Source organism: Ruegeria sp. CK1, from assembly GCF_056536545.1.
The window spans coordinates 1-57169 of record NZ_JBQFPX010000013.1 but is presented as its reverse complement, the minus strand read 5'-3'; the positions used below and the strand labels follow the sequence as shown (position 1 = coordinate 57169).

Sequence of the window (57169 nt, the reverse complement as noted above, 5' to 3'; positions counted from 1 at the left end):
CCTTGGCCATAAGCGGTTTTGCCATCAGCCCGTCTCCTATAAATACATCTGTCCCGTCGCCGGAATTCGGCGGCCCCGTGGTCTTGGGGCAGGTTTCCGTTGTCGGGGAACTTGGGGCCTATATAGTCGCGCTAAGGCAAGAAGGGAAGAGGCGAATGCGCTGGGTTGTTTTGTGGGTGTTTAGTGCTGTAACGGCGCTGGCCGAAGGAGAAAAGGCGGGCGAGTTCGACTACTATGTCCTGTCACTCAGCTGGTCCCCGAACTGGTGCGCGCGCGAAGGTGATGCTCGTGGATCTGACCAATGCGACGCGCGGCATGATCACGGCTGGATTCTGCACGGGCTCTGGCCGCAATACGATCAAGGCTGGCCTGCGTTCTGCCGCACACCCGAGGCGCCGCCGTCGCGCGCGATGACACGTGATATGGCGGATATTCAAGGTTCACCCGGATTGGCGTGGCACCAATGGAAAAAGCACGGAACTTGCACGGGCCTGTCCCCGTCGGACTACTTCGCGTTGTCTCGGCAGGCCTACGCGCAGGTTGAGCACCCGCAAGTGTTCCGCAAGCTGGATGCGACGGTCAAACTGCCCGCCTCGGTCGTTGAAGAGGCGTTTCTGAAAGCCAATCCCGCGCTGGAACGGGACATGATCACCGTCACTTGTAAGCAGGGTTACATCGAAGAGGTTCGTCTATGCCTGTCTCGCGATCTTAAGCCGGTTCCATGTGGACGTGATGTGATCCGGGATTGCACGGCCAAGGACGCGCTTTTCGATCCGATTCGTTAGAGTTTCCGGTTCTGGCATTCACGGGCGTATTCCAACGCTTTCGCTGTGCCATTGAGGTCGATTGCCATCACCACGTCCCCCGCCGGGTTGTAAACGGTCAAAGTCTTGTTCTGCGCAATGGCGTTAACGAAACTCCGGTCGGTGAAGAACACTGTAGCCCCCGGTACGTCGCGCTGATTGAACCCAATGGCCGTGGCATTAAAACTTTTGCCGTCCAACTCGAACCGGATCGGATAGCTTTCGCCCTGTTTAATGTCGCCCCACGCCTTGTTGTAGACAGCGAAATACCCGCGGTCGTCCAGCGCGTCATAGCCAATGCGCACCACCGAGAGGTCCTGGTACACCGTCTGGATCAGGCACCCGTTGCCAAGCGCAGGGTCCATCATGATGTTCCAGCCGTCGACAAAGCCCTTGTCGATGAGTTCCTGCGAAAATGCGGCAGTGGCTGTAAAGGCAGCAAGCGTAAGGGCAAAAAGGCGTTTCATAACTGTTTCCAACATCAAATGGATAAGGCCACAGTCATAGTACACGTCGCGTAGAGGAGGCAAAGGCTATTCTCGGCTGACGCCGCCGCGATTCACGACCTTTGTGTATGGCAGAACGCGGCTATGCTTCGCCGGGCAGTTGCTTGAAACTCGTCTGTGGCACAATAGTATTTCGCCTCATAGAACAAAGAGCGAGCCATGCCGCAACATCCAAGAACATTCTCTCACATCGGATTGTCCGTCCCAAACGTTGACGAGGCTGTAAAGTTCTATTCCGAAGTCCTTGGGTTTTACGTGATTATGTCGCCAACGGACGTAGTAGAGGATGATACGGATATCGGTGTCATGTGCACTGATGTGTTTGGCGCGGAATGGAAAAAACTGCGTATTGCGCATCTCGCGACCGCTGATCGCATTGGGTTCGAACTATTTGAGTTTCACGGAAATTATGTACCGGAAAACAATATCGACTTTCGCCAGAATGGTACGTTCCATTTTTGCGTCCAGGACCCAGATGTCGAAGGCCTGGTAGAAAAAATCGTGGCAGCGGGTGGCAAACAACGGATGCCAATCCGATACTACTATCCCGGAGAAAAACCCTACCGTATGGTCTACGTCGAAGACCCCTTTGGCATTGTCTTCGAGATTTATAGCCATTCTTATGAATTGACCTATTCGTCGGGTGCCTACACCTGACAAACGGGTTAGGTCCTTTTGAGCATTCGGAAAAAGTAAAACTGTCTGCGCGTCTTCCGATTATGGGGTTCAGAGCTCTTTCCGCGCCCTGAGCGCAGCCGTAATCGTCCCGTCATCCAGGTAATCCAGCTCTCCGCCAATCGGAACGCCCTGCGCCAGTGATGTCAGGCGCACCTGACCCTCTAACTGGTCCGCGATATAATGAGCAGTGGTTTGGCCATCGACCGTGGCGTTCAGGGCGAGGATGATCTCGGTGACCCCTTCGGCCACGACACGATCCTTCAGGCGGGGAATGCGCAACTCGTCCGGGCCGACGCCGTCCAGCGCGGATAAGGTGCCGCCCAGAACGTGATAACGGCCTTTGAACACGCCCGCGCGCTCCATTGCCCAAAGGTCGGCGACATCCTCGACCACGCACAGCTCTCCGGTCGCGCGGTCCTCGCTGTTGCAGATGTCACAGATATCGGTGGTGCCGACATTGCCGCAATTCAGGCATTCGCGGGCTGTTACGGCCACTTGCTGCATTGCATCGGACAAGGGCGTAAGCAGCAGGGCGCGTTTACGGATCAGGTGCAGCACCGCGCGGCGGGCCGAGCGCGGACCAAGGCCCGGTAGCTTGGCCATCAAGTCGATCAGATTGTCGATGTCGCTGTTCGAACTCACCGCATATGCTCCTGCAAAAGGGCCGGGCAATTGGGCCCGGCCTTGGGATCGTCAGGAGTGTCTATCAGAACGGCAGCTTGATGTCTGCGGGTAGGCCCATGCTTTCAGTGAGTTTTGCCATCTCGGCCTGAGAGCGTTCAGCGGCTTTGGTCTGGGCATCTTTGATAGCGGCCAGGATCAGATCCTCGACCACTTCTTTGTCATCGCCATTGAAGATCGACGGATCAATGTCCAGCCCCTTAAGCTCACCCTTTGCAGTGGCCGTGGCCTTAACCAAACCCGCACCGGATTCGCCGACCACCATGATGGTGTTCAACTCTTCCTGCATGTCGGTCATCTTGGTCTGCAAATCCTGCGCGGATTTCATCATCTTGGCCATGTCGCCCAGGCCACCTAGTCCTTTGAGCATTGCTCTTCTCCTGTCATGCGGTTTGTTTTTTAAATACGGGGGCTATCTCTGCGGTACAAGGGGCAGAGATGTTCCAGCCTGTCGCCAAAGGCACTAGGGCGTTTCGGTATTCGTGGATGGTTCGTGACAAGCGTGGAAGTGTTCTTTTTTGCGCATGGACCAACGTTACTCTTCTTCGAACGGGTCCCATTCATCCTCAACCTCGGGCAAGGCTTCGGTTTCAACTTTTGCGGCGCGTTGTTCCGGTGTTTCTATGTGTTTGATCCGCGCCTTTGGGAATTGAGCCAAAACGGCCTGCACCAGCGGATGAGTGCGGGCTTCGGCCTTCAATGCCTCCTCAACCGCGTTTTCCTTTTCATAAATCGTCTCACCGCCGCCAGCGTTGACAACTGTCACCGCCCAACGATTGCCCGTCCAGCGCTGCAAGACCGAACCCAGACGTTGGGCAAGCTGCGGCGAAGCGCGCTCGGTTGGTTGAAATTCGATACGTCCGGGTTGGTAGGCCACCAACCGGAATGAGCGTTTGACTTCGTCAAGCAGGACACCATCGCGGTTAACCCGGATCAGTTCGACCACGTGATCGAAAGTTGGATAGCGCGCCAACGCGGTTTGCGGGTCCTGCGCCAAAGCGGCACTGGGTGCACCCGCAGCACCACCTGCGGGCGCCGCGTAGGATGATGCCATTGGTGCCTGTGCTTGCACCGTGGTCTGTGAGGGTGCGGGTACTCCGCCACCTGGTCCGCCATTCGGGGGCGGAGGCGGCGTGTCCTGCAGACGCTTGATAAGCTCTTCCGGGGTGGGCAGGTCGGCCACATGGGTCAGGCGTATCACTGCCATCTCGGCGGCCATCATGGCGTTTGGCGCAGCGGACACTTCTTCAAGCGCTTTCAACAGCATCTGCCACATCCGTGTCAGAACGCGCATCGGTAGCGCCTCGGCCATCTGCTGGCCACGTGCGCGTTCGTCCGGTGAAACAGTTGGGTCTTCTGCCGCGTCGGGCGTGATTTTGACAACTGAAACCCAGTGGGTGATCTCAGCGAGATCGCGCAAGACAGCCAATGGGTCGGCACCTTCGGCATATTGCCCACCCAACTCGGTCAACGCACCCGCTGCGTCTCCGCGCAGGATCATGTCCATCAGGTCCAGAACTCGACCGCGATCCGCAAGGCCCAGCATCGCGCGCACCTGATCCGCGCTGGTTTCCCCAGCCCCGTGTGAGATTGCTTGGTCCAACAGCGAGGTCGCATCCCGAGCCGATCCTTCCGCTGCACGGGTGATCAATGCTAGCGCGTCATCCGCGATCTGAGCATTTTCGGCCGCAGCGATCTTATTAAGCAGGCCGATCATGTCTTCGGGCTCGATCCGCCTCAGATCGAACCGCTGGCAGCGGGAAAGCACAGTCACAGGCACTTTGCGGATTTCTGTCGTCGCAAAGATGAACTTCACATGCTCTGGCGGTTCCTCGAGCGTTTTGAGCAGCGCGTTGAAGGCGCTGGTCGAGAGCATGTGAACTTCATCGATGATATAGATCTTGTAGCGCGCGCTTGCAGCGCGATAGCGAACGCTGTCGATGATCTCGCGGATATCATTGACGCCGGTCCGACTGGCGGCGTCCATTTCCATCACGTCGACATGGCGGCCTTCCATGATCGCGACGCAATGCTCGCACTGACCACAAGGTTCAGTGGTTGGACCGCCCTTGCCGTCAAGGCCAATGCAGTTCATCCCCTTGGCAATGATCCTAGCAGTGGTTGTTTTGCCCGTGCCGCGGATGCCCGTCATTATAAAAGCCTGCGCGATACGGTCCGCCTCGAACGCGTTTTTCAGCGTGCGCACCATAGCATCCTGACCGACGAGGTCGGCAAAGGTTTCAGGGCGGTATTTGCGGGCAAGAACCTGATAGGCGGGGCTGGGCGTGTCGTTCATGTCTGCTCTGTCGGATTCGGTTCAAGAATGCAGCGTAGAGACCCCTGCGCCCCACGTCCACAGCCGCCGAGGGCGAATTTTGGTTTGCAAGTCAAAATGCCGGTTTTAATACCTGCGGAGGAGGCCCAATTTTGAGTCAGTTCGCAATAAATTCTGTACAGGTCGGGAATGGCATTGTCGCGTTGTCGCCATTGCCAGGCGGCAGTGGAAAATATGATGGCGATATGGATGCACTTCGCAAATGGCAGCCGGATTTGGTAATTTCGCTGACCACCGATCTTGAGATGTTGCAAGTTGGTGCAAGTAATCTTGGGAGCGACCTTCGTACTGAAGGGATCGAGTGGGTGCATTTGCCGATTGAAGATTTCAGCGCTCCGTCCCCTGCGATTAACGCGGCTTGGACCGAGGTCAGCGCAACAGCAGCGGACATTCTGGCTCGCGGTGGCCGGGTGCTGGCGCATTGTCGTGGTGGCTGCGGCCGGTCGGGGATGATCGTCCTTCGCCTCATGGTCGAACACGGCGAACATCCCACCGCAGCGCTACAACGCCTTCGTGCGGTGCGGCCCTGTGCTGTAGAAACCACCGGTCAGTTAGACTGGGCCGCGCGCCCTCAGCAACCCAGCTAGAGAGCCACCCGCCGATCGACGTCCTTTGCTTGCCGTGGTGCGAGTGTTGAAACCTCAAGCATGGCGCAGGGTGGGTTGGCCAAAGTACCAGCGGGGCGCATAACTAAGTCGAGGCCGAAAAGCATGTCCGCATAATCGTCGAGCGTTTCTATCGAAGTATCGTCGTTGGTGCCGCAAAAGACCCGAATTTGATCCTTTTGCGCCCGGAACCGTGCGGTGCAACCCTGCGCGCAATAGCCCAACTCACTGCTGCCGTCGAATTCGAATTCTGGAGTGGTTGCAGGAACAGCGGTCTCTACGGCCTGTACGACTGCACGGGCCATTTGGGCCAGAGCCGGGCAAGTCTTGCCGGTCTTCTGACACACAGTTGCTGTGAATTGGTGTGTCTTTGTCTTCCAGATCATATTGCGCCCTCCGCGCATTGGTCGGGGGACGTGGAACAGGCGTCACAGCGTGCTGACAACCTGCCCGGACACCCCGCCCGAGTTTCGGTTTTAGTTCGATGGCAGGTCTCCTGACTTGCGGGTCGTCGCTTTGCCGACCTTCCCAGCCTTGCGGCCAGTGGTGTTTCGGCATTGCTCACCGCTTACAGTTGCGGGGGCAGTCGCGGCCTTGGTCCGTTCCGGTTTTCCGGGCAGAACCGCACCGTGTTCCCTTTTCATCCCGCCCCTAGGATCGGGGTCGAGAACCATCACGTAATCGCTAGCGGGTTCAACAGGTCTGAGTCAAGCAGCCAATTCGAGCGGGAAGTGGACGTGCGGTCAACTTGAAACAGGATTGACTTGCGGCGGCAAACCATGCGGATTGATAGGTGAACTAAACAGTTCAGATCGAGGGCAAGATGCTGGATTCTGCGCAGGCCGTATTAACCGAGGATTTTCTCTTTCCTTCCGGTACGACGCAGTTGTCGGCCCGATTGTATATGCCGGTGGTCGATGTTGGGACCGCCGTGGTGATCCACGGCGCGACTGGTGTGCCGCGAGAATACTATCAGCATTTCGCCCGCTGGCTGGCTGCCGAGCATCGCATGGCCTGCCTGACCTACGATTATCGAGATGTGGGCCATTCTCTGAGCGGATCTTTGAGGGCGTCGCGGGCCACAATGGCGGATTGGGCCCTGATCGACATGCCCGCGGCCCGAACGGAAATGAGGCGACGCTTTCCCAACGCCCAGCAGTGGAGCATAGGCCATTCAGTCGGAGGTATGCTCGGGCCGATCCAGCCTGATATTGAGCAGATTGACCGGATGATTTGTGTTTGTTCGGGCCCAGCGACGGTGTTAGAGCACCCTTGGCCATACCGAGCAGCGGCTTTGTTTTTTTGGTACGGTCACGCGCCTCTGGCCGCAAAGGCATTGGGCTATTTGCCGGGTAAGGCTTTGGGGTTTGGGGCGGATTTACCCGCCAGCGTCTATTGGCAATGGCGCAGCTGGTGCATTACGCCGCGCAACTATTTTCCCGAAATCGGCGTTACGCTGCCCGAAGCACGGTGGGCGCAGTCGGGGACACCGGTCGATCTTTTCGCTTTCGCGGACGACAGCGTTGTGCCGCCGAAAGTGGTTTGGAGGCTGGCTGACCTGTATGGGCCTAAAGCGCGACGCCACCTTCTATCACCTTCTGAGTTTGGTCTGTCCGAGATTGGGCACATCGGTGCGTTTGCCCGCCGCAGCGCAGCCGTCTGGCAACGGTTGATCGACTGAATAAGGTCGCACGTTGGCGCATATCATTTCGGGAAATAAGTGAGAGGTTGGACATCGACCCAAGCGGGGCTCGTTGTGGCTGCTTCCTTCCGGACCTGACCAGGTTGGCGAGGCGCTCGCCCGCGCCAACCTCTCAATGGCCGATATAGGCAATGACCGACGGAAAGACAACCCGTCAGAACGACAAGCGGATCATCAGAAAGCCGTCTTCATCGTTGCCGATTACATGCGGGTTGTGTTCTGCCAATTCTTCCAGTTTTGACTGGGCTTTGGGTCCAGTACGCAGCAACGCCTTAGCGCCGGGTTGCGATGTCAGATGAAAAGAGCGAGGTACTTGCTCCAATGGGTCTGGTCGAAGGTCTCGGGACAAGTAATCCTGCAAAATATGTTGAATCGGTAACACGGGCAGAGCGATGGGTTCCGCCTGTTCGACAAACGGAAAGTGACCGCCGCCATTAGCGCGGTAATTGTTGGTGGAAACCACAAAGCGCTGATCGAGGGTCAGGGGACGGCCGTCGAATCTGATATTCTGAACGCGTCGGTGTGCCGGGTCGGTCAGACGTCCATTGGCATCAAAACGGTGAGGTTGCGACAGGTCGATCTGATAAGTAAGTCCTATCAAGACGTCAAAGTTATGCCCCGCTCGGTCAGACGCGACCAGTTCCGACTGTTGTCCGGGCAAAATCTGATTGTAAACCCCGGCGGACATTTCCAGCCAATCGATGATCTGTTCAGTAGTTACTGCGACCGCCCGTAATTCGTTAGGGAATACATAAAGGTCGTTGACGTGACGCAGGCACAACTGACCAGAAGGAACATCAGTGTAATGTTTCGGACCAGCGCGGCCTCCGAACTTTGACGGTGCGACTGCTGACAGCAAAGGCAGTTCCGCGAGGCTTGCTTCCTGTAAATAGGGACGTAGGGCCGCCACTTGGGCGGCTGCAATCAAAACAAGACCCGGGTCAGTGACGCAAAAGCTGAAATAGCTGTGGAAAGAGTGATCACTGTAGCCAACCGGTTGCGCGGTGCGTTGGCGCGTTTCCGTGTGCGCCGTAGAAAAAAGTCGCTTTAGACCACGATCTTCGGCGATTGGTGACGGCGTTTTGTTCGGCATTGCAGGGCAGACCGATCGCAATTCGCTTTTGTGGTCCTGAACGCTCGATCCCCCGTTGTTCCCGCGGTGCAAAACTAGGTCAATTACCCCTAGATGCGATCCGGCCGCGCCTGGCATCACGACGGGTTTCCCGTGCACTCGGCCCAAAGCTGCGTCGACGTGTTCCAATCCACTGTGCGACGAACCTGGCAGTGTAAGGTGCGAATGGCCCGCGATCAAAGCGTCGATGCCGTCGATGGCCGCAAGAGGGATGATCGCGTTTTCCAGATCAGGTGCTGGGTCAACGGGTCCAAGGCCGGTGTGGGCTAAAGCCAAGATCAAGTCGCATTTCTTTGCCGACAATTCCCGCACCTTTTGCTGGGCGCATGCCAGGATATCGTCCACGACGACCATGTCCTGAAACCGATGCGCTTCCCATTTTGCGGTTTGAGGCGGCAGTACAGAGAATACTCCAATCTTCAGCGAAACTTCTTCGTCTTCGACGATTATTGTCCGGGTCAGAACAGCTTGGTCACGCCACGTAGACCTCACATCCCGACGATGTGCATTGCTGCAAATCACCGGGCAGTTTGCGTCCGCGATCACGCGATCCAGAACATTCAGGCCAAAACTGAAATCATGATTCCCCAATCCGATTGCGTCGTAGCCGAGATCGTTGAACGCGCGCATGAGGATGTGCGGTGCATTTGCCAATTCAACCGCCCATTCTCCAACCGGCGTCCCTTGCAGTGAATCTCCGTTGTCAAACAACAAAACGATAGCGCCATCTGTTTCAGCTTCGTGTCGAGCTGTGCGGATTAGGGTGGCCGTGCGACTAAGGCCAACTGCGGGATCGGGCTTATCAGAATAGTAGTCGAAGCCCTGCAAATTCATATGGAGATCGGACGTCGCTAGAATCCGGATTTTCAATGATAAGCGCGATGCGGGGGGAAGATGAGGCAAATTTCTACTTTTGGCAGTTATGTGTTAAGCACTTTCTCCAAAAAGCATAGTCATTGCAACTTGTAACGCGAACCTGCGCGCATTTGACGGGCTAAGGTTTCTACGCGTTGTGAATTGCCATTGCACTGTCACGGTAGCCGTGGCAGCCCTGTGCCGACGTTCCAGAGGATTTTCGATGAAACACGCAGAACTTGTGACGTTTGGCAGCTCCGGCCTAGATCGCGCAGCGCATATTCGGATCGATGCCGAGAAGTTAACACAAGTGCGTGCTCATCCGAAGGCATCCTGCCTTCTGTTATGGCGCGGAAAACCCCTGGTTCAGGGCGAAGGGCTGGACCGGTTGGGGCTTATTCCTATGTCTCACGATCTGGTTGAGAATGGACCGGGCGGAAGCATCGAAGAACCCGTCTTTTTGGGTATCTCAGATGAGGTGCCGGTCTTTGCTCTGGATATCTCGGATTGGTCACCCGACGAGATGGATATGTCGCAGGTCGGGGGTTTCGTCGACGCATCGGAACAACAGCATCCTGACCTGCCTCTGGGCCATGTCTTTGCCGAGCTGCGCCGGATCATGACCCACTTGTCCGCACGGGACGCGGAACTGGCTGCGGCGGCTAAGGCCGTCATCGGTTGGCACGAAACCCATCGGTTCTGCGCGCGCTGTGGCGCGGCCAGCGAGGTCTCGCAGGCAGGGTGGCAACGCCGTTGTCCCGAATGCGGAAGCCGGCATTTTCCGCGCACAGACCCAGTGGTTATCATGTTGATCACACACGGGGATTCAGTGCTGATGGGGCGGTCTCCGGGCTGGCCAGAGGGGATGTATTCGCTGCTGGCGGGCTTCGTTGAACCCGGCGAAACGCTGGAGGCTGCCGTCAGACGTGAGGTGCTGGAAGAGGCTGGGGTACCGGTTGGCGCGGTTAGTTATTTGTCAAGCCAGCCTTGGCCCTTTCCGGCGTCGCTTATGTTTGGCTGCGCGGGTGAGGCGCTTTCTCGCGAAATTACCATCGATCCGGTTGAAATCGAGGATGCGATGTGGGTCAGCAAACCCGAGATGATGCAAGCCTTTTCCGGCGAACACCCCAAATTGTTGCCTGCTCGAAAAGGCGCCATTGCACATTTTCTGCTGAAAAACTGGCTTGCGGATACTTTGGACTGACAATCTACTGACGTTATTAGGGAAGAAAAACACGAGCCGCCATGCAGTTTACAGCGCGCGAAGATATCGAAGCCCCTATCAATGCGGTGTTCGAAATGGTTGCCGACTTTGAGCGTTTCGAGCGAATGGCGATGCGGCGCGGGGTTGAGGTGCGGCGGCTGTCGGGACACATGGGGGTCGTACCGGGAACGCAATGGGAAACCGAGTTCAAATTGCGTGGTAAACCCCGCCATGTCGCAATACAGATGGCCGAGTGTACGCCGCCGTCGCATATGCGATTTGAAGCGTCTAGCAAAGGCATGAACGGAATGACGACGGTAGAGTTTCTGGCGTTGTCGCAGCGCCGCACCCGTCTGAGCATCGAGATGTCGCTGGCCGCCAAATCCCTACCTGCCCGCCTTTTGCTGCAATCGCTTCGGCTGGGTCAGGCCAGATTCCGACGTCAGTTTCAGGTACGCCTCAGCGAGTTTGCCCGCGAGATAGAAGCGCGTCATCTTCATGGCGGGCGATAGAAGCGCAACACCCTAAGATATGTGGCTTCATTCAGGCCGATCATTGAAAGCCGTCAACCGCGCGGCTCGGCGGCGGGGTAGACGCCCAGTACTTCGACGTTTGTGGTAAAGTGCTCCAGCTCTTCCATCGCAAGTTGCACGTTGCGGTCGTTGGGGTGACCGACGATATCAGCGTAAAACTGGGTTGCGGTAAAAGAGCCGTCGACCATGTAGCTTTCAAGCTTGGTCATGTTTATGCCATTGGTCGCAAAGCCCCCGAGCGCTTTGTATAGAGCGGCAGGAATGTTGCGAACCTGAAATACAAAGCTTGTAATCATGCCATGCGGTCCGCGCCGGGACAGGTCTGCCTGCCGCGACATGACCAGAAAACGGGTCGTGTTGTTGTCCTGATCTTCGATATGACGTGCCAGCACGTTCAGGCCATAGATCTCCCCAGCCAGTTCGCTCGCCAGCGCCGCCGAATGCAGGTCGCCCTGTTCCGAGACTTCGCGCGCAGCGCGGGCATTGTCGGGGCTGACGCGACCTCGGATGTTGTGCTCTTTAAGAAAACCGGCGCATTGCGGCAACAGAACGAGGTGGGAATGCGCCTCGGTTATGTCCGTCAATGCCGCGCCCGGAACCGCGAGTAGATTTATGTGCACGCGCACAAAGGCTTCATCGATGATGTGCAGTCCACTATGGGGCAATAGGCGGTGGATGTCGGCGACCCGGCCGTAGGTGGTGTTCTCGACAGGCAGCATCGCCAAATCAGCCTCGCCTGAACGAACCGATTCGATCACGTCCTCAAATGTACGGCAGGGCAGGGCCTCCATATCGGGTCGGGCATTGCGGCAAGCCTCATGACTATAGGCGCCGGGTTCTCCCTGAAATGCGATGCGATTGGTCATTTGGTCGATTCCGTGCAACAAGTTCGTGAATTGGGCGTTTAGTCGCGGTGTCTATACCTTGCCTCTTGCAAGGGGAAGCCTTAGACACCCCGCAGACAGCTGAAATGGACACGCGATCAATGTTCGACACGATGACAGTTACCAAGGCCGCAGCAGGCCTGTTTGGCACCTTCCTGGTGCTGCTTCTGGCCAAATGGGGCGCTGAAGTGCTTTACCATGCGGATGGCCATGGCGAGACGGCCTCATATATTATCGAAACCGAAAGCGCGGGTGAAAGCGCTGACGGCGAAGAGGTGGTCTTCGAGGACATGCTGGCCGCTGCTGATCCTGAAAAAGGCGCCAGAGTGTTCCGTAAGTGTACCGCTTGCCACAAGCTGGAAGACGGCGCAAATGGCACCGGTCCTTACCTCTATGCGATTGTGGACCGCCCTGTGGCGAGCGCCAAGGGTTTCACCGGCTATTCGGCTGCAATGCAGGCACACGGCGGCAACTGGACCCCCGAAGCACTGGACGCGTTCCTCGAGCGCCCAAGCGCCTATATCTCGGGCACCTCCATGAGCTTTGCTGGCCTGAGAAAGCCTGAAGAGCGCGCCGATCTGATTGCTTATCTGCAGACCATCGGCAACTGATCCTGTGATCAATTGGACAAATTCAAAGCCGCTGCCCAATGCAGCGGCTTTATTTTTTTGCCTAACAACATCTTCACAAAGCGTTCACGCATTCTAAACTTGAACCTGACAGTGCTGGTCATTTAGCTGGCGCGTATAATATCAAAAGCACAGGCGAAGCAGGGGATGAGCAATATGAGATCCAACAGAGTTTCCGTTAAGGCGCGCGTATTGGATCTAAAAAGCTGTATGAATGCTTTGACGATAGGGGTGTTTATTCTGCTTTTGGCGTCGACCCAGCTGTTTGCAGAAGAAAAGATCATCAAAAGTCACGGTTTCTCGGAATTTGGTGATCTAAAGTACCCCGAAGGATTTGCTCATTTTGACTATGTGAATCCGGATGCGCCGCGGGGCGGAGAGCTGTCCTATGCAGCTCAGGGTACGTTTGACAGCTTCAATCCCTTTACGCGACAGGGTCGTGCCGGCGCTCGTTCCGCAGATCAGTACGAATCTCTGTTGGTTCCGTCCTATGACGAGCCTGCATCATACTACGGTCTTCTTGCAGAAAGTCTGGAGTACCCGGAGAGTCAGGATTGGGTGATCTTCAACATGCGTCCTGAGGCGCGGTTTTCCGATGGGACACCCGTCACCGCCGAGGATGTTGTTTTTTCTCATAACCTGCTTTTGGATCAGGGGCTTAAGTCTTATGCAGACGCCGTGCGCAAGCGTATCCCTCGTGCCGAAGCGCTGGATGAGCACCGGGTTAAATTCTATTTCGCACCTGATATCCCGCGACGGGCACTGATTTCGCAAGTCGGTGGTACACCTGTGTTTTCCAAAGCGTGGTTTGAAGCCGATCCGGAAAATCGTCGCTTGGACAAATCCCGGTTGGTTCCAGGTATCGGGTCAGCTCCGTATTTGTTGGACAGCTACGACATCAACCGGCGCATCGTTTACAAGCGTAACCCCGACTATTGGGGGGACGACATAAACGTAAACATCGGTCGCAATAACTACGACACCATCCGTATTGAATATTTCAGCGATTCCATCGCGGCGATGGAGGGCTTCAAAGCGGGAACTTTTACACTACGGCAGGAAAACAATTCGAAAAGCTGGGCCACGGCGTATGACTTTCCAGCGATCGATAACGGTAGTGTCATTCGAGCCGAGCTTGCGGATGGCGACGTGCCGACAGCTTCGGGATTCATCATGAATCTTGACCGACCACAGTTTCAAGACCCTCGCGTTCGGGAAGCTGTGCAACTTGGGTACAACTTCGAATGGACCAACGAGAGCCTGCAATATGGGCTGTTTCAGCAACGCAGTTCGTTCTGGGAAGGCACGCATCTTGAGGCCACTGGCCTGCCCGAAGGGCGTGAGTTGGAGGTTTTGGAGGCGCTTGGCGACGCAGTGGACCCGGCTGTACTTACCGAAGAACCGGTAAGCGCGCACGAATCCCGCCCGGCTCGTCAGAATGACCGCCGCAATCTACGCGCGGCCATGAAGCTTTTGGATGACGCCGGTTGGCTGGTAGGTGATGATGGTATCCGCCGCAACGCAAACGGAGAGGTCCTTTCTATCGAGTTCCTGTCGGATCAACCGACTTTAGACCGTATTATTCAACCTTTCGTCGACAACCTGCGTGCTATGGGGATTGATGCAAAGTACAACCGTGTCGACAATGCACAGTTCACACTGCGCCGTCGGGATCGGGATTTTGACATGATCGTTGGTGGCTACCCGACCTCGTTGCAACCTTCGACCGGCCTTTACCAACAGTTCGGGACCGAGGCGGCCTCTTATTCCGTGTTCAATCCATCAGGAGCACATGGCCCAGACATCGAACCACTGATCGATAACATCGTGGCGGCAACAGAAAGCGATGAGCTATACGCCAATGTTCGCGCACTGGATCGCGTCTTACGAGCCAAGCGGATCATGGTGCCCACGTGGTATCTGGGCAAATACTGGGTCGCCTATTGGGATATGTATGAATACCCGGAAAACCTGCCCCCGTACGCCTTGGGCGTGGAGGACCTGTGGTGGATCAACGCCGAGAAAGAAGCCGAGTTGAAATCGTCCGGTGCGTTGAGGTAAGCCGCCCTCATGGGAGCATATATTCTAAGACGTCTTTTGTTGATCATCCCGACTTTGCTTGGGATCATGATCATCAACTTCACGCTGGTTCAGTTCGTTCCGGGTGGCCCTATTGAACAGATCATCGCGCAGATGGAAGGCGGTGGAGATGTTTTCGAAGGCATCGCCGGCGGTGGCAGCGATATCGAACAGCAAACTGGCGGCGTAAATGATCGTTACATCGGTGCGCGCGGTCTGCCGCCTGAGTTCATCGCGGAATTGGAAAAGGAATTTGGCTTCGACAAACCCCCGGTCGAACGGTTCCTGGACATGATGGGTAACTACCTAACACTGGACTTTGGCGAGAGTTATTTTCGGTCAATCAGTGTGATTGATCTGGTACTTGAAAAGATGCCGGTTTCGATCTCACTGGGTCTTTGGTCGACATTGATTGCCTATCTGGTGTCCATCCCGTTGGGGATTCGCAAGGCCGTAAAGGATGGGTCCAGGTTCGATACATGGACAAGTGGCGCGATCATCGTCGCCTATGCCATTCCCGGTTTCCTGTTTGCGATCCTGTTGTTGGTTTTGTTTGCAGGTGGCTCCTACTGGCAGATTTTCCCGTTGCGAGGGTTGACCTCGGATAATTGGGATAGCCTCAGTTTGTTCGGCAAGATTGCGGATTATTTCTGGCATATCACCTTGCCGATCATTGCCCTGACGATTTCAGCCTTTGCAACACTGACCCTGCTGACCAAGAACTCGTTTTTGGATGAGATCAAAAAGCAATATGTCATGACCGCCCGCGCCAAGGGCCTGAGCGAACGCAAAGTGCTTTATGGTCATGTTTTCCGAAATGCGATGCTGATCGTGATTGCTGGTTTTCCTGCGGTGTTCATCGGCGTTTTCTTCGGGGGGTCAATCATTATCGAGACGATCTTCTCGCTGGACGGTTTGGGCCGTCTGGGGTTCGAGGCCGCCGTGGCCCGTGACTATCCGGTGATCTTTGGAACCTTGTTCATCTTTGGTCTGATGGGGCTGGTCGTCGGTATTATCAGTGACCTGATGTATGTGCTTGTTGACCCGCGCATCGATTTCGAGAAGCGGGAGGGGTAAATGGCACTGTCCCCACTCAACCAGCGCCGCTGGCGCAACTTTCGCCGCAATAGCCGGGCATTCTGGTCGCTTATTATCTTTTCGGTGCTCTTCGGTCTGTCACTGTTTGCCGAGTTTATAGCCAATGACAAACCGATCCTCGTGAAATACCGGGGTGAGCTCTATACGCCGATCTTCAATTTCTATGCCGAGACTCAGTTCGGCGGCGACTTTCAGACTGAAGCAATCTATCGCGACCCTGAGGTGCAGTGCCTGATCGACAGCGGTGGCCTCGAAGAGTGTTTCGACGACCCCGAAGGCATAATTGACGAAATCAAGGCAGGTACCTTCGAGGCCGAAGGATACGAAAAAGGCTGGGCGATCTGGCCGTTGATCCCGTATTCCTTCAATACCAGCGTGGATCGACCTGGTGCTGCTCCGCTGCCACCCAACGGGCAGAACCTGCTTGGCACTGATGACACCAAGCGCGACGTGCTTGCGCGGGTGATCTACGGTTTCCGATTGTCGATACTGTTCACTTTGATGGTGACCGGCGTGGCCAGCTTAATCGGCATCTTCGCGGGTGCCATTCAAGGTTTTTTTGGCGGTTGGCTCGATCTTGTATTCCAGCGGATCATCGAGATCTGGTCGGCCACTCCTTCGCTCTACGTCATCATCATCATGTTTGCCATTTTGGGGCGAAGTTTCTGGCTACTGGTGGCGCTTATGATCCTGTTCAGTTGGACCGGATTGGTAAGCGTCGTGCGGGCTGAGTTCTTGCGTGCGCGCAATCTGGAATACGTCCGCGCCGCCCGGGCGTTGGGTGTAGGCAACATGACGATCATGTTCCGACACATGTTGCCAAACGCGATGGTGGCGACGCTAACCTTCATGCCTTTCATCGTAACCGGCACGATTGGCGGTCTGGCCTCACTGGATTTCCTTGGCTTCGGTCTGCCATCCTCGGCCCCGTCGCTGGGCGAGCTGACCTTGCAGGCAAAACAGAACCTACAGGCCCCGTGGCTGGCCTTCACCGCCTTCTTCACTTTTGCCATTATGTTATCGCTGCTGGTCTTCATCTTCGAAGGCGTCCGCGATGCGTTTGATCCCAGAAAGACCTTCTCATGAGCCTTTTGGATGTGAAAAACCTCAAGGTATCGTTCAAGCAGGATGGGCAGATCAGCGCGGCGGTCAAAGGGGTTTCCTTTACCGTCGACCGGGGCGAGACGGTTGCTTTGGTAGGCGAATCCGGGTCGGGTAAGTCGGTCACTGCTTTGTCTACAGTGTCGCTGTTGGGCGATAGCGCGATTGTCGAAGGGTCCGTGCGATATGACGGGCATGAGATGATCGGGGCCTCGGAAGACAGGCTGATGGATGTGCGCGGCAATGACATCAGCTTTATCTTTCAAGAGCCGATGACCTCCCTTAACCCGCTGCATACGATCCAGAAGCAGATGGCGGAATCGCTGGCCCTGCACCAAGGTTTGACAGGGGACGCAGCACGCGAACGCATCGTGGAATTGCTGACCAAGGTGGGTATTCGTGACCCGCGTGAACGGCTGGACAGCTATCCGCACCAACTGTCAGGTGGCCAGCGGCAGCGGGTCATGATCGCCATGGCGCTGGCCAACAAGCCGGACATCCTGATTGCGGATGAGCCGACTACCGCCTTGGACGTGACGATCCAGGCGCAGATTCTGGAACTGCTGGCCGAGTTGCAAAAATCCGAGAACATGGGAATGCTGTTCATCACTCACGATCTGGGTATCGTGCGTCGGATTGCGGACCGTGTTTGCGTTATGAAGGATGGCGAAATTGTCGAGACTGGTTCAACGGTTGAGATTTTTGACAATCCACAACACCCTTATACGCAGAAACTATTGGGGGCAGAACCTTCGGGTCAGCCAGACCCCGTTGCATCCGACGCCGAGGAAGTCGCGCGAACCGATCATCTGAAGGTTTGGTTCCCGATTCAGCGCGGTTTTCTCAAGCGGACCGTTGGCTATGTCAAAGCAGTGAATGACGCGACCCTTAGTGTGCGTGCGGGTGAAACGTTAGGCATTGTTGGTGAAAGCGGATCGGGAAAGACGACGCTTGCCTTGGCGATCATGCGTTTGATCGCATCCGAAGGCGGCATCACCTTCCGAGACAAAGACGTTCGTCGCTGGTCAACGCGTGAATTGCGGCGACTGCGCAAGGATATGCAGATCGTGTTTCAGGACCCGTTCGGTAGCCTCAGCCCGCGCATGACATGCCAACAGATCATTGCTGAGGGGTTGGCGATCCATAAGGTTGACCCCCACCGAGCCCCACGGGAGCTGGTGGCCGAGGTGATGACCGAAGTTGGCCTGGACCCGGCCGCAATGGATCGCTATCCACACGAATTCTCGGGCGGGCAGCGTCAACGCATTGCGATTGCCCGCGCCATGGTGCTGCGGCCCAAACTTCTGGTGCTGGACGAGCCAACCAGTGCACTGGATATGACGGTGCAGGTGCAAATCGTTGATCTATTGCGCGACCTGCAACGGAAGTACGGGCTGGCCTATCTATTCATCAGCCACGACCTGAAAGTTGTGCGTGCGATGTCGCACAAGGTGATCGTCATGCGAAATGGCGACGTTATTGAAATGGGCTCGGCCGAGGACTTGTTCGAAAACGCTCAGACCGATTACACCCGCGAGCTGATCGCGGCTGCGGGATAGGGCGGGCTATAACCCGCCCAAAACAATTTTACAGCCCAAGGCTTTTAGCAATTTTGTTGAACTTGCCCTTTGCAGCATCTCCGCTGACCTGTTTTTCAGGCTTATGTCGATACCACTCGGTCTTGTCGGGCATATATCTTTCCCAGATCATTCCGTCCGGTGCTGTCACGAATTCCCAGCATTCCTCGTAAGGTTCCGATTTCGTCTGGCCGCCTTCCTCCCAGTACCAGTTTGTTTCGTTGCAAAGGCGGCCTTTGGTTGTGACAAACCATTTTCCAACACCGACTGCGGTACCCTTTTTATTGATCCCCTTATATTCCCCGCCTGGTCCCCAGTATGCATGACCACCGCTGTTCCAATTCGAGGTTTTGCCCGAGTACAACTGTGCGATTGTTTGGGGATCGGTCTTTTTTGCACCTTTGGGCTTTTTGTCCGCAAGGGCACCTGTCGCGCTCGACATCAAGACGCCGACCACTGCAACCGTGCTCAGAATGCTTTTCGAATACGTCATAGACAATGATCCTTTCCAAATTGAAATAACATTGGGGCATGCCCCGATATTTCCTCTGACCGGATTTAGGGTCAGAGGAATTCTTCAAAACAAAATCAGGCGTTGGCCGTCTCACGCGCAGAGGCTTTAGGCACAGGCCCGCGAAGTTCTTCGTAGTGATCAAAGCTCAACTTTACCCAGCCGGTACCACGTGTGGCACTGGCGAGGGTGCGGTGTAACTCGTCCTCGGCCACCGCGGGCAGTTGGGCATTGAATATCTCCCAGCCTGAGGCATTGGGGTTGCCTTCGAAACCCAGAACCTGACCCTGCAGCGAACTGATGGTCGGGACCAAATCGCCCACAAAATCTGAGGGTAAATGGATTTCGGCGGTTAGAATGGGTTGCAGGACTACGGGTTTGGCCTGCGGAAGCGCTTCGCGAACAGCGTTCTTTCCAGCAGTTCGAAAGGCGTAGTCCGAGCTGTCCACATTGTGGTGCTTGCCGTCGCTCAGCGTCACCTTCACATCCACCACTGGAAAACCTTCAGGTCCTTGGGTCAACGCATCTTTGGCACCATGTTCGACAGCAGGGATGTAGTTTTTGGGAACCGCTCCACCCTTGACGATTTCTTCAAATTGAAACCCCGACCCGCGTGGCATAGGCGTGACCGAGATGACCACGTCAGCAAACTGACCAGCACCACCGGATTGCTTGCGGTGGCGGTGGCGGTGTTCAACGGGCGCGCGGATCGTTTCTCGATAGGCGGTCTCGACCGCGTCAGTGGAGATCTCAATTCCGAAATCTTCGTCCAACTTAGCGGTCACACGCCGCATATGCTGCGGGCCTTGCGAACCAAGAACAGCGTGGCCGCTGAGCTCGTCCTGCTCCAAGTGCAGGCCGGGATCGATCTCGACCAGGCGGCTAAGTGCGTTTGAAAGGCGTACGTCGTCCCGTTCATGAGATGGCGATACAATTTGCCTATGCGCTGCGGGATGGGATGAGGCCCACTCTGGCAGTGGCGTGGTCGAGGAGCTGTCGTAGAGGTAGCCGGGATTCAGGTGATCAGACTTGACGGCAAGCCCGATCTGTCCGGCGGGCAGGTCGGAAATCTGAGTCTTGGCGTCCAGCATGGTTAGATTACCAACTGTTTCGCCGCCCAGATTTTCGTGCGCTTTAACTCCAGCACCCAACCCACGCAGGACGACGATCTTACCGATATGCTTTTTCACGTCGGCAAAGCCTGCGATGGCGCGCGCATTTTCTTCTGCCTCATCTCGATCAGCGGCGATGTTGAACCCTGGTGCCTCGTGCCGCAGGGCTTTCATTAAGCGGGTCAACCCATTGCCGTGGCAGGCTGCGCCCAAATATGCCGGGATCAGTTGATGGTTCTGCAGTACCTGTGCGGCCAAATCGAAAACTTCGGCGCTGGGCGGCTGTTTGTCCTCGATTAGCTGTTCTAGCAGGTGATCGTCGAAGTCTGACAAAGTTTCCAGCAACTCGGTGCGGGCTTCCTGTTCTCGGTCCTCGACAGATTGTGGCAATTCGATCAGGGCCGAGGGTTGGCCCTCTTGGTACTTCCATGCCCGTTCCGAGATTAGATCAACGGCGCCGACAATTGTATCCCCCTCGCGGATCGGTACTTGCCGTAAGGCAATGTGATGAGTGCAAAACGTCTGGAGCGCCGCGATGATGTCCCGAATGCGGCCATTTGGGTTGTCCATTCGATTGATGAAAAGGAAGCAAGGGATGCCCGCCTCTTCGACCAACCGCAGATAAGGTGCGCAAAGCACTGCGGCGTTCGGGTCAGGTGGCACAACCACGACAGCGGCGTCCGAGATCGCCATAGCAGGGCCGACATAGGCAAGGTTGTCTCCGCCGCCATCTACGTCGATGGCGCACCAGGGTTCGTCTAAATAAGAAAAACCGTGCAAGTGCACGGTTCCGGATACGTCGAATGTGGTAGGCCGCCCGTCGAGGCGGCTGATGGCCTCGACCAGAGTGGTTTTGCCCGATTGGCTGGGGCCGAGGACGGTGAAAACGCGCATGAGTGCTGTCCCTCTTTCAAATTGCAGATCGACTGCACGAAAGGGAAAGCCTTACGCGAATGCGTTGGCGCGACTGTCTGGTACTGGGCCTGCCTCAGGCGCGGGCGGGTGCCGCCCGCCCTGCAAGTGTGGGAAAAACACACCCGTCGCGTCAAGCCCTGTCCTGAAAATGAGTCAAATGGCCGAGCTGTGACCGGCTTTGCTCAGGTCATAGGCGTCAAAACTGCGGGCGATCATCCGGGTCAGCGGACGGGCCTCTGGCGGGATGAACAATCCATCCTCGGTAATCCGTAACAGACCGTCAAAGGCTGCATTAGCTTGTTGGTACATGCCCTGTAGTTCGGCTTTGGTTACTTCGTGGTCGCGCAGAATTTCGTCGCTGTCTATCTGGAAATCGCACATCAGCGCTTCGATTAACCGAGCGCGCAAAACGTCCTGCCCCTTGAACAGATGCCCCCGGGAGGTTGAGAATTTTCCCTCACGAATGGCCTTGGTGTGGGCAGAGGTTGCAGGCGCGTTTTGAGCGTATCCTTGTGGAAACCGCGAGATCGAACTGGCACCGACGCCAATGAGCACCTCGGCCTGATCATCGGTGTAACCTTGGAAATTCCGCTTTAACCGTCCTGCTTTCAACGCGTGGGTTAATCCGTCGTCCTGAGTGGCAAAATGGTCGATACCGATCTCAGCGTAGTTGTCCCACATGAACAAGCGTCGGGCAGTGTCGAACAGGTCAAGCCGCTTTTCTGGTGTAGGCAGCGCGTCAGAGGGGATCATCTGTTGTCGCTTGGCCATCCACGGTACATGCGCGTATCCATACAACGCCACCCGGTCCGGGCTGAGCGAAAGCAGTTTCTGCACACTCTCTGTCATGCGCGACTTGGTCTGATGCGGCAAGCCGTAGAGGATATCCGCATTCAGGCTGGCGATACCGCGGGCGCGGATCATATCCACGGCGTCGCGCGTGGTGTCATAGCTTTGGACACGTCCGATGGTTTTTTGTATTTCATCGTCGAAGTCCTGCACCCCAATCGAGGCGCGGTTCATGCCTGCTTCGGCCAACGCGTCCAGGCGCGCTTCGTCAATCTCGTTCGGGTCAATCTCAACCGAGAACTCGGCGTTCGGACCCAGCGGCACCACATCCAAGATTCGAGCTGCCAGATCGCGAATCAAATCCGGGTTCAGCAGGGTCGGTGTGCCACCACCCCAATGCAACCGCGACAGGGTGACGCCTTCTGGCAGCCGCGCGGCCAGCAGGTCCAGCTCGGCTTTCAGGACGTCCACATAAGCAATGACAGGGTTGTCAGTCTGAGTCCCTTGCGTGCGGCAAGCGCAGAACCAGCACAATCTGCGACAGAACGGAACATGGATGTACAGCGACACTTCACTGCCCGGTGAAATCCCAGAAATCCATTCATCATAAAGGTTTGACCCCACATCATTGCTGAAATGGGGGGCGGTGGGATAGCTTGTGTAACGCGGTACCTTCGCGTCAAATAGTCCAAGCTTTGCCAATTGTGGTTTCACTATCATGGCGATAGCTTTAAGTGACGCCCCGCCTGTGTGCTTTGACAGAGATCAAGTGGAAACGTGCATGACACCGATATTTAAGATCGACCACACGAACTGTGAAGATTGCCCCATTCGGCATCGTGCCGTGTGCGCGCACTGTGATGCGGCCGAGTTGGAAGAGCTGGAGAGCATTAAATATTACCGTAGTTTTGAAGCGGGTCAGACGGTTATTTGGTCTGGGGATCAGATGAATTTCGTAGGCTCCGTCGTGTCTGGCATTGCGTCATTGACTCAGACGATGGAAGACGGGCGCACGCAAATGGTGGGCTTGTTGTTGCCCAGTGATTTCGTCGGCAGGCCGGGGCGCGACTCGGCGCCATATGACGTTGTGGCGACCACGGATTTGGTCATGTGTTGCTTTCGCAAGAAGCCGTTTGAAGAATTGATGGGCACGACGCCCCACATCGCGCACCGCCTATTGCAGATGACACTGGATGAGTTGGATGCGGCCCGAGAATGGATGCTTGTACTGGGGCGCAAGACCGCGCGCGAAAAGATTGCCAGCCTGTTGTCGATCATCGCGCGCCGCGATGCGTCGATCAATCAAAAGGGCAATACCGGCCCGATCGTGTTTGATCTGCCTCTGACCCGCGAAGCGATGGCGGATTATCTGGGTTTGACACTGGAAACAGTCAGCCGGCAGATCTCGGCCTTGAAAAAGGATCAGGTCATTCTGCTTGAAGGTAAGCGCCACGTCACGATCCCGGATATGGGCCGCCTGATGGAAGAAGCAGGCGACGATTCGGATGGCGGGTTTCTTGTCTGACGCATCTGCTGCGTGACTGAGCCATGCTCTCGTGCTTAACTGGGGCTGAGCAGAGACAACCTCAGGAGTAAGTCATGGTATTCGGTAGTATTTTGGCGATGTTGTTCATTGGCGCCATCGCCGGTTGGCTGTCGGGCAAGATTATGGAAGGCCGTGGTTTTGGTCTGATCGGAAACATCATTGTCGGCATCGTTGGCGCGTTTCTCGCCGGTTTGATTTTCCCCGCGCTGGGTTTTTCCGTCGGCGGTGGCCTATTTTCGTCTATTCTTTTTGCCACCATCGGTGCCGTTATTTTGTTGTTCCTGATTGGACTGATTAAAAAGTAAGAAACCGCCCCAAGGAGCGGTTACTTTGGTTGTTTCCGTTAGTGGGCGAGAAACACCGGAACCGATGCCTGTTCCAACATGTTTCGCGTCGCACCACCTAGAATGGCTTCGCGGAACCGGGAATGGCCGTAAGCGCCCATTACGATCATGTCAGCCGAACTGTCCGCGGCATGGCGATTCAGGATATCCGACACGCGGGTCATAGTTTTGCTTAGCACGTCAATTTCGCATTTAACGCCGTGGCGGGCCAGCATCTGAGACAGCATGCCACCAGGGTCTGACCGGTCAGGGCCGTGTCGCGGAGGGTCGATGACAACGATGCGCACCAGATCGGCCTCAATCAGGAAGGGCAAGGCGCGGCGAATGGCTCGCATGGCCTCAACGCTTTCGTTCCACCCGATCAAGATTGTGCCGGGGCTTTCGAAGGGGGTCACGTCATCCGGCGTAACCAGAACGGGTGCATGACCCTCGAACATGGCGGCTTCAATGATCGGCTCGGCTTCGGCGCCGCGATCTTTTCCATACGGTTGAGGTAGGACAACAAGGTCAGAAAACCGTGCCCTGTGCGCTACGTGGCGTCCGATATCCGCGATTTGCGCTACACCACTTTCCGCGGACCAACGGTTTCCAGTCTTGCCGAGGTAAGTCTTGGCATAATCAAGAATCTCTTCTGCTTCGGCATTTGCTCGGCTGAGTGTTTCTTGCAGGATCAATGCATTCGCCCCGGCATAGTAGTACCCGGTCTGGCTTCGGTCGACGCCTAGGCAGAGGGCCTCGATATGCGCGTCCTGTGTTGACGCCAAGGCGTCGATCTGAGCCAGCGCTGTGTCACTCTGGTGCGTATCCGTCATGATGGTAAGAAGAGATTTGTACGCCATTTTGACCTCGTGCCTTAAACGCGCGCCGTGCCGCAGATTGATGTTTCAAATACAATTTACGACTGTCACAGATTTCAGGCTATTGTCTTGACACAGATCAAAGCAATTCTGGCCTCTGTCCGACAAAACAGCAGCCAGTCAAAAGGGTCCTGCGACAAATAAGAATCGCGCGGGGCATGGCAAAGGGACGCAATATGTCAAATTACATCAAGCTGATCGTGCTTGGGCTGGTCGTGGTGTTCGCCGCGATCGGGTCAAATTACGCACGCGATTTGGCGTATCAGGTGCATGCAATTCTGGTGATGCTGATCGCCGGTGGTCTATTCATCTGGACGCTTAGAAACACAGAAGAGCCAGATATTCTCGTAGACCGTTCGGGTGAATATATGGATGGCGTGATCCGTTACGGCGTGATCGCAACTGCCTTTTGGGGCGTGGTTGGGTTCCTTGCAGGGACTTTCATCGCGTTTCAGCTGGCCTTTCCGGTGCTGAACTTCGAATGGGCGCAGGGTTATCTGAATTTTGGCCGATTGCGTCCGTTGCACACCTCGGCGGTGATTTTCGCCTTTGGTGGCAATGCGCTGATTGCGACCTCTTTCTATGTGGTGCAGCGTACGAGCGCCGCGCGCTTGTGGGGCGGAAATCTGGCGTGGTTCGTGTTCTGGGGCTATCAGCTTTTTATCGTTTTGGCCGCGACCGGCTATGTTCTGGGCGGCACCCAGTCCAAGGAATATGCCGAGCCTGAATGGTATGTTGACCTGTGGCTGACCGTTGTGTGGGTTGCATATCTTGCCGTTTTCCTTGGAACCTTGGTCAAACGGAAAGAGCCTCATATCTATGTGGCCAACTGGTTCTATCTGGCCTTTATCGTCACCGTCGCGATGTTGCATTTGGTCAATAACATGACCATCCCGGTCAGTATCTGGGGTTCGAAATCAGTCATCGTTTGGTCCGGTGTACAAGATGCCATGATCCAGTGGTGGTATGGCCACAACGCTGTGGGCTTCTTCCTGACTGCCGGTTTCCTGGGGATGATGTACTACTTCATTCCGAAACAGGCTGAGCGTCCGGTCTTTTCATATAAGCTTTCGATCATCCACTTTTGGGCGCTGATCTTCCTGTATATCTGGGCCGGTCCGCACCACCTGCACTATACCGCGCTGCCCGACTGGGCCTCGACGCTGGGCATGGTATTCTCGATCATCCTGTGGATGCCTTCGTGGGGTGGTATGATCAACGGACTGATGACCCTGTCGGGTGCATGGGACAAGCTGCGTACCGACCCGGTTATCCGCATGATGGTGATCTCGGTCGGTTTCTACGGCATGTCGACTTTCGAAGGTCCGATGATGTCGATCCGCGCCGTGAACAGCCTGTCTCACTACACCGACTGGACTATTGGTCACGTGCATTCAGGCGCGCTGGGCTGGAACGGTATGATCACCTTTGGTGCGCTGTACTTCCTGGTGCCTGTTCTGTGGAAGCGTGAGCGTCTTTATTCTCTGCAAATGGTCAGCTGGCACTTCTGGCTCGCCACGATCGGTATCGTGCTCTACGCCGCGTCGATGTGGGTGACCGGTATCATGGAAGGCCTGATGTGGCGCGAAGTGGATGCCAATGGCTTCCTGGTGAACTCGTTCGCCGACACTGTGGCGGCCAAGTTCCCGATGTACGTTGTGCGTGCTTTGGGTGGCGTGATGTTCGTCGCTGGCTCGTTGATCATGTGCTACAACCTGTGGATGACTGTGCGAAAGGCACCGGCCAAAGAGGCCAGCCTGACCGTCACAGTCCCGGCTGAATAAGGAGGGCCGGAGCAATGGCAATTCTCGACAAACACAAGATCCTCGAGACCAACGCGACCCTCCTGCTGATCTTCAGCTTTTTGGTCGTGACCATCGGTGGCATCGTTCAGATCACTCCGCTGTTCTATCTTGAGAACACAATCGAAAAGGTGGAGGGCATGCGCCCTTACACCCCTCTCGAAATGGCAGGGCGCGAGATCTATATCCGCGAAGGTTGCTATGTCTGCCACAGCCAGATGATCCGTCCCATGCGGGACGAGGTTGAACGCTATGGCCACTACTCGCTGGCGGCCGAATCGATGTATGACCACCCATTTCAGTGGGGCTCCAAACGCACCGGGCCAGATCTGGCCCGTGTCGGTGGACGTTACTCGGATCAGTGGCATGTGGACCACTTGCGTGACCCACAGTCGGTTGTTCCAGAGTCGGTGATGCCGAAATACGGTTTCCTCGAAAATCGTAAGCTAGACGGTAGGTACATTGCTGACATCATGAAGGCCAACGCGGTTCTGGGTACTCCCTACACTGAAGAGATGCTGGAAAACGCTCAGGCGGATTTCCGTGCACAGGCCGATCCGGACAGCGATTTTGACGGGCTGCTGGAACGGTACGGTGACAAGGTCAGCGTGCGAAACTTCGACGGTCAGCCTGACCTGACCGAAGCTGACGCTCTGGTCGCATATCTGCAGATGCTGGGAACTTTGGTTGACTTTTCGACCTTCACCCCGGTCGCGAACCGCTGAAGGAGAGTTTGATGGAAGAATATACTCTCTTACGACAGTTCGCGGATAGTTGGATGCTGCTGGTGTTGTTCGTCTTCTTCGTTGGGATCGTCATCTGGGTTTTCCGCCCTGGCGCCAGCAAGCAATACAAAGACACCGCAAACATCCCATTCCGGCATGAAGATAAACCCGCCGAATCCGAGGAGGCGAGGAAATGAGCAAGACTCCTGAAAAACTGCCGGGTGATCCCAATACAACCGGGCACAGCTGGGACGGTATCGAAGAATTCGACAATCCGATGCCCCGTTGGTGGCTATGGACCTTTTACGCAACTATCTTCTGGGGCGTGGTTTACACGATTATGTATCCCGCATGGCCTTTGGTTCAGTCAGCGACAGCTGGGGTTATGGGTTGGTCCTCGCGTGCAGAGGTGCAGCAAGAGATGGTCGCGTTTGAAGAGGCCAACGCGCCTTGGAACGCCAAGCTGGTTGAAACACCGCTGGAAGATATCTCGAAAGATGCTGAATTGCAGCAATATGCCGTGAACTCAGGCGCTGCTGTGTTCCGCACGTGGTGCGCGCAGTGTCACGGCTCGGGTGCGCAAGGTGCATCTGGCTTCCCGAACCTTCTGGATGACGCCTGGTTGTGGGGTGGCTCGCTTGAGGATATCGAGTACTCCATTGCTTATGGTATCCGGAACGAAGAAAGCGACGATGCGCGTTATTCCGAGATGCCAGCCTTTGGTGAGATCCTGGAAAAGGAAGAAATCACTCAGGTAGTTCAGTATGTCATGTCGTTGACGAACGCTCAGACCGACGACGCGGCGGCGCAGGCGGGCAAAGTGGTCTTTGAAGACAACTGCGCAGTTTGCCACGGTGATACCGGCGCAGGAGATGTCGCACAGGGCGCTCCGAACCTGACCGACGCGATCTGGCTTTATGGCGGCAGCGAAGAGGATCTGACCGAGACGGTTACTTACAGTCGATTCGGTGTGATGCCCGCTTGGGAAAACCGTCTTAGCGATGCGCAAATTCGCGCTGTTACGGCCTACGTCCACCAATTGGGCGGCGGTGAGTAAAGGCAAAAGAATACCTTCGGACGGTTCGCCGTCCGAAGGTTAAGGCACCGGCTGTTCCATCTGTTCGCGCGTTTCCTGAACAGCCGGTGCTATTAGTTCAGATTAGTAACCCGTTTCGAGTTGGTCCAGACAGCCAATTATTTTGACGTGGTTTCTTTAACGCGCTCGCTTTTCTTCCACCAATGATCTTCTGGGTGCCGTTCATGGCTCTGCGGTGTGTTGCGCCCCCCCGTTTGGGTGGCGATCATGAAAGATTGGGCAAAAATCGAAAGCATTTGATCCCTCCTCAGGTTGCATGGGCCTAAGGTCAGGATTGATTTTTGAGATTTAAAATGCGACTCAATTAGAATTTCTTAATGTAACCCTGGATTACATATGGATTGGCTAAAGATGCCACCTCTTGCGGCGCTCAGAGCCTTTTCAGCTTTCGCTGAAAAGGGAAGTGTCGTCGATGCCGGAACTGCTTTGAATGTCAGCCACGCTGCCATCAGCCAGCAATTGCGCGCGTTAGAGAAACATCTGGGGACCGCTTTGTTGGATCGTAGCGGGAAATCCATGACCCTGACGCTTGAAGGGAAGAAGTTGGCCCGAGCTTTGCACCTTGGGTTTGGTGCCATTGGAGATGCGGTCGCCGATCTGATGCACATTGCCGAAGATCGCCCGGTTCACGTCTCGCTGACAGCTTCGTTTGCCGCTTCATGGCTGATGCCGCGCCTGCCTGCGTTTCAGGCTGAACACCCAGATATTCCCTTGGCGCTGGATCCTTCACCCCATCAGGTCAACCTGCGACCCGGCGGGGTGGACGTGGCAATCCGCTATGGTGATGGGAATTGGCCCGGTTTGGACACCGAGTTATTGCTGCAAAGCCCGATTGTGATCGTCGCTGCACCTTCTTTGTTGGGCGGTCGGGTGTCGATGACACCGGATGAGTTAAGCCAATTGCCGTGGCTGGAAGAGTTGGGGACGACTGAAGCCACCACCTGGCTCGCTCGACAGGGTGTCAAGCATGGTCCGCGCGCCGGTCGTATCAAGCTTCCGGGCAATCTGGTGCTTGAGGGGTTGCGCGCTGGTCAGGGCGTCACTGTAACAGCGCGACACTTTGTCCAAGCCGATATCGAAGCCGGACTTATAACCGAGCTGTTTCGCGAACCAGGAGCGCTTGGGTATCATATTGTCACCGGTGATGCGCCGTTACGTCCTGCGGTCAAAACTTTTGTTAGCTGGCTCAGGCGGCAAGCTGGTAAGGTGTGACAAAAGGAGTCTGTATGATGCGCTTTTGACCCATGTCAAAGAGACTACCTTTATGATCTGGAACAAGACGCCAAAAAAATAGACACATCTGGAGCCAGCTCGTGAGCGATTCCGACCCCGCCCCCAGCCTATATGCTGCTAGGGAGCCCATTTTCCCCCGACGTGTTTCTGGGCCGTTTCGAAACCTGAAATGGATCATTCTCGCTGTCACGCTGGGAATTTACTATGTAACTCCGTGGATCAGGTGGGACCGAGGGCCCAGCTTGCCGGATCAGGCGGTGTTGCTGGATCTTGCAAACCGGCGATTCTACTTTTTCTGGATCGAAATCTGGCCGCATGAATTTTACTTCGTAGCGGGTCTGCTGATTATGGCGGGTCTGGGGTTGTTCCTGTTCACCTCGGCGCTGGGGCGCGTGTGGTGCGGATACGCCTGCCCGCAGACCGTATGGACAGATCTGTTTATTCTGGTTGAACGCTGGATCGAGGGTGATCGCAACGCCCGTTTGCGCCTACATCGGCAGGAAAAGCTGGATTTCCGTAAGGCTAAACTGCGCGTCACGAAGTGGGCGGCTTGGCTGCTGATTGGTCTCGCAACCGGTGGGGCTTGGGTGTTTTACTTCGCCGACGCGCCGACGCTTGCCCGTGATCTGGTCACCGGAAATGCACATCCAATTGCCTATACGACAATCTTGATCCTGACCGGTACGACCTTCTTGTTTGGTGGGTTCGCCCGGGAACAGATCTGTATTTATGCGTGCCCTTGGCCGCGTATCCAGGCGGCGATGATGGACGAAGACACTCTGGTTGTCGGCTACCGCGAATGGCGAGGTGAGCCGCGCGGAAAGGGCAAGCGTACCGCCGATTCCGAATTGGGTGACTGTATCGACTGTATGGCTTGCGTGAATGTTTGCCCGGTGGGCATCGACATTCGCGACGGTCAGCAATTGGAGTGCATCACCTGCGCGCTGTGCATCGATGCCTGTGATGACATGATGGCCAAGATCGGCAAGCCGCGTGGTCTGATCGATTACATGGCGCTGAGCGACGAGACACGCGAACGTGCAGGTCAGCCTCCCAAAAGCGTGTGGAAACATGTCCTGCGGCCTCGGACAATCATGTATACGGCGATGTGGGCCGCCGTGGGCTTTGCGCTGCTGTTTGCACTGTTCATACGCTCGGATATCGACCTGACCGTGGCACCTGTGCGCAATCCGACCTTCGTCACATTGTCCGACGGAACCATTCGAAATACTTATGATGTTCGCTTGCGCAACAAGCATGGTGAGGATCGTCCCTTCAAGCTGTCATTGGCGGGAGACCCAGCGTTGCAAATCCAGGTTGAGGGAATCGAAGGTACTACTGTCGATGTCACCGCAGATACTGCACAATTGACGCGTGTCTACATCGTGACAGCGGGAGATACCGGTCCAGCCGCAGCGGATTTGACGCCGGTGCGCATTTGGGTCGAAGATCTGGAAAGCGGCGAGCGCGCCTACAAGGACACCACGTTTAACGGACGGGGAAACTGATCATGGCAGAACGTCAATTCACCGGCAAACACGCTTTGGCTGTGTTCGTGGCCGCATTTGGCGTGATTATCGCCGTGAACCTCTTACTGGCCTATAGCGCGGTCAAAACCTTTCCGGGGCTTGAGGTCAAAAACTCTTATGTTGCCAGTCAGGAGTTCAATGAACGCTTGCAGGAACATCAGGCGCTGGGTTGGGAAATTCGCGCTGAGGTGTCGGGTGGATTGCTGATCCTGCACATCACCGACAAGACCGGAGCGCCAGTGGAAGTTGCCGAGCTGCAGGCTGTTGTCGGGCGAGCAACTCACGTGAAAGAGGATTTTTCACCCGATTTCATATTTGACGGTCAGACCTATTCAACCCCAGCAGCGCTGGGCAAGGGTAACTGGAATATCCGTCTGGTTGCCAAGGATCGGGAAGGGTCAGAATTCGCGCAGCGTGTCCCGCTGTATGTGAAAGGATGAGTGAATGACGGCGCAGTTGACCACTGGCACCGCGGCTTGTCCGGGGTGCATCGCGGGCCCGGCCGAACCGGCGCGACCGATCCCGCAGGATGTGCAGATTGCTTTGTCCCTGCCGGGTATCCACTGCTCGGCCTGTATCGCCACGGTCGAACGTGAGCTTAATGCCCATCCAGGGGTCGAGGACGCGCGGGTCAACCTGACGCTCAAACGCGCGATGGTCAAAGCCGCACCTGATCTGCGCGCCTCCGATCTAATCCCGGTACTTGAGAAGGCAGGGTATGAGGCGCATGAGCTGGACCCTGGCGCATTGTCTGCCACGCAGTCGGACAAGGCTGGGCGTGATCTGCTCATGCGGCTGGCGGTTGCAGGTTTTGCCTCGATGAATGTGATGCTGTTGTCGGTATCGGTCTGGTCGGGGGCATCGGATGCGACGCGCGACATGTTCCACTGGATTTCTGCGGCGATTGCGTTGCCCGCGATTGCCTTTTCCGCGCAGCCCTTTTTTGTCAATGCCTGGAGCGCCCTACGGGTCAAACGCCTGAACATGGACGTGCCGATCGTGTTGGCTATCCTGCTGGCGCTGGTCACATCGCTGTGGGAAACCGCGCTGAGTGGTGAACATGCCTATTTCGACGCAGCACTTACGCTGACTTTTTTCCTGTTGGCTGGTCGTTACCTGGATTACCGCACCCGCGCCGCCGCCCGATCCGCAGCCGAGGAATTGGCAGCGCTTGAGGTTCCGCGCGCCATCCGTCTGGTTGATGGCGTTGAACAAGAGGTGGCAGTGGCATCATTGGCGGTTGGGGACATGATCCTTGTTCGCCCCGGTGGCCGGATGCCGGTTGATGGGGAAATTGTAACCGGTCAATCGGAATTGGATCGCTCTTTGTTGACCGGGGAAACCCTGCCTGTCTTCGCCAAAGAGGGGCTGTCCGTTAGTGCCGGTGAAGTCAACCTGACAGGGCCTTTGACTGTTCGGGCCACAGCAGTGGGCGAGGATACTTCGCTACACCGCATGGCGGATTTGGTCGCTATCGCTGAATCCGGTAGGTCGCGGTACACGTCGCTGGCGGACAAGGCTGCCAAGCTCTATGCACCGGGCGTGCATATCTTGGCGGGACTCAGCTTTCTGGGCTGGTACATTTACTCGGGCGATATCCGTACTGCGCTGAATATCGCGGCGGCGGTGCTGATCATTACCTGCCCCTGCGCGTTGGGTCTGGCGGTGCCTGCGGTGACCACGGCAGCGTCGGGTCGTTTGTTCCGCAAGGGAATGCTCATCAAACACGCCACCGCGTTGGAGCGTCTGGCCGAGGTCGATACGGTCGTGTTCGACAAGACCGGAACGTTGACCTCTGGCACGCCCGAACTGACCAACCTGGGTGATCATTCTCGTACCGACTTGGAAATTGCTCTGGCACTTGCTGAGGCGTCTTCGCACCCTTTGTCGGTTGCTCTGGTCAAATCTGCGCGAGAGGCAGGCGTCAAACCGGCTGGCCTCACCAATATTGTTGAGGTGCCCGGATACGGCACCGAAGGCACCTATCGCGGCCAGCGTGTACGTTTTGGCCGGGCTGAGTGGGCCGGGGCGGAAGAGGGTGCCGAAACCTCAGCATGGTTGTCCGTAGCGGGGCAGGCGCCTGTGGCCTTTCGGTTCTCTGGCTCGTTACGTCCCGGTGCGGCTGAGGCTGTGCAGGCGTTTCGAGATTCAGGTAAGGACGTCATCCTGATTTCTGGCGACACTAAGGGTGCGGTTCAAGCTTTGGCCGAGAAGATTGGTATCGAAAACTGGGTCGCGCAGGCGTTGCCACAAGACAAGGCTGCTCGCGTTCAGAAACTTGGTGAACAGGGCCGTCATGTTCTTATGGTCGGGGATGGCTTGAACGACACTGCGGCGCTGGCCGCGGCGCATGCGTCGATCTCTCCAGCATCGGCGCTGGATGCGGCCAGGGTCGCCTCGGATATTGTGCTGCTGGGCAATGATCTGGCCCCGATTGCCGATGCCTGCGATACGGCCGTTAAAGCGACAAAACGGATTCGCGAGAACTTCCGTATTGCCACGGTTTATAATATCGTTGCGGTGCCGCTGGCCGTCGCTGGTTTGGCGACACCGCTGATCGCGGCTTTGGCGATGTCGACTTCGTCGATCACCGTGTCCCTGAACGCCCTGCGCCTGAGGTAGTTGATATGGAAGTTCTAGCCTATCTTATACCGATTTCCCTGTTTTTGGGCGGGGTTGGCCTTGTGGCCTTTATCTACACGGTCCGCTCGAACCAGTATGAAGACCCCGAAGGTGACGCACGGCGCATCCTGAGCGATGAATGGGACGACAAGCCCAAGCCTTGACAGCTAGGCTAACCGCCCTTGAAATTGCCGCAATGCCCAGTTATGTCCGGCCTATCCGCTAGCAGAGAGAACCAAGCCAAATGGCAACTATGAACCCGATCCAGTTTATTCAGCAAGTCCGTGCCGAAGTTGCAAAGGTCGTCTGGCCGACCCGGCGCGAGGTGTTGCTGACCACGGTCATGGTATTCATCATGGCGGCACTGACTGCCGTGTTCTTTGCGCTGGTGGATCTGGGCATTCGCGGTGGTCTGCAACTGATCCTTGGTGCATTCGGCTAAGGTGATTCAGACAGGGCAGAAACGCCACTGCCCCCTTGCACAGCGCGCAATGTCAGAGTAGTTGACGCGGTACTATTCGGAATGGGCGTGCGGCGATTCGGGCTGCGCGCCGCTTTTTATTCCGGGTGACGTGATAGATTTTCAATGACGGTGCGTCCGGCAATACGGATGAAACCGAAGGCAAACAAGGACGACAGGTTCATGGCGAAACGGTGGTACTCGGTCAGCGTTCTTTCGAATTTCGAAAAGAAGATCGCAGAGCAGATCCGCACGTCGGTGGCTGAACAGGGCCTTGAGGACGATATCGACGAAGTTCTGGTGCCCACCGAAGAGGTGATCGAAGTGCGCCGGGGCAAGAAGGTCACAACCGAACGCCGCTTTATGCCCGGCTATGTGCTGGTTCACATGGAAATGTCCGATCAGGGCTATCATTTGGTGAACTCGATTAACCGCGTGACCGGCTTCTTGGGCCCACAAGGCCGCCCAATGCCGATGCGTGACGCCGAGGTGAACCAGATCCTCAACCGCGTTCAGGAAGGTGAAGAAGCGCCCAAGCTGATGATCACTTTCGAGGTCGGCGAAAAGGTCAAGGTCAACGACGGCCCGTTCGAGGATTTCGACGGTATGGTCGAAGGCGTGGACGACGAAGCGCAGAAGCTGAAAGTATCGGTCTCGATCTTCGGCCGGGAAACCCCGGTCGAGTTGGACTTCACGCAGGTTACCAAGCAGAGCTGAACCAGCTCAAAGCGAGATCGGAACGCCGCGCTGCATTGAGCACCGCGGCGTTTTTTTTGTTTAAAGCGATTAATTTGTTCAGAACCCCGGCTTACTGCGCCTGAACCATAGCTGCTCGCAACAGTTGCGGGCGATCCGACTGAGACGGCAAGAAGACGGCCTGCGATCCGGCGTCCAGCGCGGAAAGGCTCGCATCATACCACTGCATCGCAAGGTCGCGGCGTTCCTGTACGCCGAAGCCTTCGCGCAAGTGGTGCCCAATCAGCTCTCCGTAGGCGGGCTCACCCATTGCAACCAGCATCAAAGCAGAACCAACTGCGGTGTCCATGTTGTCCTGACGGTAGCCAATGGCCAGACAAACCTTGCTGGTTGCCGCAAGGTCCTCGGGGCTCAGTCCGGAGTCCAATGCAAGTTTGCGCATTTGGGTTTCTGCGTCGGTTTTTGAGCTTAGAGACAGCGCAACAACTTGGGGTGCCAACATGTCACCATACGAGTCGCATTGTGCGGCTACCTGATCCGGTGTCAGCCCTTGGATGTCTTGCATCAAATCCTCACCGCGCCCCATCGCATAGCTACGGGCAAGACAGAACTGTTCGCTAAGCGCAAAATCAGGATCGGACATATTTGACAGAGTTGTGTAGCCTCCATTCGTTGACGTCTGCAGCATAACCGCGCTGCAACGATTGGCGAGCGAAGGACCTCCGGTGCCGCCGGAAAACAGGCTTGGCAAGCTGGCAGATGCTTTCTCGGCTGCGTCAGGCTGAGGTTCGGTCGCCTCGGGCGTTACAGCCGGGGTAGGTGCTACCAGAGCTTGAGGTGCCGGGGCCTGAGGGATTGCCGTCACCGTTGCCTGAGGAACCGGCTGTGCTTGAACCTGAGGAGCGGCCGCCAAAGCGGAGCCGCTGTGGAGATGTTGACGATATGCCATGAGCAAAGGCTGGCCAGCAAGTTGGGTCGTGGCCTGTCCACCACTTGTCGCCCAGTAGTAAGCCTGCATCAGGAAGTCGCGCTGATAGGGCGCGAAGTCATAGCCATTCACAGGATAGTTCATTGAAGCTTGGTAGCGCTCGATGGCTGAACGTGTGCCACGGCCGACCTGACCATCGACCCGGCCTGCGTTGTAGCCGAAATAATTCAACGCTGTCTGCGTCTGTGCACCTTGCGCGGTCGATGGGATGCCTGGTCGGTAAGTGCGTGTGGTCGTCGTTCTTGTACGGGCCTGCTGTTTTCTTTGCTGGTCCTTGCCAATCGCGTAGCCGATGACGCCACCAACGACTGCACCCCCTAGGATTTCGCCTGCATCAGCCCGCGCGGTCTGAGGAGAGGACGTCGCGAAAGAGAGCGCGATGCCAGCCGTTACTATTAAACGAATAATCATAATTAGCCTCCACTGAAAAATCTATTTCCGCCGAGTATAGCACGGCGGGTAGTATCAACGTGATACAGGGGCCGCTTATGTGCAGAAAAGTAGGCTAATACGGTTATTTTACTGCGCTATTAAGCTTCTGGTCGAGTGCGGTGCCGCTTCTGTTACGGCCTACCTTCCTCAAGTTTCTAAAGGATTTGATTCGATGGCCTTAAGCGAGAGGTCTCGGCACATGCCAACGCCTCTGTTCCCCTACAAGGCCGCCAACAATATTTTGGAAAGAGCCTCTCCCGCTAGGGATGTTGGGAACTTGAACCCGAATTGGATCGCGCAGGATAGGTAGGGTTAGACGTGTTCCGTAAACACTGCGAGGGAAACGAATGTTACCACAAGCGGTGAACAATTTGGGTTTTCGAGCGAAAACGTTTCAAGCCGTACGTTGATGGTGCTCGTAAAAGCACCATCAGAGTTGTCTATTGGTTCATTTCAGCTTGCCTGTGCTGCAGTCAAATGCGGCTTTGGTACCTGAGAGCTTTGGAGCGACCTTGAAGATCTTTTTGCACGACGCCGTGAACGCCTTGTTAGGGTTGCCTTTTAAGAGCTTGTTGGCGGTCCACTCATTGCCAAGTTTGATATGATAGCTCGTTATCTTCGCCCCTTTTGAGTGGACGGATTTAAAGGCGCTGTCCAGTTTGGCTTTCGCTGCTTTCAGTGGCTGTTCCACAATTGTTATGTCATCGGCCGCGCCCGTACGGCAACGCAACGTTTCGAAGTGGAACATAGTGCCGACTTTTTTGTCTTTATCATATGCAACAATGCAGATGCAGTCCCCCAGCATCGATGTTTCCAGTGGGTCGTATTGGTCACTATGTCCAATCCCGCCGACTTTGACATTTACTTTTCCCATGCAGGAATCCCTCAGTTCAGATTTCTTCTTTCGTTCGTGCGCCGTCGGTTTCGGCCAAAGTACTGGCAAACTTGCGAATTCTCCGACTGGCGACATCCCTCCAATCGCAGCTTTCGATTGCGCTTTCTGTAACTTTAGTCACGCAGCCACGGCAATTTTTGCTAAATTTTTCAATGAATTGTCGTATCGAGACGATACTGGTCAAAAGGCCAAGCGACGGTCCCTTGTTTTGTGGCTTCAACCACTTGCCAACCCCTTCGTTCCCCTTTAAATGCAGCTCCTGTCGTCTTCGGGCGAGAGTCTCTCGTGGGAGGTTGCTGGGATCGCGATCCCGGATCGGACCACGCAACATAATCTGGTCGGGGCGCGCCCCAACCGAGTTGAAAGGAAAACCAAATGGCTAAGAAGCTTGCTGGTACAATGAAACTGCAGGTTCCTGCAGGTCAGGCGAACCCGTCGCCGCCAGTTGGTCCGGCGCTGGGTCAGCGCGGCATCAACATCATGGAATTCTGCAAGGCGTTTAACGCCAAGACCGCAGACATGGAGCCCGGCGCTCCGTGCCCGACCGTGATCACCTATTATCAGGACAAGTCCTTCACCATGGACATCAAGACGCCGCCTGCGTCTTACTACCTGAAAAAAGCAGCTGGTCTGAAGCCGGTCGGCAAGCGTAACCGCCCCCGTGGCGCGGAAAACCCAGGTCGTGAGACCGTGGCAACCGTGACCTCAAAGCAGGTTCGCGAAATCGCCGAAGCCAAAATGAAAGATCTGAACGCCAACGACGTTGAAGGCGCAATGCAGATCATCCTGGGCTCGGCCCGCTCTATGGGCATCGAGGTGAAGTAAGATGGCAAAACTAGGTAAACGTACCCGCGCTGCGCGCGAAGCTGTCGCTGGCAAGGAAAACCTGTCGGTAGAAGAAGCCGTTGCTCTGGTGAAATCCAACGCGACCTCGAAATTCGACGAAACCATCGAAATCGCAATGAACCTGGGCGTTGACACTCGTCATGCTGACCAAATGGTTCGCGGCGTGATCGGTCTGCCGAATGGCACCGGCAAAGCGATGCGCGTTGCTGTTTTTGCTCGCGGCCCCAAAGCTGACGAAGCGAAAGAAGCAGGTGCAGATATCGTTGGCGCAGAAGACCTGATGGAAACCATTCAGGGCGGCACCATCGAATTCGACCGCTGCATTGCCACCCCGGACATGATGCCGATCGTTGGCCGTCTGGGTAAGGTCCTGGGCCCTCGTAACCTGATGCCGAACCCCAAGGTTGGCACCGTGACCATGGACGTGAAAGCGGCCGTGGAAGCAGCCAAAGGCGGTGAAGTTCAGTTCAAGGCGGAAAAAGGCGGTGTCGTACACGCCGGTGTTGGCAAAGCGTCGTTCGACGAAGCCAAACTGGTCGAAAACGTCCGTGCCTTTATCTCGGCCGTAGCCAGGGCTAAGCCATCGGGCGCCAAAGGCACCTACATGAAGAAAATTGCGTTGAGCTCGACAATGGGCCCGGGCGTGACTCTGGATGTAGCGGCTGCTTCAGGCGAATAAGCCCAAGCCAAACGTTTTTAATGAAAACCCGGGTTGCGACAGCATCCCGGGTTTTTCATTTTCGAAGCTTATCTTGTCTTAGAGGTAAGCGCGCAGCACGCTGGCTTCACGAGCGCCGATTGTTGGGACCGCAGTGTGCCGAAAGGCGTCAGACACTTCCTCAACCGAAGGGAATAGCGATCTGATTTCGGCCCTCTGAGGCGATGACAGCGCGTATTTGGCGCCGTCTCCGTAATAGAAGCTTTCCGTCAGGGCGCCGTTCGACCTTACAATCTGGTGCTGGTCAAACATGAAATGCACATAAGTAATGCGGTTCGTCTCGCGGATCGAAACCCCGGGATGGCCGCAGAGATGTTTTGCAGCGACGAAGACCTCGTCTGATCCGAACAGCATGTCAGTTGCAGGCGACTTTATCAGCACCCGGTGTTCTTGCGACACGATGAGGTCGCTGGTATTACCCAGCGTTCCGGCCTTAATAACCACCGGAGCGTAAGCGCCAAATCCAGGAACCTCGGTTGTTCCGATCCATCGCACCGGTTGCATGCCACCATCTCGGGTCCAGACGAGTTGCCCACGCTCAAGGTTTTGAACTTCAACCGCTCCGTCAGCGGTTTCTATCAGCGTGCCTGCTGCAAAGCAGGTAATGTAGTCCGAGTAGCTGGAGCTTCCTGAGTTTGAACCGCCGATTTTGACGTAGGATGTTCCAGGCTCCAGTGGGGCGGATGTGCCGTACCCCCAAACATCCTGAGTAACCCCGTTACGCGAAAACACGTAGATATCGATTTCAGGACCGGTTTGGTTTCCGTCCTCATCCAGAGCGCGCACCGTAATTACGGATTCGGATTCAACCTGAGTGCCGTCGTCAACAATGCCACCACCATCGGTAATGATATGGCCCGATTCCTGATCGTCGTTGAAAACGTTTGGGCTGCCACTTGTGTCGTCCAGCGTAACGGTCGTTCCAAAACCGCCGGAGTAAGCAAAAATCGTACCATTTGGCGTGTCAGAGTTGTTGATGATCGAGTCACCGACTTCAATGTCATTTGCGTCGGCGGAGGCGGGTACGAACGTGGCGATGAGGCTATCACTGCCCAGGGCAAAAAAACTACGGAGAACCATCTGTGCGACTAACTTTCCTGATACTTGTTATAGTGGGTCCATACGCTGAAAACTCGGGCGAACCTTTCGAGTAAGAAAAAGAGGCAAATGGGCTTAGTCAACGTTGTTATTCGCCGATAGCTTTACACAATTGCGTTAAGTGGATTTAGGTACACAGTTTAGTCGCTTTGAAATGCGATCCGCAGGCGATCGCCAAGGCGCTGTCGTCTACTTTCTTCGTAGTTGCTGCAAGTGTGTGTGGGCTGCCACAATGAAAGCCAGTCTTTCAGCAAGCGCCCTCGAATGCAGAAATCCAATATCTCCATGTGAATCGGATGCCGGTAGCGCTTAAAGAACATGTCCTTGTTGTGTTTCACGATACCGCTTTGGTCGATATCCGAAGGGTCCGCATCCCTGAAGATGTCCGATTTTAAGAAATCGACGATGTCATAGACGGCCAGCTTGGTGCGCGCTTCGGTGAAGTCCAGCCCGATCATTTCGCCTTGGCCGACAAGCAGGTTTTGGCCATGGAAGTCCCCGTGCGAAAACACTTGTGTTTCCGGAATGCCTTTTAACAGTAACCCATCCCGTTCCAACCTACCCGCCATCGCTTGACCTTCGTTCCGAATATGGGGTGGCACTTCGGTCAGCAGTGCAGAGATACTGTCGGTCATCCAACGCGGACGGAATCCATAGTCTTTAGGCGGCTGCACGCTGTGAAGATCATGCAACCACGCGCCCGCACGACGGTAAATCTGTGAGACCTGATCGTTGTCCGGACTGTTATGGATCACGTCAACGCAGGTGGGGCGTTCAACGAGCTCTGTCACAAAAAACGTACCTTGAGGTGACATGTAGCAAGGGCGCACGACATGCGACGTCTTGTGTTTTTCAAGTGCTTTCGTCAGGTGCGTCAGCAGGTTGAACTCTTTCTGCAACCGGCCTGAAATGGGTGAAACAGTATCGATTTTCAGCGCAAATTGGTTTCTCGGCCCCTTGATCTTCAGCACCATGCGCGTGTCGGGAAAGTCGTGGGACCGGTAGATGCAGTCGAATGGCAAGACCCCATCTGCAGCGGAATGGCGCGCGAATTCCTTGACAAAGCCAGCGGCGCGTTTGTGTTCGACTTTGTTGAGGATCAGCATGTTGGAGAAAGAAAGGGAAAAAGGGTCGCAAAAGTGGTCTGTGCTAGACAGGACCCCAGCCTACAGGCCATGTCAATCACCGACAATTGCGACCTGTTGCCAAAGGTGTGTTTCCTGCAATTTACCCCTTGGAAACCCGTCGTATCTGCCCTAAAGAGAGCTGCGGAATAAAGCGTGCGATTCGTCGTGCGCTTTATTTCGTTTCGTCCAAGACGGTGGGTGGGTCCATATGGCCCCTTAATTCCCTGCCTGAGACGGGTAAGACCAAAGAATTCTGGGGGTCACGATCCTCGGGCGAATTTTGGCCAATCCCGTAACAACGGACCTGAACGCCGGGGTTTTACCCTCGGCAAATATGAGCCGGGGTGAAATATCGCCCCTAACTTGGAGAGAACTGTGGATAGAGCCCAGAAAGAGAAAGTGGTCGAGGAACTCGGCCAAATCTTCGAAAGCTCTGGCGTCGTAGTGGTTGCCCATTACGCCGGTCTGACAGTTGCCGAGATGCAGGACCTTCGCGCACGTGCTCGTGACGCGGGTGGTTCCGTGCGTGTTGCCAAGAACAGGCTCGCCAAAATCGCCCTTGAGGGTAAGCCGTGTGAAAGCATGGCCGACCTGCTGACAGGGATGACCGTTCTGACCTATTCCGAGGACCCCGTGGCAGCAGCCAAAGTGGCCGAGGACTTTGCCAAGGAGAACCAAAAGTTCGAAATCCTTGGCGGTGCAATGGGTGAGAATGCTCTGGACCGCAAAGGCGTCGAAGCCGTTTCGAAAATGCCGTCTCGCGAGGAGCTTATTGCTTCGATCGTGGGCTGCATTGGCGCACCTGCTTCGAACATCGCTGGCGCGATTGGCGCACCTGCAAGCAACATCGCAAGCATCCTTTCCACCATCGAAGAGAAGGCGGAAGCTGCGTAAGCGGTTGGCACTGAATGATCTGCGTAGGGTGAATACCCTGACGTTGGAACACACACTGTAAACGGAAAGAGCTGATAAAATGGCTGATCTGAAAGCACTCGCAGAAAGCATCGTGGGTCTGACCCTGCTGGAAGCACAAGAACTGAAAACCATCCTCAAAGACGAGTACGGCATCGAGCCCGCAGCTGGCGGCGCCGTAATGGTTGCAGCAGGCGGCGACGCCGGTGGCGCAGCTGAGGAAGAAAAAACCGAATTCGACGTCGTTCTGAAGAACGCCGGCGCATCGAAAATCAACGTCATCAAAGAAGTTCGCGGCATCACTGGCCTGGGCCTGAAAGAAGCCAAGGAACTGGTCGAAGCCGGCGGCAAGATCAAAGAAGGCGTAGACAAAGCAGAAGCAGAAGACGTCAAAGCCAAGCTGGAAGCAGCTGGCGCAGAAGTCGAGCTGGCCTAAGCTTAGTCTCTGGTGCATCGCTGATGTGCCGAAAAATTTGGCTGGGTCCGGAGAAATCCGGGTCCAGCCGAACCTGTCTTAGAAAGGGCCTCATGGATTGGGGCGTTTTCTAAGACACGGTTTTCGGATCGGGAGGCCGCCTTCGGGACGGTGGCCACGAATTGATCCGGGCGTGTCGTCTCGAATGTGCAAGATGCCGGGGCCCGACGGTGTCTTTGCCCGCTGAGAACATCGAAAGGTGACATCTGACATGGCTCAAACGTTCCTTGGCCAGAAACGTCTTCGTAAATATTACGGCAAAATCCGTGAAGTTTTGGAAATGCCGAACCTCATTGAGGTCCAGAAATCTTCTTATGATCTTTTCCTGCGCTCCGGCGATGCAGAGCAGCCCACTGACGGCGAAGGCATCAAAGGTGTGTTCCAGTCGGTTTTCCCGATCAAGGATTTCAACGAAACCTCCGTTCTGGAGTTCGTGAAATACGATCTGGAAAAACCTAAGTATGACGTCGAAGAGTGCATGCAGCGCGACATGACCTACAGCGCGCCGCTAAAGGTCACTCTGCGTCTAATCGTGTTTGATGTCGATGAGGACACTGGCGCGAAATCGGTCAAAGACATCAAAGAACAGGACGTGTTCATGGGCGACATGCCCCTGATGACACCGAATGGGACGTTCATCGTGAACGGTACCGAGCGTGTGATCGTGTCCCAGATGCACCGCTCGCCCGGTGTGTTCTTTGACCACGACAAGGGCAAGACCCATTCTTCGGGTAAACTGTTGTTCGCCTGCCGCATCATCCCGTATCGCGGCAGCTGGCTGGACTTTGAGTTCGACGCCAAAGACATCGTATTCGCCCGTATCGACCGCCGCCGCAAACTGCCTGTGACAACCCTGCTGTATGCGCTGGGTCTGGATCAGGAAGCGATCATGGACGCGTATTACAACACCGTGTCCTACAAGCTGGACAAGAAGAAGGGTTGGGTCACCCCGTTCTTCCCTGATCGTGTCCGCGGTACCCGTCCAACTTATGATCTGATCGACGCCAAATCTGGTGAAGTGATTGCCGAGGCAGGCAAGAAAGTTACCCCACGCGCGGTCAAGAAGCTGATCGAAGAGGGTGTGGTAACTGACCTGCTGGTTCCGTTCGATCACATCGTTGGCAAATTTGTCGCCAAGGACATCATCAACGAAGAAACCGGTGCGATCTATGTTGAAGCCGGCGATGAACTGACCCTTGAATACGACAAGGATGGCGACCTGATCGGTGGTACCGTCAAGGACCTGATGGACGCCGGCATCACCGACATCCCGGTTCTGGACATCGATAACGTCAACGTCGGCCCGTACATGCGCAACACCATGGCTCAGGACAAAAACCTGAACCGCGAAAGCGCGCTGATGGACATCTACCGCGTTATGCGTCCGGGCGAGCCGCCCACCGTTGAGGCAGCGTCGGCCCTGTTCGACACGTTGTTCTTCGACAGCGAGCGTTATGACCTGTCTGCCGTTGGCCGCGTGAAAATGAACATGCGCCTGGCACTGGACGCGCCGGACACCCTGCGCACCCTGCGTCGCGAAGACATCGTGGCCTGCATCAAGGCGCTGGTTGAACTGCGTGACGGCAAAGGCGACGTGGACGATATCGACCACCTCGGCAACCGTCGTGTGCGTTCGGTCGGTGAATTGATGGAAAACCAGTACCGCGTCGGTCTGCTGCGTATGGAGCGCGCCATCAAAGAGCGTATGTCGTCGGTCGAAATCGACACGGTCATGCCACAAGACCTGATCAACGCGAAACCGGCTGCGGCTGCTGTTCGTGAATTCTTTGGCTCGTCGCAGCTGTCGCAGTTCATGGACCAGACCAACCCGCTGTCGGAGGTTACCCATAAACGCCGTCTCTCGGCGCTTGGCCCCGGTGGTCTGACGCGTGAGCGTGCTGGCTTTGAGGTTCGCGACGTACACCCGACCCACTATGGCCGGATGTGCCCGATTGAAACGCCGGAAGGTCCGAACATCGGTCTGATCAACTCGCTGGCCACATTCGCCCGCGTGAACAAGTACGGCTTCATCGAAACTCCTTATCGCGTTGTTAAAGACGCCGAGGTGACCGATGAGGTTCACTACATGTCCGCGACCGAGGAAATGCGTCACACCGTGGCGCAGGCGAACGCAACACTGGATGAGAACGGCAAGTTCATCAACGAGATGGTCAACACCCGTCAGGCCGGGGACTACACCCTTGCGCCAGTCGAAAGCGTTGATCTGATCGACGTGAGCCCGAAACAGCTGGTTTCGGTCGCTGCATCGCTTATCCCGTTCCTTGAAAATGACGACGCCAACCGCGCTCTGATGGGCTCGAACATGCAACGTCAGGCGGTTCCGCTGCTGCGCGCCGAAGCGCCGCTGGTCGGTACCGGGATCGAGGAAAAGGTTGCGATCGACTCGGGTGCTGCGATTCAGGCGAAACGCGCCGGTATTATCGACCAGGTCGATGCCCAGCGTATCGTTATCCGTGCCACCGAAGATCTGGAACTGGGCGACGCAGGCGTTGACATCTATCGTCTGCGCAAGTTCCAGCGTTCGAACCAGAACACCTGCATCAACCAGCGTCCGCTGATCAAGGTGGGTGACACCGTCCAGAAGGGCGAGGTCATTGCCGACGGTCCGTCGACCGATATGGGTGAACTGGCCCTTGGCAAGAACGTGGTCGTCGCGTTTATGCCGTGGAACGGTTACAACTACGAAGACTCGATCCTGATCTCGGAACGTATCGCGCGTGATGACGTATTTACCTCGGTCCACATCGAGGAATTCGAAGTCGCCGCCCGTGATACAAAGCTGGGACCGGAAGAGATCACCCGTGACATTCCGAACGTCGGTGAAGAAGCGCTGCGCAACCTCGACGAGGCGGGCATCGTTTACATCGGTGCGGATGTTGAGCCGGGCGATATTCTGGTCGGCAAGATCACTCCGAAGGGCGAAAGCCCGATGACCCCGGAAGAAAAGCTGCTGCGCGCCATCTTCGGTGAGAAAGCATCTGACGTGCGCGACACCTCGCTGCGCGTGAAGCCGGGCGATTACGGTACAGTCGTCGAGGTTCGCGTCTTCAACCGTCACGGCGTCGAGAAAGACGAACGTGCGCTTCAAATCGAGCGTGAGGAAGTCGAACGTCTGGCCCGTGACCGAGACGACGAGCTGGCGATCCTTGACCGCAACATCTATGCGCGTCTGCAAGGCCTTATCCTGGGTAAAACCGCTGTCAAAGGCCCGAAAGGCGTCAGGGCAGGATCGGTGATCACCGAGGATCTGCTGGAAACCCTGACCCGTGGTCAGTGGTGGCAGCTGGCGCTGGAAGACGAGCAGGACGCACAGATCGTTGAGGCTCTGAACGAGCAGTACGAAGTGCTGAAACGCGCTCTGGACGCCCGTTTTGAAGACAAGGTCGAGAAAGTCCGTCGTGGCGACGACCTGCCGCCGGGTGTGATGAAGATGGTCAAAGTCTTCATCGCCGTGAAGCGTAAGCTTCAGCCGGGCGACAAGATGGCCGGTCGTCACGGGAACAAAGGTGTGATTTCCAAGGTAGTTCCGATGGAAGACATGCCGTTCCTGGCCGATGGTACGCCGGTTGACTTCTGTCTGAACCCGCTGGGCGTGCCTTCGCGTATGAACGTTGGTCAGATCCTTGAAACCCACATGGGTTGGGCCGCGCGCGGTCTGGGTCTGAACATCGACGACGCTCTGGGTGAATACCGCCGTTCCGGCGATCTGACCCCGGTTCGCGAAGCGATGAAGCTGGCCTATGGCGAAGATGTCTACGAAGAAGGCATCACCGGTCTGGATGAGGGTGACTTGATCGAGGCTGCGGGCAACGTGACCCGCGGTGTTCCGATCGCAACCCCGGTCTTCGACGGTGCCAAAGAGGCTGACGTCAACGACGCGCTGGTGCGTGCGGGCTTCTCGGAAAGCGGTCAGTCGGTTCTGTTCGACGGTCGTACGGGTGAGCAATTTGCACGCCCGGTGACCGTGGGCATCAAGTACCTGCTGAAACTGCACCATCTTGTGGACGACAAAATCCACGCGCGTTCGACCGGGCCGTACAGCCTGGTGACCCAGCAGCCGCTGGGTGGTAAGGCGCAGTTCGGTGGTCAGCGCTTTGGTGAGATGGAGGTCTGGGCTCTGGAAGCTTACGGCGCCGCCTACACCCTGCAGGAGATGCTCACCGTGAAATCGGATGACGTCGCCGGCCGGACCAAGGTCTATGAGTCGATCGTCAAGGGCGAGGATAACTTTGAAGCGGGCGTACCGGAATCGTTCAACGTTCTGGTGAAAGAAGTCCGTGGCCTCGGCCTGAATATGGAACTCCTGGATGCGGAGGTTGAGGAGTAAGGGCCTCGGCCCTTTCTCCCGTCCCCCCTTCCGCAAAATTTGAGGTATCAAAATGAACCAGGAAATCACCAACAACCCGTTCAACCCGCTGACGCCCCCGAAGGTTTTTGACGAGATCAAGGTCTCGCTGGCGTCGCCTGAACGGATCCTGTCTTGGTCCTATGGTGAGATCAAGAAACCCGAAACCATCAACTACCGGACGTTCAAGCCCGAGCGTGACGGTCTGTTCTGTGCGCGTATCTTTGGCCCGATCAAAGATTACGAATGCCTGTGCGGCAAATATAAGCGGATGAAGTATCGCGGCGTTGTCTGCGAGAAATGCGGTGTGGAAGTCACCCTGCAGAAAGTCCGCCGTGAGCGTATGGGCCACATCGAACTGGCCGCGCCCGTCGCACATATCTGGTTCCTGAAATCGCTGCCGTCCCGCATCGGTCTGATGCTGGACATGACTCTGCGTGATCTGGAACGTGTTCTGTACTTTGAAAACTACGTCGTCATCGAGCCCGGTCTGACTGACCTGACCTACGGCCAGATGCTGACCGAAGAAGAGTACATGGACGCGCAGGATGCCTATGGCATGGACGCGTTCACCGCGAATATCGGTGCCGAAGCCATCCGCGAGATGCTGGCCCAGATCGATCTGGAAGCCGAAGCCGAGCAGCTGCGCGCTGATCTTGCCGAAGCAACCGGCGAGCTGAAGCCCAAGAAGATCATCAAGCGCCTGAAGGTTGTTGAATCCTTCCTCGAGTCAGGCAACCGTCCCGAGTGGATGGTGATGACCGTGATCCCGGTCATTCCGCCGGAACTGCGTCCGCTGGTTCCGCTGGATGGTGGCCGTTTCGCGACTTCGGATCTGAACGATCTGTATCGCCGCGTCATCAACCGGAACAACCGTCTGAAGCGTCTGATCGAGCTGCGCGCGCCTGACATCATCGTCCGCAACGAAAAGCGGATGCTGCAGGAATCCGTTGACGCTCTGTTCGACAACGGCCGTCGTGGCCGCGTGATCACCGGCGCCAACAAGCGTCCGCTGAAATCGCTGTCGGACATGCTGAAAGGTAAGCAAGGCCGCTTCCGTCAGAACCTTCTGGGTAAGCGCGTCGACTTCTCGGGCCGTTCGGTCATTGTGACCGGTCCGGAACTCAAGCTGCACCAGTGCGGTCTGCCCAAAAAGATGGCGCTGGAACTGTTCAAGCCGTTCATCTACTCGCGCCTTGAAGCCAAGGGTCTTTCTTCGACTGTCAAACAGGCGAAGAAACTGGTCGAGAAAGAGCGTCCCGAAGTTTGGGATATCCTCGACGAGGTGATCCGCGAACACCCGGTCATGCTGAACCGTGCGCCTACGCTGCACCGTCTTGGCATTCAGGCGTTCGAGCCGGTTCTGATCGAAGGTAAAGCCATCCAGCTGCACCCGCTGGTTTGTTCGGCCTTTAACGCCGACTTCGACGGGGACCAGATGGCGGTTCACGTCCCTCTGAGCCTTGAGGCGCAGCTGGAAGCGCGTGTTCTGATGATGTCGACGAACAACGTTCTGTCGCCTGCAAACGGCGCGCCCATTATTGTTCCGTCGCAGGATATGATCCTGGGTCTGTACTACGTTACTCTGGAACGCGAAGGCATGCCGGGCGAAGGCAAGGTCTTTGGTTCGATCGAAGAAGTTCAGCACGCGCTGGACGCGGGTGAAGTGCACCTGCACACCAAAATCACCGCGCGGATCACGCAGATCGACGACGAAGGTAATGAAGTTCAGAAGCGTTATGAAACCACTCCGGGCCGTCTGCGTCTGGGTGCGTTGCTGCCGATGAACAACAAAGCGCCGTTCGAGCTGGTCAACCGCTTGCTGCGGAAGAAAGAAGTGCAGCAGGTGATCGACACCGTCTACCGTTATTGCGGTCAGAAAGAGTCGGTTATCTTCTGTGACCAGATCATGTCGATGGGCTTCAAAGAAGCGTTCAAGGCTGGCATCTCGTTCGGTAAGGACGACATGGTCATTCCTGGCGACAAATGGGGCATCGTTGATGACACCCGCAATCAGGTGAAAGACTTTGAACAGCAGTACATGGACGGCCTGATCACTCAGGGCGAAAAGTACAACAAAGTTGTCGATGCCTGGTCGAAGTGTAACGACCGCGTCACCGAAGCGATGATGAGCACAATCTCGGACGTCGCCAAGGCCGAAGACGGGTCGGATCAGGAGCCGAACTCGGTCTACATGATGGCTCACTCCGGTGCGCGTGGCTCGGTCACTCAGATGAAACAGCTGGGCGGTATGCGCGGCCTGATGGCCAAGCCGAACGGTGACATCATCGAAACGCCGATTATCTCGAACTTCAAAGAAGGTCTGACCGTTCTCGAGTACTTCAACTCAACCCACGGTGCGCGTAAGGGTCTGTCGGATACCGCTCTGAAGACGGCGAACTCGGGTTACCTGACCCGTCGTCTGGTAGACGTGGCACAGGACTGCATCGTTCGTGAGATCGACTGTGGCACCGAGCGTGCAATCACTGCCGAAGCCGCCGTTAACGATGGTGAGGTTGTTGCATCGCTGGCCGAACGCGTTCTGGGTCGTGTGGCTGCTGACGATGTTCTGCGTCCGGGCACCGATGAGGTGATCGTGGCTGCAGGCCAGTTGATCGACGAACGCATGGCCGACACAATCGACGAAGCCGGTGTTGCATCGATGCGCATTCGCTCGCCGCTGACCTGTGAGTCCGAGGAAGGCGTTTGTGCCACTTGCTACGGTCGTGACCTTGCACGCGGTACCATGGTGAACACAGGCGAAGCTGTCGGCATCATCGCCGCTCAGTCGATCGGTGAACCGGGTACACAGCTGACCATGCGTACGTTCCACATCGGTGGTGTTGCGCAAGGTGGTCAGCAGTCGTTCCAGGAAGCCAGCCAGGAAGGCGTCGTTTCCTTCGAGAACCCGCAAATTCTGGTCAATGCGGCAGGCGAAAGCCTGGTCATGGGCCGGAACATGAAGTTGGTGATCAAGGACGAGCATGGCGAAGAGCGTGCCAGCCACAAGCTGGGCTACGGCTCGAAACTGTTTGTTAAAGACGGCACCAAAGTGGCCCGAGGCGACAAACTGTTCGAGTGGGACCCCTACACCTTGCCGATCATCGCTGAGAAAGCCGGTACCGCGAAATATGTCGATCTGGTTTCGGGCCTCGCCGTCCGCGACGAGACTGACGATGCAACCGGCATGACCCAGAAGATCGTGATCGACTGGCGCGCCGCCCCCAAAGGCAGCGACCTCAAGCCCGAGATCATTCTGGTCGGTGAAGATGGCGAGCCGGTCCGCAACGATGCGGGCAACCCGGTTCACTATCCGATGTCTGTGGATGCGATCCTGTCGGTTGAAGACGGTCAGAAGGTCGAGGCCGGTGACGTTGTTGCGCGTATCCCGCGCGAAGGTGCCAAGACCAAGGACATCACCGGTGGTCTGCCGCGTGTGGCCGAATTGTTCGAAGCGCGTCGTCCGAAAGATCACGCGATCATCGCCGAAGCCGATGGTTACGTGCGCTTTGGCCGCGACTATAAGAACAAGCGCCGCATCAGCATCGAACCGGCTGACGAGTCCATGGAGACCATCGAGTACATGGTACCCAAGGGCAAGCACATCCCGGTTGCTGAAGGTGACTTCATCCAGAAGGGTGAATACCTGATGGATGGTAACCCGGCTCCGCATGACATCCTGTCCATCATGGGTGTCGAAGCGCTGGCGGATTACATGATCGACGAAGTGCAGGACGTCTATCGTCTGCAGGGCGTGAAGATCAACGACAAGCACATCGAGGTCATCGTGCGCCAGATGCTGCAGAAGTGGGAGATCCTGGATTCAGGCGACTCCACCCTGTTGAAAGGCGAGCATGTCGACAAGCAAGAGTTCGACGCGGCCAACGAGAAGACCATCGCCCGCGGTGGTCGTCCGGCACAGGGCGAGCCGATCCTTCTGGGGATCACCAAAGCTTCGCTGCAGACGCGTTCGTTCATCTCGGCGGCGTCGTTCCAGGAAACCACCCGCGTGCTGACCGAAGCCTCGGTTCAGGGCAAGAAGGACAAACTGGTTGGCCTGAAAGAGAACGTCATCGTCGGGCGCCTGATCCCTGCCGGTACCGGTGGTGCGACCCAGGCCGTGCGTCAGGTTGCCCAGTCGCGCGACAACGTTGTGATCGAAGCCCGCCGGGAAGAGGCCGAAGCGGCCGCTGCTCTGGCTGCGCCGATGGTCGACGACGACATGGTTGGCGACGAGCTGGACGTTCTGGTGGAAACACCGGAAAGCCGCGAGTAAACGACCCGATAGGTTAAGAATTAGGCCCCGCACTTTTGCGGGGCCTTTTTTGTCGGTTAACAAGGTCCGATGCCCCATTTAACACTGACTGAGCGCGTCACAGCAGTTCCCGGTTGCGATGCGTGAAACGAGGCCTGAAGACCCCTATTCGCATCAAATGAACGGCTTTATTCAAAATAAACACTATTCATGTTATGCTTAATTCCCGTTTACCAATCTTTGACTGGAGATCGGATGATGGTACCCGTTTTGAAACTGTGCCGTGCGTTTTCCGTTTTAAGCCTTGGCTTTCTGATTGGCTGCTCTGATTACGCATATGTTGGAATGCCTCAGGGCCAGCCCTCACGAGAAGTGAAAATCCCAGACGGTTCAACCCGCTTGATTCCAACTTCATCCTCGATCGTCGGTCTGGCTTATGATGACTCTCGAGAACGGATTTTCTTGCGCAATCTTCCGGGCACTCAGCTGCAGGAACTCGACAGAGATGGTCGAGTTTTGCGCACTTTCTCAGCTCAGCAGGTTCCTGCAGGATGCGGTGGCGTTACCCCCAACGACTTCCCGATCAAGGAATGCGGATTGGCTCTGCGGGAGGCCGACGGCCACCTGTTCCTAGATCACCCGAATGGTTTGATGATTTCGGAATTGACGCGTGACGGCCAGTTTGTACGCAACATCAGACTTGCACAACCCCAAGGGCCCATCGGTGGTGTTGCATTCGATGAAAACACGAAAACCTTGTATGTCCTGTTCATTCGGAACCGGTTGATCGCCGAGCTAGACCTGAACGGAAAGACGAAACGGGTTATCCGGCCAACCAATCCCTCTGTCGGTGCAGCGCTGCAAATTGAGAGATTTGGATTGGGCATCAATTCCGACCGGCGAGAGCTTTATGTGGCACTTCAGAACGGCAACCGCCTAGGAGTGTTGAACATGTCCGGAGGATTGATTGCGACCTATAGTCTGAGCGCAGGAGTGACGGTGGAAGGTATCGGTGGCGGCCGGGTCTTTGGCTTCTGAAACGCAGGGAAAGTAGCGCTTTGTGTTCGTTGTGGTCTTTGGTGAAGCTGAACGGAAAACTTGGATAGCGGTGGGTATCAACAGACGCGTTCTTATCAAGAATCTAATCTAGTGCGTTGACACGGCTGTCATCGATTGGGCCAATGCCACGATTGAGACGTGAGTGGACCCAGCGGAAATGACCCCAAACTTGAAAGGCGCGCTGCTTATGATGGGCAGCATGGCCGCGTTTACTGTGAACGACACTTTCGTGAAGGTGGCGCTTCAAGACCTGCCCCTGTTCCAATTGGTGGCGATGCGTGGGGTTCTGGCGACTGCTTTGGTCTATTTGCTTGCTCGGCATTTCGGTGCGCTTCATTTGAACTTTTCGCGCTACGATAAGTGGCTGGTCGGAATCCGCTGCATCGCCGAACTGTCGGCCACATTCTTTTTCCTGACGGCATTGAAGAATATGCCTCTTGCAAACGTGACGGCGGTTTTACAGGCTCTGCCGTTGACGGTTACGTTAGGGGCCGCATTGTTTTTCTCGGAGCAGATCGGCTGGCGTCGGATAATTGCCATTGGCATCGGCTTTTCCGGGATGCTGCTGATTGTGCGACCGGGTCCAGATGGGTTCAGCCTTTATTCTGTTTATGCGCTGTTAGCGGTGGTTTCGGTGACGATCCGCGATCTGATCACGCGGCGTATGTCTGCGCAGGTCCCATCGATGGCCGTCACGCTTGCAACATCTTTGTCGATCACGCTGACCGCCGGCGTTGTTTCAGGTTTCGAAGGGTGGACGGCGGTCTCAGTGGACAACGCCGTGCTGGTGGCATCTGCGGCGGTTTTTGTACTGATGGGTTATCTGTTCAGCGTGATGGTCATGCGTGTCGGCGATGTTGGGTTTGTTGCGCCGTTTCGCTACACCAGCCTGATTTGGGCATTAGGGCTGGGATGGCTCGTGTTCGGAGATTGGCCAGACACGATTACGATGCTTGGGGCTGCTCTGGTCGTTGGGGCAGGGTTATTCACCCTCTTCCGCGAACGCCGCTCTCACACAGACGCGTGAGCCCGGCGTACTGCGTCTTGATCGATGGCAAAACGCGCGATGAATTCACCTTCTTGTTCTGGCGTTAGAGGTAACAGCTCGGCCTTGTTATTGCGGGCATGGTAAGAATCGTTGAACTGGTTCAGCGCGCGGACCCACATCGGCGCGTCTGGGTAGCTGATCACCGGCATGAAGTTCCCGATCCGATGGTGCCCGAAATTCATTATCGTCTGGTCGCATCCCTCACGCACATACATTCCCAGCGCCACTCCTAGCAGTGACTGGAATTTTTGGGTGGCAAGAATCCCATCAGGGCCAAAACGCGCCAGAAATCCACTGTTGTAGTCGATGGCAACGGTTCTGCTTTTCTCTATGAGCCCTTTGCCATCTTCCAGAGCACTGCGTAGGCGTTCCACGAAATCCACCGAGACGGCGTCGTCATCATCGTGTCGGAATTGCAGACAGGGTGCGTCGATATCACCGCGAGCGGTATTGATGACCTCTTTCATGACCTTGCGGTGACGCATAGGTTCGCGGACGACGATCTTTACTTGCTTTATGCCAGCGGTCAGGTCGTGCAGCCGATCAAAGGCGGGTTTAGGCAGGCAGTCGCCGATCACGATGAGGAATTGAAAGTCCTCATCTGTCTGTTCTTTAAAACAGGGCAGGGTGGAGGTTTCGAATAGGCGAAAGCGTTCCTCCAATCGGGCGGGATTGTAGAGGTACCTTCTGCGTTCCTCTAGCGTATCATGTTCCACCTGAAAGCCACCATAGGCAGGATAGGAAAAGCGGCACAGGCCGATAACTTGCATGATTCATCCGTGGCTCAGACTGATAACGAGACTATGCCTTTGAAGGCTGAGACCCGCAACAACTGTCACGCTGGAAATCACCGCCCGCTCTAGATAAGAATGCACAAACCTGCCCGGCTGCCGCACAACGGGGTGCACTGTTGACACTCGGGCCGACTCCCCTTAATACGCGCGTCATCTCGGTACCGGGGGCCGCCCCATAACCGATTTCAGTAATGAACTGGTCAAGGCCCGGACAATTTTGCAGTTCGCGCCCTCTGATAACCAACCGCGACGTTCACCTCGGAATGGGAACGCTCGCGGATTTTGCGCTTGTGGACGCATGAGTGCAGCAAGTTTAACCGCACGCAATGCGCGTGCATGTCATGTGTGTTGCAAAACGGGGAAGAAACCGGAATGCCAACTATTCAACAGCTGATCCGCAAACCGCGGCAGCCTAAAGTAAAACGCTCGAAGTCCATGCACCTGGAGCAGTGCCCGCAGAAACGCGGCGTCTGCACCCGCGTGTACACTACCACACCGAAGAAGCCGAACTCGGCTATGCGTAAGGTCGCCAAAGTGCGCCTGACCAACGGGTTCGAGGTCATCTCGTACATCCCCGGTGAAAGCCACAACCTGCAGGAACACTCGGTTGTTCTGATCCGTGGCGGCCGTGTAAAAGACCTTCCCGGTGTGCGCTACCACATCCTGCGCGGTGTTCTGGATACTCAGGGCGTTAAAGACCGTAAGCAGCGTCGTTCGAAATACGGCGCGAAGCGTCCCAAGTAAGAAGGAGAGGCTGATATGTCACGTCGTCACGCCGCCGAAAAACGCGAAGTCCTGCCTGACGCCAAATTTGGCGACAAGGTTCTGACCAAATTCATGAACAACCTGATGATCGACGGCAAGAAGTCGGTCGCAGAGCGCATCGTTTACAACGCTTTTGACCGCGTTGAGAACAAGGTAAAGCGCGCACCGGTCGAAGTGTTCCACGAAGCGCTCGACAACATCAAACCTTCGGTCGAGGTTCGCTCGCGCCGCGTTGGTGGTGCAACCTACCAGGTTCCGGTCGAAGTCCGGCCTGAGCGCCGCGAAGCACTGGCCATCCGCTGGCTGATCACCGCTGCGCGCGGCCGCAACGAAAACACCATGGAAGAACGCCTTGCAGGCGAGCTGCTGGACGCTGTTCAGTCCCGCGGTACTGCCGTCAAGAAACGCGAAGACACCCACAAGATGGCCGAGGCGAACAAAGCCTTCAGCCATTATCGTTGGTAATCCCAGAGGCTTAGACAAATGTCACGCGAATATCCTCTCGAACTATACCGTAACTTCGGTATCATGGCGCACATCGACGCGGGTAAGACCACCTGCTCGGAGCGTATCCTGTATTACACTGGTAAATCCCATAACATTGGTGAGGTGCACGATGGTGCGGCCACCATGGACTGGATGGAGCAGGAGCAGGAGCGCGGCATCACCATCACTTCGGCTGCGACCACCACCTTCTGGGAACGCACCGAGGACGGTCACACTGCTGACACTCCCAAGCACCGGATGAACATCATCGACACTCCCGGCCACGTTGACTTCACCATCGAAGTCGAACGTTCGCTAGCGGTTCTCGACGGTGCCGTTGCTGTTCTGGACGCCAATGCTGGGGTTGAGCCCCAGACCGAAACCGTGTGGCGTCAGGCGGACCGCTACAAGGTGCCGCGTATGGTTTTCGTCAACAAAATGGACAAGATCGGCGCTGACTTCTTCAACTGTGTTCGCATGATCGAAGACCGCACCGGTGCACGCGCTGTTCCGGTTGGTATTCCGATCGGTGCCGAATCCGAGTTGGAAGGTCTGATCGACCTGGTCACCATGGAAGAGTGGCTGTGGCAGGGCGAAGATCTGGGCGCAAGCTGGATTAAAGCACCGGTTCGTGACAGCCTGAAGGACATGGCCGAAGAATGGCGTGGCAAGATGGTTGAAGCAGCCGTCGAGCAAGACGACGACGCCATGATGGAATACCTGGAAGGCAACGAGCCCGACGCCGATACACTGCGCAAACTGCTGCGCAAGGGTACTTTGGCGCTGGACTTCGTTCCGGTTCTGGGTGGCTCGGCGTTCAAGAACAAGGGTGTTCAGCCTCTGCTTAACGCTGTGATCGACTATCTGCCCAGCCCGCTGGACGTTGTCGACTACATGGGCTTCAAACCCGGCGACGAGGACGAAGTTCGTGACATCGCACGTCGTGCAGACGACAACATGCCGTTCTCGGGCCTGGCGTTCAAAATCATGAACGACCCCTTCGTTGGATCGCTGACCTTTACCCGGATTTACTCTGGCACCATGAACAAGGGTGACTCGATCCTGAACTCGACCAAAGGTAAAAAAGAGCGCATCGGTCGTATGATGATGATGCACTCGAACAACCGGGAAGAGATCGAAGAAGCGTTTGCAGGCGACATCATCGCGCTGGCGGGTCTGAAAGACACCACCACCGGTGACACCCTGTGTGACGCGAAGGATCCGGTGGTTCTGGAAACCATGACCTTCCCCGATCCAGTGATCGAGATCGCGGTTGAGCCCAAAACCAAGGGCGACCAAGAGAAGATGTCTCAGGGTCTGGCCCGTCTGGCTGCCGAAGACCCGTCCTTCCGTGTGGAAACTGACCTGGAATCCGGTCAGACCATCATGAAAGGCATGGGCGAACTTCACTTGGACATCTTGGTTGACCGTCTGAAGCGCGAGTTCAAGGTTGAAGCGAACATTGGTGCACCGCAGGTGGCCTATCGTGAAACCATCTCGATGCCGGTCGAGCACACCTACACCCACAAGAAACAGTCGGGTGGTTCGGGTCAGTTCGGTGAGGTTAAGCTGGAGATCACTCCGACCGAGCCGGGCGAAGGTTACTCCTTTGAGTCCCGCATCGTTGGTGGTGCCGTTCCGAAGGAATACATCCCGGGTGTCGAAAAAGGCATCCAGTCGGTTATGGACAGCGGCCCTCTGGCTGGCTTCCCCGTGATCGACTTCAAGGTTGCCCTGCTGGACGGTAAGTTCCACGACGTTGACTCGAGCGTTCTGGCGTTCGAAATCGCAGCCCGTATGTGTATGCGTGAAGGCATGCGCAAAGCTGGCGCGAAACTGCTGGAACCGATCATGAAGGTCGAAGTGATCACCCCGGAAGAATACACCGGCGGTATCATCGGCGACTTGACCTCGCGTCGGGGCCAGGTGTCGGGCCAAGAGCCGCGCGGCAACGCAATCGCGATTGATGCGTTTGTTCCGCTGGCGAACATGTTCGGCTACATTAACACTCTGCGTTCGATGTCGTCGGGCCGTGCCCAGTTCACCATGCAGTTCGACCACTACGATCCGGTTCCGCAGAACATCTCGGACGAGATTCAGGCGAAATACGCATAAGCGAAAATTTGAGGGAGCTCCGGTCAGGGGCTCCCTTCATTACCGAAAAAGGAGGCCATCATGGCAAAGGAAAAGTTTGAGCGTACAAAACCGCACGTCAACATCGGCACGATTGGCCACGTTGACCACGGCAAGACGACGCTGACCGCAG

54 protein-coding genes, 1 other RNA gene and 1 riboswitch (1 of these 56 cut by a window edge) are annotated in these 57169 nt (G+C 56.2%); of the genes, 36 read left to right on the top strand and 19 right to left on the bottom strand.

The features are described 5' to 3' along the window. Positions 1-25, bottom strand: partial view of a DUF1013 domain-containing protein gene (locus ACR0L3_RS19745; protein WP_480747487.1) — the beginning only. 737 nt of this gene lie to the left of the window's left edge; 25 of the gene's 762 nt are visible here — the first part of the coding sequence; it begins with the start codon at positions 23-25; its stop codon lies beyond the left edge, outside the window. Positions 26-155: 130 nt separating this feature from the next. Here ACR0L3_RS19745 and ACR0L3_RS19740 point away from each other — a divergent pair, with 130 nt between their 5' ends. Next, on the top strand, positions 156-785 hold the full coding sequence (locus tag ACR0L3_RS19740) for a ribonuclease T2 family protein (protein ID WP_480747486.1): 630 nt from the start codon (positions 156-158) through the stop codon (positions 783-785). Here the strand turns inward: ACR0L3_RS19740 and ACR0L3_RS19735 are convergent. Then, positions 782-1270, bottom strand: a complete 489-nt coding sequence (locus tag ACR0L3_RS19735) for a hypothetical protein (protein ID WP_480747485.1) — start codon at positions 1268-1270, stop codon at positions 782-784. The two genes, ACR0L3_RS19740 and ACR0L3_RS19735, sit on opposite strands and share 4 nt — an antisense overlap. Positions 1271-1468: 198 nt before the next feature. On the opposite strand from ACR0L3_RS19735, the gene ACR0L3_RS19730 reads away from it, so the two are divergent. Then, positions 1469-1966, top strand: a complete 498-nt coding sequence (locus ACR0L3_RS19730) for a lactoylglutathione lyase family protein (protein WP_480747484.1) — start codon at positions 1469-1471, stop codon at positions 1964-1966. 69 nt (positions 1967-2035) lie between these two features. On the opposite strand, the gene recR is transcribed toward ACR0L3_RS19730, so the two are convergent. The 3 genes from recR to ACR0L3_RS19715 form a co-directional block, all read right to left on the bottom strand. Then, complete coding sequence (gene recR / locus ACR0L3_RS19725; RefSeq protein WP_480747483.1) at positions 2036-2629, bottom strand: recombination mediator RecR; 594 nt, start codon at positions 2627-2629, stop codon at positions 2036-2038. Positions 2630-2693: 64 nt separating this feature from the next. Continuing rightward, the gene (locus tag ACR0L3_RS19720; protein ID WP_039529126.1) at positions 2694-3038 is read right to left on the bottom strand and encodes a YbaB/EbfC family nucleoid-associated protein; all 345 of its coding nucleotides are present in this window, start codon (positions 3036-3038) and stop codon (positions 2694-2696) included. Positions 3039-3203: 165 nt separating this feature from the next. After that, entirely contained in the window at positions 3204-4964 is a 1761-nt protein-coding gene (locus ACR0L3_RS19715) for a DNA polymerase III subunit gamma/tau (RefSeq protein WP_480747482.1), read from the bottom strand. Between the two features lie 131 nt (positions 4965-5095). Here ACR0L3_RS19715 and ACR0L3_RS19710 point away from each other — a divergent pair, with 131 nt between their 5' ends. Further along, a complete protein-coding gene (locus ACR0L3_RS19710; protein WP_480747481.1) occupies positions 5096-5590 on the top strand; it encodes a protein-tyrosine phosphatase family protein in 495 nt (164 codons plus the stop codon). On the opposite strand, the gene ACR0L3_RS19705 is transcribed toward ACR0L3_RS19710, so the two are convergent. Continuing rightward, entirely contained in the window at positions 5587-5994 is a 408-nt protein-coding gene (locus ACR0L3_RS19705) for a hypothetical protein (RefSeq protein WP_480747479.1), read from the bottom strand. The genes ACR0L3_RS19710 and ACR0L3_RS19705 overlap by 4 nt on opposite strands. Before the next feature lie 83 nt (positions 5995-6077). Continuing rightward, positions 6078-6298: riboswitch (cobalamin riboswitch) on the bottom strand. A 133-nt stretch (positions 6299-6431) separates the two neighbouring features. Between ACR0L3_RS19705 and ACR0L3_RS19700 the strand changes: the two genes are divergently transcribed. Continuing rightward, positions 6432-7289 (top strand): alpha/beta hydrolase family protein, encoded by an 858-nt coding sequence (locus ACR0L3_RS19700; protein WP_480747478.1) that lies wholly within the window; start codon positions 6432-6434, stop codon positions 7287-7289. Between the two features lie 37 nt (positions 7290-7326). Here the strand turns inward: ACR0L3_RS19700 and ffs are convergent. Both ffs and ACR0L3_RS19690 read right to left on the bottom strand, forming a co-directional pair. After that, positions 7327-7425, bottom strand: an RNA gene (gene ffs / locus ACR0L3_RS19695) — signal recognition particle sRNA small type. A 39-nt stretch (positions 7426-7464) separates the two neighbouring features. Continuing rightward, on the bottom strand, positions 7465-9312 hold the full coding sequence (locus tag ACR0L3_RS19690) for a 5'-nucleotidase C-terminal domain-containing protein (protein WP_480747477.1): 1848 nt from the start codon (positions 9310-9312) through the stop codon (positions 7465-7467). Positions 9313-9520: 208 nt separating this feature from the next. Between ACR0L3_RS19690 and nudC the strand changes: the two genes are divergently transcribed. Continuing rightward, positions 9521-10501 (top strand): NAD(+) diphosphatase, encoded by a 981-nt coding sequence (nudC, locus tag ACR0L3_RS19685; protein WP_480747476.1) that lies wholly within the window; start codon positions 9521-9523, stop codon positions 10499-10501. 41 nt (positions 10502-10542) lie between these two features. After that, the gene (locus ACR0L3_RS19680) at positions 10543-11013 is read left to right on the top strand and encodes an SRPBCC family protein (protein WP_480747475.1); all 471 of its coding nucleotides are present in this window, start codon (positions 10543-10545) and stop codon (positions 11011-11013) included. A gap of 53 nt (positions 11014-11066) precedes the next feature. On the opposite strand, the gene ACR0L3_RS19675 is transcribed toward ACR0L3_RS19680, so the two are convergent. After that, positions 11067-11900: a prephenate dehydratase gene (locus ACR0L3_RS19675; RefSeq protein ID WP_480747474.1), complete on the bottom strand. Its 834-nt coding sequence runs from the start codon at positions 11898-11900 to the stop codon at positions 11067-11069. A gap of 119 nt (positions 11901-12019) precedes the next feature. Between ACR0L3_RS19675 and ACR0L3_RS19670 the strand changes: the two genes are divergently transcribed. The 5 genes from ACR0L3_RS19670 to ACR0L3_RS19650 all read left to right on the top strand — a co-directional run bounded on the left by ACR0L3_RS19670 (position 12020) and on the right by ACR0L3_RS19650 (position 18384). Beyond that, complete coding sequence (locus ACR0L3_RS19670) at positions 12020-12529, top strand: c-type cytochrome (protein ID WP_480747493.1); 510 nt, start codon at positions 12020-12022, stop codon at positions 12527-12529. Between the two features lie 228 nt (positions 12530-12757). Continuing rightward, positions 12758-14608, top strand: coding sequence for an extracellular solute-binding protein (locus ACR0L3_RS19665; RefSeq protein ID WP_480747492.1), 1851 nt, complete (start codon positions 12758-12760; stop codon positions 14606-14608). Positions 14609-14617: 9 nt separating this feature from the next. Next, complete coding sequence (locus ACR0L3_RS19660) at positions 14618-15703, top strand: microcin C ABC transporter permease YejB (protein ID WP_480747473.1); 1086 nt, start codon at positions 14618-14620, stop codon at positions 15701-15703. Then, positions 15704-16810: an ABC transporter permease gene (locus tag ACR0L3_RS19655; protein ID WP_480747472.1), complete on the top strand. Its 1107-nt coding sequence runs from the start codon at positions 15704-15706 to the stop codon at positions 16808-16810. Then, positions 16807-18384, top strand: a complete 1578-nt coding sequence (locus tag ACR0L3_RS19650; RefSeq protein ID WP_480747471.1) for an ABC transporter ATP-binding protein — start codon at positions 16807-16809, stop codon at positions 18382-18384. Before ACR0L3_RS19655 ends, ACR0L3_RS19650 begins: the two co-directional genes overlap by 4 nt. Positions 18385-18412: 28 nt before the next feature. On the opposite strand, the gene ACR0L3_RS19645 is transcribed toward ACR0L3_RS19650, so the two are convergent. The 3 genes from ACR0L3_RS19645 to hemN form a co-directional block, all read right to left on the bottom strand. Further along, entirely contained in the window at positions 18413-18895 is a 483-nt protein-coding gene (locus ACR0L3_RS19645) for a DUF995 domain-containing protein (RefSeq protein ID WP_480747470.1), read from the bottom strand. A gap of 95 nt (positions 18896-18990) precedes the next feature. Next, complete coding sequence (locus tag ACR0L3_RS19640) at positions 18991-20919, bottom strand: elongation factor G (protein WP_480747469.1); 1929 nt, start codon at positions 20917-20919, stop codon at positions 18991-18993. Between the two features lie 174 nt (positions 20920-21093). After that, positions 21094-22449 (bottom strand): oxygen-independent coproporphyrinogen III oxidase, encoded by a 1356-nt coding sequence (gene hemN / locus ACR0L3_RS19635; protein ID WP_480747468.1) that lies wholly within the window; start codon positions 22447-22449, stop codon positions 21094-21096. A gap of 61 nt (positions 22450-22510) precedes the next feature. Between hemN and fnrL the strand changes: the two genes are divergently transcribed. Next, positions 22511-23254, top strand: a complete 744-nt coding sequence (gene fnrL / locus ACR0L3_RS19630; protein WP_480747467.1) for a transcriptional regulator FnrL — start codon at positions 22511-22513, stop codon at positions 23252-23254. 74 nt (positions 23255-23328) lie between these two features. Next, positions 23329-23580 carry a GlsB/YeaQ/YmgE family stress response membrane protein gene (locus ACR0L3_RS19625; RefSeq protein WP_480747466.1) on the top strand — a complete coding sequence of 84 codons (252 nt, stop codon included), beginning with the start codon at positions 23329-23331 and terminating at the stop codon, positions 23578-23580. Positions 23581-23618: 38 nt separating this feature from the next. Here the strand turns inward: ACR0L3_RS19625 and ACR0L3_RS19620 are convergent, their stop codons facing one another. Further along, positions 23619-24458: a universal stress protein gene (locus ACR0L3_RS19620; protein ID WP_480747465.1), complete on the bottom strand. Its 840-nt coding sequence runs from the start codon at positions 24456-24458 to the stop codon at positions 23619-23621. A 194-nt stretch (positions 24459-24652) separates the two neighbouring features. On the opposite strand from ACR0L3_RS19620, the gene ccoN reads away from it, so the two are divergent. Genes ccoN through ccoP form a run of 4 tightly spaced genes read left to right on the top strand, consistent with a single transcriptional unit; the run spans position 24653 to position 28060 of the window. Beyond that, entirely contained in the window at positions 24653-26260 is a 1608-nt protein-coding gene (gene ccoN / locus ACR0L3_RS19615; RefSeq protein ID WP_480747464.1) for a cytochrome-c oxidase, cbb3-type subunit I, read from the top strand. Positions 26261-26274: 14 nt separating this feature from the next. After that, positions 26275-27003 carry a cytochrome-c oxidase, cbb3-type subunit II gene (gene ccoO / locus ACR0L3_RS19610; RefSeq protein ID WP_480747463.1) on the top strand — a complete coding sequence of 243 codons (729 nt, stop codon included), beginning with the start codon at positions 26275-26277 and terminating at the stop codon, positions 27001-27003. Positions 27004-27014: 11 nt separating this feature from the next. Then, positions 27015-27200, top strand: coding sequence for a cbb3-type cytochrome oxidase subunit 3 (locus ACR0L3_RS19605; protein ID WP_480747462.1), 186 nt, complete (start codon positions 27015-27017; stop codon positions 27198-27200). Next, entirely contained in the window at positions 27197-28060 is an 864-nt protein-coding gene (gene ccoP, locus ACR0L3_RS19600; RefSeq protein WP_480747461.1) for a cytochrome-c oxidase, cbb3-type subunit III, read from the top strand. The genes ACR0L3_RS19605 and ccoP overlap by 4 nt, the downstream gene beginning before the upstream one ends. 137 nt (positions 28061-28197) lie before the next feature. On the opposite strand, the gene ACR0L3_RS19595 is transcribed toward ccoP, so the two are convergent. Beyond that, a complete protein-coding gene (locus tag ACR0L3_RS19595) occupies positions 28198-28335 on the bottom strand; it encodes a hypothetical protein (protein WP_480747460.1) in 138 nt (45 codons plus the stop codon). Positions 28336-28435: 100 nt separating this feature from the next. Here ACR0L3_RS19595 and ACR0L3_RS19590 point away from each other — a divergent pair, with 100 nt between their 5' ends. The 7 genes from ACR0L3_RS19590 to nusG all read left to right on the top strand — a co-directional run bounded on the left by ACR0L3_RS19590 (position 28436) and on the right by nusG (position 34660). After that, complete coding sequence (locus ACR0L3_RS19590; protein ID WP_480747459.1) at positions 28436-29311, top strand: LysR family transcriptional regulator; 876 nt, start codon at positions 28436-28438, stop codon at positions 29309-29311. Positions 29312-29412: 101 nt separating this feature from the next. Continuing rightward, positions 29413-30840 (top strand): cytochrome c oxidase accessory protein CcoG, encoded by a 1428-nt coding sequence (gene ccoG / locus ACR0L3_RS19585; RefSeq protein WP_480747458.1) that lies wholly within the window; start codon positions 29413-29415, stop codon positions 30838-30840. Positions 30841-30842: 2 nt separating this feature from the next. Further along, the gene (locus tag ACR0L3_RS19580) at positions 30843-31301 is read left to right on the top strand and encodes a FixH family protein (protein ID WP_480747457.1); all 459 of its coding nucleotides are present in this window, start codon (positions 30843-30845) and stop codon (positions 31299-31301) included. A 4-nt stretch (positions 31302-31305) separates the two neighbouring features. Further along, positions 31306-33483, top strand: a complete 2178-nt coding sequence (locus tag ACR0L3_RS19575; protein WP_480747456.1) for a heavy metal translocating P-type ATPase — start codon at positions 31306-31308, stop codon at positions 33481-33483. Positions 33484-33488: 5 nt separating this feature from the next. Next, complete coding sequence (ccoS, locus tag ACR0L3_RS19570; protein WP_170417043.1) at positions 33489-33647, top strand: cbb3-type cytochrome oxidase assembly protein CcoS; 159 nt, start codon at positions 33489-33491, stop codon at positions 33645-33647. Between the two features lie 80 nt (positions 33648-33727). After that, positions 33728-33925 carry a preprotein translocase subunit SecE gene (gene secE / locus ACR0L3_RS19565; RefSeq protein WP_058272489.1) on the top strand — a complete coding sequence of 66 codons (198 nt, stop codon included), beginning with the start codon at positions 33728-33730 and terminating at the stop codon, positions 33923-33925. A gap of 201 nt (positions 33926-34126) precedes the next feature. After that, a complete protein-coding gene (nusG, locus tag ACR0L3_RS19560) occupies positions 34127-34660 on the top strand; it encodes a transcription termination/antitermination protein NusG (RefSeq protein WP_010440977.1) in 534 nt (177 codons plus the stop codon). A gap of 91 nt (positions 34661-34751) precedes the next feature. Here the strand turns inward: nusG and ACR0L3_RS19555 are convergent, their stop codons facing one another. After that, the gene (locus tag ACR0L3_RS19555; RefSeq protein WP_480747455.1) at positions 34752-36038 is read right to left on the bottom strand and encodes a peptidoglycan-binding domain-containing protein; all 1287 of its coding nucleotides are present in this window, start codon (positions 36036-36038) and stop codon (positions 34752-34754) included. 469 nt (positions 36039-36507) lie between these two features. After that, positions 36508-36933 (bottom strand): hypothetical protein, encoded by a 426-nt coding sequence (locus ACR0L3_RS19550; protein WP_480747454.1) that lies wholly within the window; start codon positions 36931-36933, stop codon positions 36508-36510. Positions 36934-37329: 396 nt separating this feature from the next. On the opposite strand from ACR0L3_RS19550, the gene rplK reads away from it, so the two are divergent. Further along, the gene (rplK, locus tag ACR0L3_RS19545; RefSeq protein WP_010440985.1) at positions 37330-37779 is read left to right on the top strand and encodes a 50S ribosomal protein L11; all 450 of its coding nucleotides are present in this window, start codon (positions 37330-37332) and stop codon (positions 37777-37779) included. Between the two features lies 1 nt (position 37780). Then, a complete protein-coding gene (gene rplA, locus ACR0L3_RS19540) occupies positions 37781-38479 on the top strand; it encodes a 50S ribosomal protein L1 (RefSeq protein WP_480747453.1) in 699 nt (232 codons plus the stop codon). Positions 38480-38557: 78 nt separating this feature from the next. Here rplA and ACR0L3_RS19535 read toward each other — a convergent pair whose 3' ends face one another. Further along, entirely contained in the window at positions 38558-39598 is a 1041-nt protein-coding gene (locus ACR0L3_RS19535; RefSeq protein WP_480747452.1) for a Hint domain-containing protein, read from the bottom strand. A 158-nt stretch (positions 39599-39756) separates the two neighbouring features. Then, the gene (locus ACR0L3_RS19530; RefSeq protein ID WP_480747451.1) at positions 39757-40722 is read right to left on the bottom strand and encodes an aminoglycoside phosphotransferase family protein; all 966 of its coding nucleotides are present in this window, start codon (positions 40720-40722) and stop codon (positions 39757-39759) included. Positions 40723-41118: 396 nt separating this feature from the next. On the opposite strand from ACR0L3_RS19530, the gene rplJ reads away from it, so the two are divergent. The 6 genes from rplJ (at position 41119) to ACR0L3_RS19500 (ending at position 52837) form a co-directional block, all read left to right on the top strand. After that, positions 41119-41637 carry a 50S ribosomal protein L10 gene (gene rplJ / locus ACR0L3_RS19525; RefSeq protein ID WP_170427359.1) on the top strand — a complete coding sequence of 173 codons (519 nt, stop codon included), beginning with the start codon at positions 41119-41121 and terminating at the stop codon, positions 41635-41637. Positions 41638-41716: 79 nt separating this feature from the next. Then, positions 41717-42091, top strand: coding sequence for a 50S ribosomal protein L7/L12 (gene rplL, locus ACR0L3_RS19520; protein WP_170446876.1), 375 nt, complete (start codon positions 41717-41719; stop codon positions 42089-42091). Between the two features lie 250 nt (positions 42092-42341). Beyond that, on the top strand, positions 42342-46478 hold the full coding sequence (rpoB, locus tag ACR0L3_RS19515; protein WP_480747450.1) for a DNA-directed RNA polymerase subunit beta: 4137 nt from the start codon (positions 42342-42344) through the stop codon (positions 46476-46478). Positions 46479-46530: 52 nt separating this feature from the next. Continuing rightward, the gene (gene rpoC, locus ACR0L3_RS19510) at positions 46531-50772 is read left to right on the top strand and encodes a DNA-directed RNA polymerase subunit beta' (RefSeq protein ID WP_480747449.1); all 4242 of its coding nucleotides are present in this window, start codon (positions 46531-46533) and stop codon (positions 50770-50772) included. Positions 50773-51006: 234 nt separating this feature from the next. Next, positions 51007-51789, top strand: a complete 783-nt coding sequence (locus ACR0L3_RS19505) for a hypothetical protein (RefSeq protein ID WP_480747448.1) — start codon at positions 51007-51009, stop codon at positions 51787-51789. 178 nt (positions 51790-51967) lie between these two features. Continuing rightward, the gene (locus ACR0L3_RS19500) at positions 51968-52837 is read left to right on the top strand and encodes a DMT family transporter (protein ID WP_480747447.1); all 870 of its coding nucleotides are present in this window, start codon (positions 51968-51970) and stop codon (positions 52835-52837) included. Here the strand turns inward: ACR0L3_RS19500 and ACR0L3_RS19495 are convergent. After that, positions 52822-53628: a putative rhamnosyl transferase gene (locus ACR0L3_RS19495; RefSeq protein WP_480747446.1), complete on the bottom strand. Its 807-nt coding sequence runs from the start codon at positions 53626-53628 to the stop codon at positions 52822-52824. The genes ACR0L3_RS19500 and ACR0L3_RS19495 overlap by 16 nt on opposite strands. 396 nt (positions 53629-54024) lie before the next feature. On the opposite strand from ACR0L3_RS19495, the gene rpsL reads away from it, so the two are divergent. The 4 genes from rpsL to ACR0L3_RS19475 form a co-directional block, all read left to right on the top strand. After that, entirely contained in the window at positions 54025-54396 is a 372-nt protein-coding gene (gene rpsL / locus ACR0L3_RS19490; RefSeq protein ID WP_005621086.1) for a 30S ribosomal protein S12, read from the top strand. A gap of 15 nt (positions 54397-54411) precedes the next feature. Next, positions 54412-54882 (top strand): 30S ribosomal protein S7, encoded by a 471-nt coding sequence (gene rpsG / locus ACR0L3_RS19485; RefSeq protein WP_010441203.1) that lies wholly within the window; start codon positions 54412-54414, stop codon positions 54880-54882. A gap of 18 nt (positions 54883-54900) precedes the next feature. Then, the gene (gene fusA / locus ACR0L3_RS19480; RefSeq protein WP_480747445.1) at positions 54901-57018 is read left to right on the top strand and encodes an elongation factor G; all 2118 of its coding nucleotides are present in this window, start codon (positions 54901-54903) and stop codon (positions 57016-57018) included. A gap of 60 nt (positions 57019-57078) precedes the next feature. Next, on the top strand, positions 57079-57169 hold a 91-nt coding region (locus ACR0L3_RS19475; RefSeq protein ID WP_215675807.1), incomplete at its 3' end, for a GTP-binding protein.

Excerpts from the sequence above, each read along its gene's own strand:
- ACR0L3_RS19605 (WP_480747462.1), top strand. The coding sequence starts at position 27,015 with ATGGAAGAATATACTCTCTTACGACAGTTCGCGGATAGTTGGATGCTG.
- rpsL (WP_005621086.1), top strand. The coding sequence starts at position 54,025 with ATGCCAACTATTCAACAGCTGATCCGCAAACCGCGGCAGCCTAAAGTA.
- fnrL (WP_480747467.1), top strand. The coding sequence starts at position 22,511 with ATGACACCGATATTTAAGATCGACCACACGAACTGTGAAGATTGCCCC.
- ACR0L3_RS19555 (WP_480747455.1), bottom strand. The coding sequence starts at position 36,038 with ATGATTATTCGTTTAATAGTAACGGCTGGCATCGCGCTCTCTTTCGCG.
- fusA (WP_480747445.1), top strand. The coding sequence starts at position 54,901 with ATGTCACGCGAATATCCTCTCGAACTATACCGTAACTTCGGTATCATG.
- ACR0L3_RS19715 (WP_480747482.1), bottom strand. The coding sequence starts at position 4,964 with ATGAACGACACGCCCAGCCCCGCCTATCAGGTTCTTGCCCGCAAATAC.
- rplK (WP_010440985.1), top strand. The coding sequence starts at position 37,330 with ATGGCTAAGAAGCTTGCTGGTACAATGAAACTGCAGGTTCCTGCAGGT.
- ACR0L3_RS19660 (WP_480747473.1), top strand. The coding sequence starts at position 14,618 with ATGGGAGCATATATTCTAAGACGTCTTTTGTTGATCATCCCGACTTTG.
- ACR0L3_RS19740 (WP_480747486.1), top strand. The coding sequence starts at position 156 with ATGCGCTGGGTTGTTTTGTGGGTGTTTAGTGCTGTAACGGCGCTGGCC.
- ACR0L3_RS19500 (WP_480747447.1), top strand. The coding sequence starts at position 51,968 with ATGACCCCAAACTTGAAAGGCGCGCTGCTTATGATGGGCAGCATGGCC.
- ACR0L3_RS19595 (WP_480747460.1), bottom strand. The coding sequence starts at position 28,335 with ATGCTTTCGATTTTTGCCCAATCTTTCATGATCGCCACCCAAACGGGG.
- ACR0L3_RS19655 (WP_480747472.1), top strand. The coding sequence starts at position 15,704 with ATGGCACTGTCCCCACTCAACCAGCGCCGCTGGCGCAACTTTCGCCGC.
- rplL (WP_170446876.1), top strand. The coding sequence starts at position 41,717 with ATGGCTGATCTGAAAGCACTCGCAGAAAGCATCGTGGGTCTGACCCTG.
- ACR0L3_RS19590 (WP_480747459.1), top strand. The coding sequence starts at position 28,436 with ATGGATTGGCTAAAGATGCCACCTCTTGCGGCGCTCAGAGCCTTTTCA.
- ACR0L3_RS19640 (WP_480747469.1), bottom strand. The coding sequence starts at position 20,919 with ATGCGCGTTTTCACCGTCCTCGGCCCCAGCCAATCGGGCAAAACCACT.
- ACR0L3_RS19535 (WP_480747452.1), bottom strand. The coding sequence starts at position 39,598 with ATGGTTCTCCGTAGTTTTTTTGCCCTGGGCAGTGATAGCCTCATCGCC.
- ACR0L3_RS19625 (WP_480747466.1), top strand. The coding sequence starts at position 23,329 with ATGGTATTCGGTAGTATTTTGGCGATGTTGTTCATTGGCGCCATCGCC.
- ccoS (WP_170417043.1), top strand. The coding sequence starts at position 33,489 with ATGGAAGTTCTAGCCTATCTTATACCGATTTCCCTGTTTTTGGGCGGG.
- hemN (WP_480747468.1), bottom strand. The coding sequence starts at position 22,449 with ATGATAGTGAAACCACAATTGGCAAAGCTTGGACTATTTGACGCGAAG.
- rpoB (WP_480747450.1), top strand. The coding sequence starts at position 42,342 with ATGGCTCAAACGTTCCTTGGCCAGAAACGTCTTCGTAAATATTACGGC.
- nusG (WP_010440977.1), top strand. The coding sequence starts at position 34,127 with ATGGCGAAACGGTGGTACTCGGTCAGCGTTCTTTCGAATTTCGAAAAG.
- ACR0L3_RS19735 (WP_480747485.1), bottom strand. The coding sequence starts at position 1,270 with ATGAAACGCCTTTTTGCCCTTACGCTTGCTGCCTTTACAGCCACTGCC.
- ACR0L3_RS19580 (WP_480747457.1), top strand. The coding sequence starts at position 30,843 with ATGGCAGAACGTCAATTCACCGGCAAACACGCTTTGGCTGTGTTCGTG.
- ccoP (WP_480747461.1), top strand. The coding sequence starts at position 27,197 with ATGAGCAAGACTCCTGAAAAACTGCCGGGTGATCCCAATACAACCGGG.
- rpoC (WP_480747449.1), top strand. The coding sequence starts at position 46,531 with ATGAACCAGGAAATCACCAACAACCCGTTCAACCCGCTGACGCCCCCG.
- ccoO (WP_480747463.1), top strand. The coding sequence starts at position 26,275 with ATGGCAATTCTCGACAAACACAAGATCCTCGAGACCAACGCGACCCTC.
- nudC (WP_480747476.1), top strand. The coding sequence starts at position 9,521 with ATGAAACACGCAGAACTTGTGACGTTTGGCAGCTCCGGCCTAGATCGC.
- ACR0L3_RS19700 (WP_480747478.1), top strand. The coding sequence starts at position 6,432 with ATGCTGGATTCTGCGCAGGCCGTATTAACCGAGGATTTTCTCTTTCCT.
- ACR0L3_RS19620 (WP_480747465.1), bottom strand. The coding sequence starts at position 24,458 with ATGGCGTACAAATCTCTTCTTACCATCATGACGGATACGCACCAGAGT.
- rplA (WP_480747453.1), top strand. The coding sequence starts at position 37,781 with ATGGCAAAACTAGGTAAACGTACCCGCGCTGCGCGCGAAGCTGTCGCT.
- ACR0L3_RS19730 (WP_480747484.1), top strand. The coding sequence starts at position 1,469 with ATGCCGCAACATCCAAGAACATTCTCTCACATCGGATTGTCCGTCCCA.
- rpsG (WP_010441203.1), top strand. The coding sequence starts at position 54,412 with ATGTCACGTCGTCACGCCGCCGAAAAACGCGAAGTCCTGCCTGACGCC.
- ACR0L3_RS19675 (WP_480747474.1), bottom strand. The coding sequence starts at position 11,900 with ATGACCAATCGCATCGCATTTCAGGGAGAACCCGGCGCCTATAGTCAT.
- ACR0L3_RS19665 (WP_480747492.1), top strand. The coding sequence starts at position 12,758 with ATGAATGCTTTGACGATAGGGGTGTTTATTCTGCTTTTGGCGTCGACC.
- ACR0L3_RS19705 (WP_480747479.1), bottom strand. The coding sequence starts at position 5,994 with ATGATCTGGAAGACAAAGACACACCAATTCACAGCAACTGTGTGTCAG.
- ACR0L3_RS19645 (WP_480747470.1), bottom strand. The coding sequence starts at position 18,895 with ATGACGTATTCGAAAAGCATTCTGAGCACGGTTGCAGTGGTCGGCGTC.
- ACR0L3_RS19680 (WP_480747475.1), top strand. The coding sequence starts at position 10,543 with ATGCAGTTTACAGCGCGCGAAGATATCGAAGCCCCTATCAATGCGGTG.
- ACR0L3_RS19720 (WP_039529126.1), bottom strand. The coding sequence starts at position 3,038 with ATGCTCAAAGGACTAGGTGGCCTGGGCGACATGGCCAAGATGATGAAA.
- ACR0L3_RS19550 (WP_480747454.1), bottom strand. The coding sequence starts at position 36,933 with ATGGGAAAAGTAAATGTCAAAGTCGGCGGGATTGGACATAGTGACCAA.
- ACR0L3_RS19505 (WP_480747448.1), top strand. The coding sequence starts at position 51,007 with ATGATGGTACCCGTTTTGAAACTGTGCCGTGCGTTTTCCGTTTTAAGC.
- ACR0L3_RS19670 (WP_480747493.1), top strand. The coding sequence starts at position 12,020 with ATGTTCGACACGATGACAGTTACCAAGGCCGCAGCAGGCCTGTTTGGC.
- ACR0L3_RS19530 (WP_480747451.1), bottom strand. The coding sequence starts at position 40,722 with ATGCTGATCCTCAACAAAGTCGAACACAAACGCGCCGCTGGCTTTGTC.
- ACR0L3_RS19650 (WP_480747471.1), top strand. The coding sequence starts at position 16,807 with ATGAGCCTTTTGGATGTGAAAAACCTCAAGGTATCGTTCAAGCAGGAT.
- ccoN (WP_480747464.1), top strand. The coding sequence starts at position 24,653 with ATGTCAAATTACATCAAGCTGATCGTGCTTGGGCTGGTCGTGGTGTTC.
- ACR0L3_RS19575 (WP_480747456.1), top strand. The coding sequence starts at position 31,306 with ATGACGGCGCAGTTGACCACTGGCACCGCGGCTTGTCCGGGGTGCATC.
- ACR0L3_RS19495 (WP_480747446.1), bottom strand. The coding sequence starts at position 53,628 with ATGCAAGTTATCGGCCTGTGCCGCTTTTCCTATCCTGCCTATGGTGGC.
- secE (WP_058272489.1), top strand. The coding sequence starts at position 33,728 with ATGGCAACTATGAACCCGATCCAGTTTATTCAGCAAGTCCGTGCCGAA.